General features: G+C 56.3%; 36 protein-coding genes. 17 read left to right on the top strand and 19 right to left on the bottom strand.

What is annotated here, in order from left to right; translation table 11 throughout:
- The 8 genes from AB7S84_RS05465 to AB7S84_RS05430 form a co-directional block, all read right to left on the bottom strand.
- A partial coding sequence (locus tag AB7S84_RS05465) for an efflux RND transporter permease subunit (protein WP_428153304.1) occupies positions 1 to 1,479 on the bottom strand: 1,479 nt, incomplete at its 3' end.
- Complete coding sequence (locus AB7S84_RS05460) at positions 1,479 to 2,579, bottom strand: efflux RND transporter periplasmic adaptor subunit (RefSeq protein WP_020877214.1); 1,101 nt, start codon at positions 2,577 to 2,579, stop codon at positions 1,479 to 1,481. The genes AB7S84_RS05465 and AB7S84_RS05460, both read right to left, overlap by 1 nt.
- A 3-nt stretch (positions 2,580 to 2,582) precedes the next feature.
- Complete coding sequence (locus tag AB7S84_RS05455) at positions 2,583 to 4,073, bottom strand: TolC family protein (protein WP_020877213.1); 1,491 nt, start codon at positions 4,071 to 4,073, stop codon at positions 2,583 to 2,585.
- A gap of 68 nt (positions 4,074 to 4,141) precedes the next feature.
- Positions 4,142 to 6,067, bottom strand: a complete 1,926-nt coding sequence (locus AB7S84_RS05450; protein WP_020877212.1) for a S8 family serine peptidase — start codon at positions 6,065 to 6,067, stop codon at positions 4,142 to 4,144.
- Between the two features lie 35 nt (positions 6,068 to 6,102).
- Complete coding sequence (locus tag AB7S84_RS05445; protein ID WP_020877211.1) at positions 6,103 to 7,461, bottom strand: diguanylate cyclase; 1,359 nt, start codon at positions 7,459 to 7,461, stop codon at positions 6,103 to 6,105.
- Positions 7,454 to 9,781 carry an ATP-binding protein gene (locus AB7S84_RS05440; RefSeq protein WP_020877210.1) on the bottom strand — a complete coding sequence of 776 codons (2,328 nt, stop codon included), beginning with the start codon at positions 9,779 to 9,781 and terminating at the stop codon, positions 7,454 to 7,456. Before AB7S84_RS05440 ends, AB7S84_RS05445 begins: the two co-directional genes overlap by 8 nt.
- 4 nt (positions 9,782 to 9,785) lie before the next feature.
- Positions 9,786 to 10,355, bottom strand: coding sequence for a YfiR family protein (locus AB7S84_RS05435; RefSeq protein ID WP_040415223.1), 570 nt, complete (start codon positions 10,353 to 10,355; stop codon positions 9,786 to 9,788).
- Between the two features lie 11 nt (positions 10,356 to 10,366).
- On the bottom strand, positions 10,367 to 12,421 hold the full coding sequence (locus AB7S84_RS05430) for a TonB-dependent receptor plug domain-containing protein (RefSeq protein ID WP_428153299.1): 2,055 nt from the start codon (positions 12,419 to 12,421) through the stop codon (positions 10,367 to 10,369).
- A 121-nt stretch (positions 12,422 to 12,542) separates the two neighbouring features.
- Between AB7S84_RS05430 and AB7S84_RS05425 the strand changes: the two genes are divergently transcribed.
- Together AB7S84_RS05425 and AB7S84_RS05420 are read left to right on the top strand one after the other, a co-directional pair.
- Positions 12,543 to 14,603: an FAD-dependent oxidoreductase gene (locus tag AB7S84_RS05425; RefSeq protein WP_020877207.1), complete on the top strand. Its 2,061-nt coding sequence runs from the start codon at positions 12,543 to 12,545 to the stop codon at positions 14,601 to 14,603.
- Between the two features lie 162 nt (positions 14,604 to 14,765).
- Entirely contained in the window at positions 14,766 to 16,352 is a 1,587-nt protein-coding gene (locus AB7S84_RS05420; RefSeq protein ID WP_020877206.1) for an NAD(P)H-hydrate dehydratase, read from the top strand.
- Between the two features lie 220 nt (positions 16,353 to 16,572).
- On the opposite strand, the gene AB7S84_RS05415 is transcribed toward AB7S84_RS05420, so the two are convergent.
- Positions 16,573 to 17,250, bottom strand: coding sequence for a ferredoxin--NADP reductase (locus tag AB7S84_RS05415; RefSeq protein ID WP_020877205.1), 678 nt, complete (start codon positions 17,248 to 17,250; stop codon positions 16,573 to 16,575).
- Positions 17,251 to 17,254: 4 nt separating this feature from the next.
- Complete coding sequence (locus AB7S84_RS05410) at positions 17,255 to 17,824, bottom strand: cob(I)yrinic acid a,c-diamide adenosyltransferase (protein ID WP_020877204.1); 570 nt, start codon at positions 17,822 to 17,824, stop codon at positions 17,255 to 17,257.
- 473 nt (positions 17,825 to 18,297) lie between these two features.
- On the opposite strand from AB7S84_RS05410, the gene AB7S84_RS05405 reads away from it, so the two are divergent.
- From AB7S84_RS05405 to AB7S84_RS05395, 3 genes are all read left to right on the top strand, one after another.
- Entirely contained in the window at positions 18,298 to 19,155 is an 858-nt protein-coding gene (locus tag AB7S84_RS05405; protein WP_428153295.1) for a glycosyltransferase family 2 protein, read from the top strand.
- A 177-nt stretch (positions 19,156 to 19,332) separates the two neighbouring features.
- Positions 19,333 to 21,048, top strand: a complete 1,716-nt coding sequence (locus tag AB7S84_RS05400; protein ID WP_020877202.1) for a bifunctional sulfate adenylyltransferase/adenylylsulfate kinase — start codon at positions 19,333 to 19,335, stop codon at positions 21,046 to 21,048.
- A gap of 61 nt (positions 21,049 to 21,109) precedes the next feature.
- Complete coding sequence (locus tag AB7S84_RS05395) at positions 21,110 to 22,552, top strand: mannose-1-phosphate guanylyltransferase/mannose-6-phosphate isomerase (RefSeq protein WP_020877201.1); 1,443 nt, start codon at positions 21,110 to 21,112, stop codon at positions 22,550 to 22,552.
- Here the strand turns inward: AB7S84_RS05395 and AB7S84_RS05390 are convergent.
- The 5 genes from AB7S84_RS05390 to AB7S84_RS05370 all read right to left on the bottom strand — a co-directional run bounded on the left by AB7S84_RS05390 (position 22,506) and on the right by AB7S84_RS05370 (position 27,576).
- The gene (locus AB7S84_RS05390) at positions 22,506 to 23,399 is read right to left on the bottom strand and encodes a hypothetical protein (protein ID WP_144016532.1); all 894 of its coding nucleotides are present in this window, start codon (positions 23,397 to 23,399) and stop codon (positions 22,506 to 22,508) included. The two genes, AB7S84_RS05395 and AB7S84_RS05390, sit on opposite strands and share 47 nt — an antisense overlap.
- Positions 23,400 to 23,560: 161 nt before the next feature.
- Positions 23,561 to 24,328 (bottom strand): succinate dehydrogenase/fumarate reductase iron-sulfur subunit, encoded by a 768-nt coding sequence (locus AB7S84_RS05385; protein WP_020877199.1) that lies wholly within the window; start codon positions 24,326 to 24,328, stop codon positions 23,561 to 23,563.
- On the bottom strand, positions 24,325 to 26,238 hold the full coding sequence (locus AB7S84_RS05380; RefSeq protein ID WP_428153291.1) for a fumarate reductase/succinate dehydrogenase flavoprotein subunit: 1,914 nt from the start codon (positions 26,236 to 26,238) through the stop codon (positions 24,325 to 24,327). Before AB7S84_RS05380 ends, AB7S84_RS05385 begins: the two co-directional genes overlap by 4 nt.
- 13 nt (positions 26,239 to 26,251) lie before the next feature.
- Positions 26,252 to 26,893, bottom strand: a complete 642-nt coding sequence (locus AB7S84_RS05375) for a succinate dehydrogenase cytochrome b subunit (protein WP_020877197.1) — start codon at positions 26,891 to 26,893, stop codon at positions 26,252 to 26,254.
- A 122-nt stretch (positions 26,894 to 27,015) separates the two neighbouring features.
- The gene (locus AB7S84_RS05370; protein WP_020877196.1) at positions 27,016 to 27,576 is read right to left on the bottom strand and encodes an HD domain-containing protein; all 561 of its coding nucleotides are present in this window, start codon (positions 27,574 to 27,576) and stop codon (positions 27,016 to 27,018) included.
- Positions 27,577 to 27,790: 214 nt separating this feature from the next.
- On the opposite strand from AB7S84_RS05370, the gene tolQ reads away from it, so the two are divergent.
- The 10 genes from tolQ (at position 27,791) to AB7S84_RS05320 (ending at position 36,534) form a co-directional block, all read left to right on the top strand.
- Complete coding sequence (gene tolQ / locus AB7S84_RS05365; protein ID WP_020877195.1) at positions 27,791 to 28,504, top strand: protein TolQ; 714 nt, start codon at positions 27,791 to 27,793, stop codon at positions 28,502 to 28,504.
- Complete coding sequence (locus AB7S84_RS05360; protein ID WP_428153287.1) at positions 28,504 to 29,028, top strand: ExbD/TolR family protein; 525 nt, start codon at positions 28,504 to 28,506, stop codon at positions 29,026 to 29,028. Before tolQ ends, AB7S84_RS05360 begins: the two co-directional genes overlap by 1 nt.
- Positions 29,028 to 30,236, top strand: a complete 1,209-nt coding sequence (locus AB7S84_RS05355) for a TonB C-terminal domain-containing protein (protein WP_428153283.1) — start codon at positions 29,028 to 29,030, stop codon at positions 30,234 to 30,236. The genes AB7S84_RS05360 and AB7S84_RS05355 overlap by 1 nt, the downstream gene beginning before the upstream one ends.
- 41 nt (positions 30,237 to 30,277) lie before the next feature.
- Positions 30,278 to 31,594 carry a Tol-Pal system beta propeller repeat protein TolB gene (gene tolB, locus AB7S84_RS05350; RefSeq protein WP_428153281.1) on the top strand — a complete coding sequence of 439 codons (1,317 nt, stop codon included), beginning with the start codon at positions 30,278 to 30,280 and terminating at the stop codon, positions 31,592 to 31,594.
- A gap of 80 nt (positions 31,595 to 31,674) precedes the next feature.
- Entirely contained in the window at positions 31,675 to 32,238 is a 564-nt protein-coding gene (pal, locus tag AB7S84_RS05345; protein WP_020877191.1) for a peptidoglycan-associated lipoprotein Pal, read from the top strand.
- A 114-nt stretch (positions 32,239 to 32,352) separates the two neighbouring features.
- Positions 32,353 to 33,165: a tol-pal system protein YbgF gene (gene ybgF / locus AB7S84_RS05340; protein WP_020877190.1), complete on the top strand. Its 813-nt coding sequence runs from the start codon at positions 32,353 to 32,355 to the stop codon at positions 33,163 to 33,165.
- 46 nt (positions 33,166 to 33,211) lie between these two features.
- Complete coding sequence (locus AB7S84_RS05335; protein WP_020877189.1) at positions 33,212 to 33,709, top strand: crossover junction endodeoxyribonuclease RuvC; 498 nt, start codon at positions 33,212 to 33,214, stop codon at positions 33,707 to 33,709.
- 36 nt (positions 33,710 to 33,745) lie between these two features.
- The gene (ruvA, locus tag AB7S84_RS05330) at positions 33,746 to 34,372 is read left to right on the top strand and encodes a Holliday junction branch migration protein RuvA (RefSeq protein WP_020877188.1); all 627 of its coding nucleotides are present in this window, start codon (positions 33,746 to 33,748) and stop codon (positions 34,370 to 34,372) included.
- 273 nt (positions 34,373 to 34,645) lie between these two features.
- Entirely contained in the window at positions 34,646 to 35,701 is a 1,056-nt protein-coding gene (gene ruvB, locus AB7S84_RS05325; protein WP_020877187.1) for a Holliday junction branch migration DNA helicase RuvB, read from the top strand.
- Positions 35,702 to 35,715: 14 nt separating this feature from the next.
- Positions 35,716 to 36,534 (top strand): SAM hydrolase/SAM-dependent halogenase family protein, encoded by an 819-nt coding sequence (locus tag AB7S84_RS05320; RefSeq protein WP_020877186.1) that lies wholly within the window; start codon positions 35,716 to 35,718, stop codon positions 36,532 to 36,534.
- 9 nt (positions 36,535 to 36,543) lie between these two features.
- Here the strand turns inward: AB7S84_RS05320 and AB7S84_RS05315 are convergent, their stop codons facing one another.
- Both AB7S84_RS05315 and AB7S84_RS05310 read right to left on the bottom strand, forming a co-directional pair.
- On the bottom strand, positions 36,544 to 37,335 hold the full coding sequence (locus AB7S84_RS05315) for an endonuclease/exonuclease/phosphatase family protein (protein WP_020877185.1): 792 nt from the start codon (positions 37,333 to 37,335) through the stop codon (positions 36,544 to 36,546).
- On the bottom strand, positions 37,332 to 38,000 hold the full coding sequence (locus tag AB7S84_RS05310) for a class IV adenylate cyclase (RefSeq protein ID WP_020877184.1): 669 nt from the start codon (positions 37,998 to 38,000) through the stop codon (positions 37,332 to 37,334). The genes AB7S84_RS05315 and AB7S84_RS05310 overlap by 4 nt, the downstream gene beginning before the upstream one ends.
- Before the next feature lie 285 nt (positions 38,001 to 38,285).
- Here AB7S84_RS05310 and rplM point away from each other — a divergent pair, with 285 nt between their 5' ends.
- Together rplM and rpsI are read left to right on the top strand one after the other, a co-directional pair.
- Entirely contained in the window at positions 38,286 to 38,720 is a 435-nt protein-coding gene (gene rplM / locus AB7S84_RS05305) for a 50S ribosomal protein L13 (RefSeq protein ID WP_020877183.1), read from the top strand.
- A 56-nt stretch (positions 38,721 to 38,776) separates the two neighbouring features.
- Positions 38,777 to 39,172, top strand: coding sequence for a 30S ribosomal protein S9 (rpsI, locus tag AB7S84_RS05300; RefSeq protein ID WP_020877182.1), 396 nt, complete (start codon positions 38,777 to 38,779; stop codon positions 39,170 to 39,172).
- Between the two features lie 106 nt (positions 39,173 to 39,278).
- Here the strand turns inward: rpsI and AB7S84_RS05295 are convergent, their stop codons facing one another.
- Both AB7S84_RS05295 and AB7S84_RS05290 read right to left on the bottom strand, forming a co-directional pair.
- Positions 39,279 to 39,767 carry an enoyl-CoA hydratase-related protein gene (locus AB7S84_RS05295; RefSeq protein ID WP_428153274.1) on the bottom strand — a complete coding sequence of 163 codons (489 nt, stop codon included), beginning with the start codon at positions 39,765 to 39,767 and terminating at the stop codon, positions 39,279 to 39,281.
- A gap of 175 nt (positions 39,768 to 39,942) precedes the next feature.
- Positions 39,943 to 40,829, bottom strand: an 887-nt coding sequence (locus AB7S84_RS05290; protein WP_428153272.1) for a hypothetical protein, incomplete at its 5' end; no start/stop codon positions are given.

Genomic DNA, 40,829 nt, shown 5'->3' with positions numbered 1-40,829 from the left:
TACGTTGGCGGCCATGGGGGCCATATAGGGGCCCATCATGCCCGTAATGAAAAAGAGGGGTGTGAAGCTGACGATGATGGCCAGCGTCGACATGATCACCGGCGGCAGCACCTCGTTCACCCCAAACAGCACGGCATCGACAGGCCGTCTTTTGCCCGCGAACATGTGGCGCTGAATGTTGTCGACATTGGTGATGGGATCGTCAACCACCAGCCCCAGAGACAGGATCAAGGCAAACAAGGTCACACGGTTGATGGTATATCCCAGCAGAAAATTGACGAACAGGGCCAGGGAAAAGCTGATGGGTACCGCCAGAGCGACCACCAGCGCCTCCCGCCATCCCAGGGTGATCACCAGGAGGACCACGACGGTGAGGATGGCCCCCCCCAGATTGGCCAGAAGTTCATTGACCTTCTCCTGGGCCGTCTCTCCATAGTTTCGGGTGACCACCACCGCTACGTCCGCGGGTATGACATCCTGTTTCAGGGTTTCAAGACGGGCGAGAACGTTTTCGGCAACGACCACCGCGTTGGTTCCCCGTTTTTTGGCCAGTGCCAGAGTGACTGCCGGACGTGTCCCTGAAGACTCCCGAGGATCATTTTCCGCGCGCCAGGCGTCCGAGAATCCAATATGGGTGTAACCGGATACCTCTTCGGGTCCGTCGGCCACGGCCGCGATATCCCGAAGATAGACAGGCCGGTTTTCTTGGACGCCCACCATCAGCGTCGCCACTTCCTCGGCGGATCGGAGGAATGCGTTGGCGCCGACGCTGAACTCCCGGTTGAACCGTGAAAATCGCCCGTCGATGAGCGATACATCGGCCCCCGACAGGACCCGCTGGACATCGAGAAGGGAGATGCCCAATCCCGCCATCCGCTCGGGGGACAACGCCACTCGGATTTCACGACGACGCCCGCCCTTTATCTCGGTTCGGGAGATATCTTCCACTTCAGACAGGCGGGCCAGCACCTCTTCTCCGATGCGACGGAGTTGGTAGTCGTCGTAACGGTCGGAATATAGCGTCAGGTTGAGGATGGGAACGTCGTCGATCTCGATCGGCTTGATCACCCAGCCTTGAACAATGGGCGGGGCCTGGTCGATATTCATCATGATCTTGTTGTGAAGCTTGACCAGGGAAGCCTCGCGATCCTCTCCGACAAAAAATCGCACCGTAACCAGCGCCATGTCCCGGCGAGCGATGGAATAGACATATTCGACCCCGTCAATCTGCCAGAGCAGCTGTTCGAGGGGGGTTGCCACCAGCTTTTCGATTTCCCGGGGATCGGCACCCGGCGCCTGGACATAAACGTCGGCCAGGGGCACCACAATCTGAGGTTCCTCTTCCCTCGGCGTGATCAATACGGCGGCAACGCCCATACAGGCGGCGGTGATAATGAGAATAATCGAAAGATGTGAGGTCAGAAATTCATGCACGATACCCGATATGATCCCTGAGGGTCGCTCCAGGCTGTCTGCCATTATTCATCCCCCCGCAAGCGGAGTATTTCCCCGCCCGACAGGCCGGACAGCACCTCGATGCCCCCAGCATGTCGTTCTCCGGTCTGGATATAGCGTGATACCCATGCATCCGCCTCCCGGACCTCCACGATTTCCAGCTGGCCGACCCTTTTCACGGCGTTTTCGGGAATGACGACGACGCTGTGCACCTCGACGGGAATTCGGAGGCGGCCGAACATTCCGGGGTACAAACCAGGGGCGGCAGGGAGGGATGTCTTGATCAGGAAGGTTCGGGTCATTGGATCGGCGTAAGGCACGATCTCTTCGACGACGGTATCGAACGATTGGCCTGTGGCGGTGATATACGCCGAAAGACGGGATCCCGGGGCGACATCGACAATAGCGCCTTCCCTGACATAAGCTTCCATCCTGAGGCGGCGCCCGGTCTGAATGGCGAGGAGGGGCTTTCCCGGCATTGCGAGGTCGCCGGGTTCCACAAGCCGCCCCAGGATCTCTCCCTCCTCGGGCGCCGTGATGACGGCGTATCCCAACGAAATTTCCGATTCCCGAACGACCGCCCCGGCCCCCCGGATGCCGGCATCCGCGGCGGCCAGCCCCGCCCTGGCCTGGTGCAGTCCAGCCTCGGCCTGCCGATAAGTCGACTCGGCGGCCTCCAGTTCCTGGGCCGTGGCGGCTTCAGACCGGAAAAAGCCCCGAATCCGGTTGACCTGGGCCAATGCCTGATTGAAGGCCGCCTCGGCGGCAGCCACCCCCTGGTGTGCCTGATTTTTTGCCGCAACGGCGCTCTCGAGCGCGGAAATCGCCTGAGCACGTCTGGAAGTCAACGGCCGATTGTCCAGGATGATCAAAACCTGCCCTTTTTCAACCCTGTCCCCCGGGCGTACCTTTACGTCAAGAACCTCGGCCGTGACTTGGGCCTCGATTTTCGACGCCGTCTTCGGTCGAATGGTCCCCACGGCTTCATACCAGTCCGTCACGCTCTCCATCACGGCGCGAACCTCGCCGACAGCGTCCCCGCCCACCGCGTTTGACGCCAACGACAGGAAGAGGATCAACGCCCCGACCAGCGACCGGAAGGAAAGGATTCTGAATGAACTCATGACTCACCTCGCTTGCAACGGATTGGCATCAGAGGGTTGAGGCCGCTCTTGCCCATTGACCCAGCAGCCGACGGCTCTGCATACCTCCGCCCTGGCCGTCTCCTGATCATAAAACGCGGCTGCAGCCCGAACGCCCGCTCTGTTCCGGTCAAGTTCGGCCTCCAGGTACCGGGTGATATTGGCCGCTCCCCCCTCGTACTGCGTCCGGACCAGTTCCAGGGATGCCTCGGCCAAAATTTTGCTTCGCTGAGCGACGAGGCGCCGCGCCCGAGCCTCGTCGAGATTGAGATAGGCGCTTTTGACCTCACGACGAACGGCGAGGAGGGTTCGATGGTCCTCGGCAAAAGCCTCTGCAACCATCGCATCAGCGCGTTTCATGGCGGCCCCGGTGCTGAATCCCGTAAACAGATCCCAGTTGAGCATCACCGCCACCACCCAATTCTTCCGATCCATATCGTAGGCCATCTTTTCATCGTCGAAATAATAGCGTCCCGTGAGATCCAGGGTGGGCATATAGGTGCTTTGAGCTGCGTCGAGCGCCATCCGGGATCGGACGACGGACACCCTTGCCCGTTCAAGTTCCGGCCGGTGAGTGAAACTATACGCCAAACCGGAGGAATAGTCCGAAGGGATGGTCGGTGTATCCATTCCCGCCGCCTCCAGTCGGACCGACGGCTCGAAGGCGACCCCCATGATGTCGGCCAGATTGACAAGCGCGTTTTGATATCGGCTGTGGCTGCGTACGAGTTCTTCCCGGGATTCCGCCAGTCGCACCTCCAGGGAAAGGAGATCCGATCGGAGAACGCCGCCGCCCTCGAACCGCGTCTGCATGATTTCCAGCTGTTTCTGGACGGTGGTCACCGATTCCTCGGCGATCCCGATCAACGCCCTGGCCGCCAGGGCTGTGTAAAACCGGCTGATTACCGCGGCAATCAGGGCATTGTCCACCGCTGCCTGATCCAGGAGGGAAATGTTCACGCCGGCATCGGCTATTTGCCGCCCCAGATAATCCCGGCCCCCATTGTAGAGATTCAGACGGGCCTGGAAACCCGTCTCGAAGTTATCGAGCCTTCCGGGTTCGTTAAAATCCGCGTCGCCGGGAAGCCGGCGCTGATCGATGGTCTTGAAAAGGTAGGCGGACGGGGCATCGGCGGCGGTATATTCGGTGTAGAACCCCAGATGCGGGTAGAACGCCGCATTCGCCTCCTGAACATCGGCTCCGGCCTTCCGGATCCGGGCTGCGGCGATTTTTTTGTCGGGACTGTTTTTCAGCGCGATTTCAATGGCATCGGCAAGCGTAACCGGCCGGTCGATGCGGTCGGTCGTCTCCCTCTCGGGATCGGACTGGACGGGGGCAACGGACGTGAAGCCGTCAGCATATCCCTTTCGAATCTCATCGTACAGATAGCGTTTTTTCCCGGGAATGCATCCTGAAACCAGGCACAATATCAGAATCAAGGGTGTCCATCGCCAAAAACCGGAGGCCGCGCGCATTCCACATCTCCTTTCAGTCTCGGCCGACATCATTCGAAGGTTTGGATTTCAAGCCTTGAGCGTATTCGTCAGAAAGGCGTACGACGGGAAAAAGCAGCGGTGTCTATGAAGCACCCTCCCCCGCCGTCATCGTCAAACGTTTTTTCCATTCCATCATCGTCCGGCTCGACCGTGAGCGCGGCGGCGGCATTGACGCTTCCACCGCTCACCACCGTCGTCACAAGCGTCTCATGAGGATCCACCGAGGCCAGAATGGCTTGTTTCACCTCCAGATGGGTCAATTCCGGGCGATGGGACCACACCAGCCCCGCCACCCCCGCCACCACCGGTACGGCCATGGAGGTGCCGCTTTTATAGCCGTACTCGTCGCCGGTAAACACCCATCGAATCCCAGTGAGTCGAATGTCGTCGATGGAGACGCCGTCGAAATTGACGGTGTCATTGCTGGACAGGCGAAACCGAAGGTAAAATTCAGGATCGACCGTCTCCTCGCCGCCCCATCCGTTGATGGTTTCGACCCCATTCGAAAAACCGGTGAACGCTCCGGTGAACGGAAAATCAACGGAAAAATTCTCACCGTCGGCGGAGCCCTCCACGTAGACGAAATCACGTTCGGCCTCCAGAGCATAGCGGGATTTGAACTGGATATGAAGCCCCCGGTAGTTGTCCACGACAATAGGGAATCGTGTCTGAATGTAGGAGGATTCGTTGTCGTGGTATTCGGTGATGGAATCCCGGATGACGTTCGATCCGAAATCCTCGCTGAAACCGATGGACCATGCTTCGAATCGATACCCCATCCGCCACTGACTGTCGCCGGTTTCGAAATCCTCCGAGAAGAGGATATTTCGATCGGGGGGGGTAGTACTGTAGATGTTGGGAAAAAAATTGCCACCGGGTGCGGCCACATCCACGGAATTCAAGCCGAAATTGGAATAGGCGGCCAGTCGGCCGCCTTCGTCGGTGGCGGCGACGGCGATGATGTTGGGCAACGCGTAGCCGGCGGGATAGATGGGAAGCATATCGTTGTCGATGCCGTCGTTTCCGGCGGCGGCCAGGACCAACACACCGTTTCGATGGGCCATCTCAAGGATGTCGAACTGAGCGGCGCTCTCGCCGTAACCGCCAAAGCTGCAGTTGATGATCCGAGCCCCGTTCCTGACCGCATATTCCACGGCCGCCAGGATAATCGCGTTCTGAATGCCGCCGAAGGCATTGACCTCGAACAGGTCGAATACCTGGAGCGGCATAATCCGGGCCCGCCACATCACCCCCGTCGTTCCAATGCCGTTGTTCCCCGCAGCGGCGATGACCCCGGCCACATGGGTGCCGTGGCCGTCTCCGTAGAGATCGACGGAATAATCGGACGGGTTGTTGTCGTCGTTCACGAAATCCCAACCGTGAAGATCGTCGGGAAAGCCGTTGCCGTCATCGTCCAACCCGTTGTCGGGTATTTCCCCCCGGTTGGTCCAGACGTTTTGAATCAGATCGGGATGTTCGTATGCCACGCCCGAGTCGATGATTGCGATGACCAATTCCGGATCCCCGGTTTCCCTGTCCCAGGCCTCGGGAGCGGAAATGTCGGCGCCGGCGACGCCGGTGCCGCCGTTGACCCACTGACCGGTGTTGTGGAGATGCCACAGCAGCCCAAAATCCGGATCGTCGGGAAGCACCTGGGGCATATAGACGTAATTGGGCTCGGCGTATACGATTTCCGGAAGCGATGCCAGTCGATTCAGAACGGCTTCGATGTCAGCCGCTTCCGACAGGTGCCAGTACTCGACCCCGATACTCGAAAACACCTGGACGACCGTAGCGTCCACGAGGGCACGAATTTCCTGACGGCGTCGCTCGGAAACGTCCGTATCAAATTTTACCAGGATCTCTCCATCCCGGCGCTGCACGTCTGTGGAAGGGACATTACCGCCCCCCCACATCTGCGCCGGCAACATAAGCCATACCATCAAGGCCCATACCGTCAACCGTCTTTCCATAAACACCTTTTTACGCCTTCCTGCTTTTTTGAAGATCAGCGCCGGCGGCGGGACGCTCGAACGGCGTCCTTCCCTTCGTCTTTGACGTCGAACATCGCCTGGTCCGCCAACGCCAGAAGGCCGTTAACATCGGTGGCATCCTCCGGAAAGGCGGCGATACCGAAGCTGGCCCGAATATGGACATCGTGTCCGTGGTTGGAAAGGTAGGATGTTTCACGAATCCGGGTCCGGATCTCCTCGGCCTTCCGGAGGGCCTGGGCCTTGTCGTAACCCGGCAGCACCACCACGAACTCGTCCCCGCCATAAGCCACCCCGTAGCACGGCTCCGTGAGGGTCTCCTGGATGGTTCCGGCCATCTCCTGAAGTGTCTGGCTGCCTTTGAGATGCCCGTAGGTATCCACGACCGTCTTGAAGTCATCCACATCCATGAACACCAGGGAAAAAGGCGTTGACTGGGCACCCGCGGTCTCCACCAATTCCTGGAGAGCCTGGTAAAGGTACCGGGTATTGTAAAGTCCGGTCAGGCTGTCATGGGTAGCCTGGTATCGGAATTTTTCACGGCTGCGTCGGAGCTCCTCCTCGGCCAGTTTCCGGGCGGTGTGCTCGACGGCGATGGCTTCTATGAACGGCGTGTCGTTTTCGTTGGTTGCAATGCGGGCATTCAGCATGATCCAGGCCGGGGATCCGTCCCGCCGTCGGATCTTCAATTCATAATTGGTAAGAAGCCCCTCCACCTTTAGCCGATCGATCATTACGGCCCGATCCGCAGGGTCGAAACAGAACGTGTCGGCCATATTTTCGACCGCGAGAACCTCCTCCGGCGAATCATACCCCAAAATACGTGCATACGCCGGATTGAGATCGATGATCTCGCCGTCAAGGGTGCTTTGAAACATCCCCTGGACTGCATTGCGGATCATGCTGCGATAGCGCTCTTCACTCTTTTTCCGTTCGGCGATCTCCGCGTTGAGCTGTTGGTTGATCAAAAGGAGACGTTGCCGCGATCGATGAAGTTCCAGCTGGGTCTTGACCCGTGCAAGAAGCTCGGCGTCCTTTACAGGCTTGGTCACATAATCCACCGCCCCCGTCTCGAATCCCCTGACCAGGCTTTCCGTATCGGTCTTTGCCGTCAGGAACAGCACAGGAATGTCGGCAGTTTTCGGGTCCTCGCGGAGTCTGCGGCAAACCTCGAATCCATCCATCTCCGGCATCATGATATCGAGAAGGATCAGATCGAAGGGGTTCGTCCGAACCAGTTCCACCGCAGTTGCGCCGCTCTGGGCGAATGCCATGCTGTATCCCTCGTTCTGAAGAATGTTGGCCACGACCTGGATATTTTTAGGGACATCATCCACGATCAGGATCTTGAATTTTTCAGGTGAACCTTCAGGCATTTCCAGTCTCCTCGACATTTCTCCGGTAAAGATTTTTGATCTTCTGTACAAGGTTGGGGTAGGTGTCCATGGTGACATTGATCCTCTCGATATCGAAACTGCTCACCTGGGCTTCAAGATTGCTGCCGAATTCACGCAGAAGTTCGAACTGGTGAGCTTCGCCGGCTTTCTGTATCTCCTTGGCAAACGCGCCAATATCCTCGAAAAAACCGTTGCTCCGCGCTTTCTCCCAAAGCTCGTGGTATGTGGATTCGAGTTCTTGAATCAATCCCGGCAACCCCGCAAGGATCTCCGGTGAAACCCATTCATCATCACCGACATCCGGTTTGTCCGTCACATCCTCCCGGGATTCCTCTTCCGAAATCGATGCCTTGTCGTATTGGATGAAATGGGAAAGCCGACGGACGAGATCCTCCTTTTTGAAAGGCTTGATCAAAAGCCCGTCAAAACCGCACCGTCGAATTTTTTCCTGTTCGGACCGCATGCTCGATGCCGTGAGAGCGATGATGGGAATATTCCGGGAAGCCTCGTCGTCCCGGATGAGCTGTGTGGCATCGCATCCGTCCATCACCGGCATCCGGATGTCCATGAGTATGATATCAGGCTTTTCCTTTTTGGCAAGGCTGACCGCCTCTTCCCCGTTGCTTGCCTCCACGAACCGAATCGGCGTGTCCTGCAAATAGGCCTTGACCAGATTGCGATTGGCCTTGATGTCGTCCACCACGAGAACGGTCGACGGTTCAAAAGCGATGGCGCGACGGCCGTCGGCACCATAGGTTTGGGCTTCCGCGCGCGCGGTGTCCCAAGCCACCCCGTTAAAAATCATCTCAAAGGTGCTGCCGCGACCGATCTCCGACCTCACGGTGATTCGCCCCCCCATCATTTCCACCAGGCGTTTGGTAATGGTGAGTCCCAATCCGGTGCCGCCGTATTGTTTGGTGCTCTGACCGTCCTGCTGCTTGAAGGCTTCGAAAATCGTCTCCCTCGACTCCGGCTGAATGCCGATCCCCGTATCCTCTACAGCCATCAACAGGTCCAGTTTCCCCTCGTCCTCCGCCCGATCCAGTTTTTCAGCGTAAAGCCGGATATGACCCGATACCGTGAATTTCACCGCATTTCCCATGAGGTTGAAAAGAATCTGCCTGAGCCTTACCTCGTCCAGAAGGAGGTATTCGGGAATATCGGAATCGATCTCGGTAATAAATTCAAGCCCCTTGTCCTTGATTTTCAGGGAAAAGATATCCCGTATCTCGTCAAAAACGGCAGCAAGATTGACGGGTTCGTATTGAAGCTCCATCTTCCGGGCCTCGATCTTGGAGAGATCGAGGATATCGTTGATGAGGGTAAGGAGGCTTTTGCCCGACGAGCGGATGGCATCCAGATAGCTTCGCTGTTTTGGATCGCTGATCAGGGAATAGAGCAGGTCGGTGAATCCCAACACCGCATTCATGGGCGTCCGGATCTCGTGGGACATATTGGCCAGAAATTCGCTTTTTGCCCGGTTGGCGGTTTCCGCAGCCTCCTTGGCCTTCTTGAAGGCTGTTACGGACTCTCTCAGGGCATGGGTTCGCTTTACGACAAGGTCCTCCAGATGCTCCCGATGTTCCTTCAGTTCGCTCTGCTGTGATTGAATTTCCGTTAGCATTTCATTGAAGCCGTCAATCAGCACGCCGATTTCGTCATCCCGCTGAAATTTCTCCGCACGGACCGAATAGTCTTTTTTTTGAGAAATGAGCTTCGCCGTCTGGGCCAGATTCAGAATGGGAATGGAGATGATCCGCTGCAGCAGGGACGAAAGCATCAGCGCCACCAGAAAAGCCATCAGGATGATAACGCAGACGATGGCGATATAGCGGGCCAATTGACTCCGAATCTCATCCAGATCGTGCTGAATGAAAACCGTGCCGATCTTTTCCTCGTCAATGAGGATCTCCTGGAACAGAAAGAGATAATCCCCTTCAAAGTAGTGACTGGTCCCCTGAATTTGCGGCGGCCTAACGGCATTTCCGCCTTCGGAGGCGGCATATGCCGCAAAGACGGTACCGTCCGCCCGGTAAATACAAGCATAAACGATACCGGTGTTGGCGCGAAAAGCTGAAAGGTGCCTTTCGGCGGTGAAACGGTCATCGAAGACCAGCGCCCCCTCGCTGTTGATGCCGACGACTTTGGCAAGGGTGGAAAGATCCTTGATCAGATTTTCACGGAAGGAGATGACGCCGATGGTGACAAAGGCAACGGACGCCAGAAGAAGGGTGATACCGCTGGTGCACAGGATGATGAGAATCAGCTTTTGTTTGATGGAAGTCCTGAATCGGTGCATGAGCTCATTCTTCCCGCTTCTGAACGATATCCGCCGACATCAGCAGCTGTGAACTGAATTTCAGTCCGGCGGATTCTGCGGCGTCCAGATTGACTTCAAAGCGAAGCTGGTTCCGGTTCACAAAAAAATTGATGACCCCCCCCATGCGGGTGAACCCTTTGATTTCTCCGATACTCAGAATTCCCGGTTTCCGGACCATGCCCAGGGTCGGTGCCACGAATGTCTCGTCGTCCGAGGCGATGAATAGAATCTGGCAGGCATCCAGAGATTCGTCGGCCGCGATTTTTCTGACGTCGATCCTTCGGCCTTTCACGACTCTGTCCTGCAGGGAGAACAGCATGTCGGCGGCGGGGTTTGTGGAGGCGATGCACAAATTGATGGGGCTGTCGGAAGAGGGAAAGGTCTCGGGCGGCCATTGGGTAAACCGGATAAAATGATAGACGAAGCCCAACTTTACCTTGTACTCCGCGCCGGAGAGGGTCTCTCCGGAAACAACGCCCGGCAGCCAGGCCGTCAGGCAGAACAGGATGGCCCAGATCTTCAGGCCGGCGCGTCGATGTCCCGTCGATATCAAGCGAGTCCCCCTTAGAAGCACCAGTCCGCCTTGAGATAGATGCTGCGCTCCACCTCGATGGAAGAGAATTCGGCATGACGCGGCTCCAGGAGATTCTGACCCACCACAGACAGCTCCAGCCGGTCGGTGGGACGATAGGCGAGCCGGGCATCCAGTGAGGCATATTCATCCACGTCGTTCTCATTGAGTCGATCCACATACCGAAACCACAGATCCAGCTCGAGCTGCGACGTGATGTTGAGGGCGGAGCGAATGGATATCTGGTTTCTCGGGTTGCTCGCCTGGATAAGATAGGTTTCGTCCTCCCCTGTATCCAGGAGCCCCGGATTCAGATTGGTCTCGAGGAACGTATAGGAACCCTGGAGCAGCCAGAAAACGGTCGCCTGCCAATAGGCGGCCAGCTCGATACCGAAGGATTCCCCCCGGAGGCTGTTGTCGAAGTGCAACGGAACGATAACGTACGGGGCCCCTTCGACTTCAATTTTTCCGTCATGATCGTAGCGATAAGCGATGAGGTCTTCGTAATCGTTGTAAAATGCCGTGGTGTCGAACCACAGGCTCGACGCCGGCTGGAATCGATAGCCGGCCTCGTAGGCCACCAGGGTTTCGGCGTTGAGCCCATTGTCTCCCATCCCCCTGTAAACCACGGGCACCTGGCCGATCGCCGATGGATCCGGCAGGGTCACCTCCTGGACGATGCCGTCGTGCTCGACCCGGGACGGCACCCGGGCCGCACGCGACACCGCTCCCCAGAAGGAATGCCGCTCGTCGAGGTTCCAGAGAAGCCTGGCGCTGGGCTGAATTTCCCACCCCGTGTAATCGTTGTGTTCGAACTTGGCGCCCAACGTCAGGTTCAGCCGATCGAAAATTCGAATGCGGTCCTGGACAAAAGCGCTGTAGTATTGAAGTGTTTCCGCGTCAGGGTCGAGGATGGTTTCTTCGGAGTTCTTAAAATTATCGAGGATAAGCCGGTAATTGAGCCCCCAAACCAGCTCATGACGATCCCGAAACGGGAAACGGTGCTGAAAATCCAGATCGAAAGTACTCGCCTCTACATTGGCATAATCAATGTCCTTGTCGTAGTAGTCATAAAAGAACTGGAGGACGCTGTCGGATTTCTCCGAAAAGGTGCGGGTCCACCGGCTCAGCATGTGGCCGCCTTTCGCTCGCGAGGTATCCCGGATCTGACGAATATGGGGGGCTTCAGGGGCCAGCATGGGAATTTCGGCTCGGTACCGGTTCTTGAAAACCTCTCCCTGCAAAAAAACGCTGTCCCGGCCGTCTTTCGGCTTCCATTCCATTCGGGCACCGCCCCGGCCCGACTGCCAATCGCTGTTGACGCCGTCATCCTGAATCGGATCATCGCTCTGGAACAAACTGCCGCGATCGAAATATTTAGCGTAAATCCGGTAATGACTGTCACGGCCGAAAACGCCGCCATAGCGAAGCGTACCGATGCCCTCCTCGCTGCCGCCCAGTGCAGTCACCTCTCCCCCCTGGGTGTCGGCGGCTTTTTTGGTAATGATATTGATAACGCCGTTTACGGCATTGACGCCCCACAGTGCGGCCCCGGGTCCCCGGATAACCTCGATTCGGTCGATATCCTCCAGCACGGTATCCTGAATATCCCAGAAAACCCCCGATGCCAGGTGGGAATATATGCTGCGACCATCCATCAGAACGAGCAGTTTGTTAGCGAACAGTTGATTGAGATCCCGCATATTGACGGCCCATTCCGTAGCGGACACCCGAGCCACTTCCACGCCCGGCGCCATACGAAGGGCCTCGGGTATACTCGTCGCTCCTGATCGCCGGATATCGTCCTGGGTAATGACGAAGACGGCCGCCGGTATCTCGCTCAGATTTTTGGGCGTTTTGGAAGCCGAGGTGATCTTGACGCTTTTCAATTCCTCCAGACTGAACTGGGTAAAATCGATGTCGCCCTCGTCCGCCGGGCCCGCCGCGGAAACACCGGCCAACGGGGCCGTGAGCAGGATAATCCCAAGCACGACCCATCGGATTACATGCCGATGTTTTGAAGGTTGGACCACCTGTAACTGAAACATATATTCCTCACACACAAAAAGCTGTTTGGGTTTGTGGTGGGATATATTATATTTTTCCTGATAGAATGCAAACACTAAACGAAATCAAAAGATTTATTTCATAACAATATGGGAGAGCGCCATGCGTCATCCACTTTACCCGCATCTGTTTTCCCCTCTGGACCTCGGGTTCACTACACTGAAAAACCGGGTGCTCATGGGATCCATGCACACCGGACTTGAAGAGGCGCCCGGCGGCTTCAGCCGTTTGGCGGTCTATTATGCCGAACGGGTCCGGGGAGGTGCGGCCCTGATCGTCACGGGCGGCGTATCGCCCAACGCGGCGGGACGCACCACGGACGGGGCCGCCAAGCTGAATACCGACGCCGAAATGTCCCGGCACCGGGAGATTCCCAGAGCCGTGCATGCGGTCGGCGGGAAAATCGCCCTCCAGATTCTCCACGCCGGTCGATATGCCAATCATCGGGCTCCAGTGGCGCCGTCCCCGCTCCAGGCCCCCATCATCAGATTTAGCCCTCGTGCCCTGACCGACGAGGAGATTGAAGAGCAAATCCGGGATTTTGTCCGGTGTGCTGCGCTGGCGAAATCAGCGGGATATGACGGCGTAGAGATCATGGGGTCCGAGGGGTACCTCATCAACCAGTTCATCGCTCCCCGAACCAACCATCGAACCGATCGCTGGGGCGGGAGCTTTGAAAACCGCATCCGATTTCCCCTGGATGTTGTTCGGGGGATCCGGAAGGCCGTCGGCGAGGCCTTCATCATCCTGTACCGGCTGTCTCTCATCGACCTCGTCGACGGAGGCAGTACCTGGGATGAAGTACTCGCCCTGGGGCAGGCAATCGAAGGCGCGGGCGCAACATTCATCAACTCCGGTATTGGCTGGCACGAAGCGAGAGTCCCCACCATCGCCGCCATGGTTCCCCGAGCGGCTTTTACCTGGCTGACGGGTCGGCTTCGAAGCGCCGTTTCGATCCCGCTCATCACCGGCAATCGGATCAATATGCCCGAAACCGCCGAAACCGTCCTCGCCCGGGGCGATGCCGACATGATTTCCATGGCGCGGCCATTTCTGGCCGACCCGGAATTCGTCAAAAAGGCCCGGGAAATGCGCGCCGAAGAAATCAACACCTGCATCGGGTGCAATCAGGCCTGCCTGGATCACGTTTTCCAGGGACGCGTCGCATCCTGCCTGGTCAATCCCAGAGCATGCCGCGAAACCGAACTCACCTACATTCCCGCCCGAAAAAGAAAACGTCTTGCCGTAGTGGGCGCCGGTCCGGCAGGGATGTCCTTCGCCGTCATTGCCGCAAAGCGGGGGCACGACGTCACTCTTTTCGAAAAATCGGGCTGCATCGGAGGGCTGTTGAATATTGCCCGGCGCATTCCCGGAAAGTCTGAATTCGGGGAAACCCTCAGATATTTCGAGAAGCAATTGGAGATCAATCAGGTCAAGACCCGCCTTTATACGGAAGCCCGTTCGTCGGATTTGATGATGGCCGGGTATGACGCGATCATCCTGGCATCCGGGGTCGTTCCTCGGACCGTGACGATTCCCGGTGCCGACCACCCGAAGGTTCTGAACTACATGGCGGTGCTGAGCGACGAGAGACCGGTGGGCGGGCGGGTGGCCATCATCGGTGCGGGCGGCATCGGATTTGACGTCGCCGTTTACCTGACCCATGACGCCGCCGAGGTCGATCCGACGGTTTTTCTGCGGGAATGGGGCGTTGACACAGCATACGCGTCCCGGGGCGGTCTCCTTGAAACCGCCCGACAAACGCCGCAAGGCGCTCGGGAAATATACCTTCTGCAACGCAAAAGCGGAAAGCCGGGCAAGGATCTCGGCAAAACCACCGGATGGATTCATCGGACGGCCTTGATGCGCAAGGGCGTCAGGATGATGGGGGGCGTCACTTACCGCGGCATCGACGACAGGGGACTTCACATCGTCTTTCAAAACGAAGAGCGGCTGATCGAGGTGGACACCGTCGTCATCTGTGCCGGTCAGGATCCTCTCCGCACGCTGGAACCCGAACTCGTATCGGCAGGCATGCCCTGCTACTGCATCGGCGGCGCAGACAAGACCGCCCGACTCGATGCCAAGCGGGCAATTGCCCAGGGCGCACGGCTCGCTGCGGAAATTGATTTGAAATGTCCGGTATTCCATGGTAACGATTGAGTACAATGCATCCCCAAGCACCGATTCCAAAACGATTTCGGAAAGAAAGCCATTCCGGGTCGTCTGCGTTCCCCACCCTCGGCATCGTCGGCGATATCCGCCCATTGAAGCCCGTCCCACGGCCTCGGTCGATGGATGAGTCCCATCAAACGGAGTGAAACCATGAAAATCAGCAATGTGAACGAAATGCGGAGAATGGATCAGAAAGCCGTTCAACACTATGGCATTGTTGAAGAAATGCTGATGGAAAACGCCGGCCTGGCCGCCTATCGGGTGCTTTCGGCATCCATGAACATGGCCGGCAAACGCATTCTGGTCGTCTGCGGTATCGGCAACAACGGCGGCGACGGCCTGGTCGTGGCCCGAAAGATCCATTCCGGCGGCGGTGATCCCCGCGTAATCATTCTTTCGGATCCGGCGGGATACAAAGGCGCAGCCGGAACCAATTTCAGCATTATCTCACGGCTGGGCCTGAACGTTCGCGTCATCGACGACGCCGGATCTCTGCACGACGATCTTTGTTGCTGCGACGCCGTTGTCGACGCCATCTTCGGCACCGGGCTCACCCGTCCGGTGGAAGGGCACTACCGGGAGGTCATCCAGCGCATCAACCGCAGCGGAAAACCCGTCCTGAGCCTTGACATCCCTTCAGGCGTGGCAGGGGATACCGGCCGGATCATGGGCGAAGCCGTCCGCGCCGGCGACACAGTGACTTTCGGCCTGCCCAAGGTCGGCAATCTGCTTTACCCCGGGTACGATCAGGGGGGCCGGCTCCACGTCTCCCACATCTCTTTTCCACCCGCGCTTTATCAATCCGAAGCCCTCACCATCGCCCTGAACGACATGCCGAACCTGCCGTCCAGGGACCCTGTCGCGCACAAGGGAAGCTTCGGTAACGCTCTTTTCATCGCCGGGGCCGCCGCTTATTTCGGCGCCCCCTATTTCTCAGCGTCCGCGTTTCTGAAGGCGGGAGGCGGGTATGCCCGGTTGGCCGCGCCCCGCTCCATCATCCCGGTGGTTGCCCAGAAAGCGAGCGAAATCGTTTTTCATCCCCAGGTGGAGACCGCAAGCGGCAGCATCGCATCGACCAACGAAACAGCCCTTCGAGAGCTCGCCCGCCCGATGGATATGGTGGTAATGGGCCCGGGCCTCTCCCTCGACAGAGAAACCCAGGCCCTGGTGCGAGCCCTTACCCCCGCCCTCGGGGCGCCGCTCCTCCTGGACGGCGACGGCATCACCGCCGTTGCCGAAGACCTTGACGGCGTACGACAACGAAAACCGCCCACTATCCTCACCCCCCACCTTGGAGAAATGGCCAGGCTGACCGGGAAAACCATCGACACGATCTCTGCGGATCCGATAGAGATGCTGCGGAGGACGGCAATGGATCTCGGCGCCGTGATCGTCCTCAAGGGCCCCCACTCCCTCATCGGCTTTCCCGACGGTCGGGTGCGGATCAACATGAGCGGCAACGCCGGCATGGCAACCGCGGGCTCGGGGGATGTTCTCACGGGAACTATCGCGGCGCTGGTCGGCCTCGGGATGTCCCCGGAAGCCGCCGCCGCCGGGGGGACATTCCTCCACGGCATGGCCGGGGACCTGGCCGCGGATCAAAAAGGACAGGACGGCATGACCGCCCGGGACATCCTCGATTTTCTCCCCATGGCGCTCAAGGCCGTCCGGGAAGAGAAAACATCGTCTCAACCCTTTTACGGGGACAGATACCGAATTCCCGTGGTCGATGCCTGACGCCGGGGCACCGAAAGACGCCAGTGGTGTGCACGACCGTCGGCACCGTTGGAGGCCGAAGGCTGAAGGCTGAAGACTGAAGGGGCATCGCCGCCCCGTTCATCACAAACGCACCCTTTCAGCCTTCAGCCTCGACTGGCGATCAGCGGTCCGGACGCAAGCGCGTTTCATGGCCGCCCGAAGCAAGCTTTGAAGGTTTTTGTCGGATTTACCGCAGCCCTCAATAAAATGTTTCCGAATAGACTCTACCGCCGGGGAAGCGATCATCGATGATCAGGGTGGCCTCCCGGATCATCTCTCGCCGGCCGCAGAGATAGAAATCATACTCCCCCGGCGGAAGGCGGTCGGCTAAAAATACCGTTACCCTGCCATGGAAGGCGTCCCCGGGGAAGGCGGCATCCGTCGCGGTGGAGAGGCAGGGGACATAGCGAAGGGCAGATGTGCGGAAAAGCGCCTCGTAATAGAGGTCGGCCGCCGTCTGAACGCCGTGGAGCAGAATGAATCCTGCAATACCGGATCTGGCCATGGAAACGAACGGGGCGATTCCCGTACCGGTGGCGACAAACACCACCGGTTTTCCGGCACTCTGATAGGTAAAATATCCCTGGGGTCCGATGAACTCGAGAGTCGTTCCCATTTCGGTTTTCCCAAGAAAGGAGGAGTAAGCGCCGGCAGTCCGGACCAACAGTCGGATATCCGGATCCGATGGCGCGGTAATAAGGGAATATTCCCTCTCCATCATCCCGGAGATATCGTCACATCGGAAACGAATGAATTGTCCGGGTTCGAAGCCGAATTCCGCAGGCCGCCGCAGGCCGATTTCAAATGTTGCGGGGGACAGCCATTGCCGGTCTATCACCTGAGTACGGTAGAATTTCGGAGCGGCATCCCGGGACATCTTTTCACCCTTTCCACTGAATATCGGTAACGCCGGCAGCCAGATTGCAGTATCGGGCCAGCATGAAAAGATAATCTGAAAGGCGGTTGATATACGTCAAAAGATCCTGCACCGCCTCGAGGCGTAAATCCACCACGCCCCGCTCTCCCAAACGGATGATTCGACGCTCGGCGCGCCGGCATACCGTCCTGGCCACATGAGCCCATGCGGCGGGTATACTCCCCCCGGGGAGGATGAAGGATTTCAGCGGCGGCAGCTCCAGGTCCATCCGATCCATGGCCGACTCCAGTGCCCGGATCCTGTCCGGACCGATCCTTTCAAGCGAGCCAAAATGGGGGGCATCAGGTGTAGTTGCCAGAAGAGCGCCGATAACCATAAGATCCTTCTGAATCCCATGGACCTCTTCTCGAATGCTCGTTCGATCCCCCGTTAAGGATGCCGTGAGGGCACCCATAACCGCATTCAATTCATCAATATCTCCATACGCCTCAACCCGATCATCGCTCTTGTCAACCCGCTCTCCGCTGAAAAGGCTCGTTTTTCCTCGATCACCGCCGCCGGTATAGATTTTCACCACAGACTCCTTGGTTCTTGTTTTCCGTGTTTGCCGCACCTTTATGCAATCACCGGTCTACGAAAGTAGAGAATTGAGATATCAAATCGATTCCATGAAGGCAATACTTTTAAACGTATTGTTAATATTCAACTTTCGGTTTTCAAGGGTTGATGCCGGCAGGGAACGTCCCGCACGGTTTGGTTCAAGTGCCGCTGAAGCCTGCTCCGGACAGCCCGAAAATGCCCTTAAGCGCAAACCGTCCGGGTCGCTTGAAGACTGAAGGCTGAAGGCTATAGGCTGAAGGGGTGCGTTTGTGAGGAACGGGACGGTGATGCCCCTTCAGTCTTCAGCCTTCGGCCTTCAGTCTCTAAAGGCTCACCATCACGAGAGCCGACAGTTGAGTCGGTTTTCCAAAAACATACACGCGGATGGCAGGCAGTGGTTTTGATTTTTCTTGAATGCCGGCGCCAATCAGGTTAAAATATTATATTATGATCTCAAGCTCGGCCTCTCCGTTGATCAGCGTTATCATACCGACCCATAACCGGGCCTGGATTCTCAGGGACGCCATCGATTCAGTCCTCTCCCAGAAGGATTGCACCTTCGAGCTGATCGTCGTGGACGACGGCTCCACGGACGACACACCGGAGTTGCTTCGATCCTACGGAAACCGCCTCACCGCCATCCGACAGGAAAACCGCGGCGTCTCTGCGGCCCGGAACCTGGGGATCCGAAACGCAACCGGTCGATTTATCGCTTTTCTCGATTCCGACGACTACTGGCTTCCCGGGAAGCTTGCGGCCCAGGCCGCCTTTTTCAACGGCCGGTCGAACGCCCTCATCTGTCAGACCCAGGAAATCTGGATCCGGAACGGCGTCCGGGTCAATCCCCGCAAGCGACACCGTAAACGGACAGGAATGATCTTCGAACCGTCATTGCACCTCTGCCTGATCAGTCCTTCGGCTGTCATGATGCATCGATCCCTGTTCGACGTGGTCGGGCTATTCGATGAATCCCTGCCCGCCTGCGAGGATTACGACCTGTGGCTCCAGATCAGTTGCCGTTTTCCGGTTTTGCTGGTCGACGCACCCCTCGTCGTCAAACGCGGCGGACATCCCGACCAGCTCTCCCGGACACCGGGTCTGGACCGATTCCGGATCGCCGCTCTGGTGAAATGTATCGAACGCGCCCCCCTTACCGCCCTTCAACGCAATGCCGCTATCCGTGTCCTTGCGGATAAATGCCGGATCTACGGCGAAGGATGCCTGAAACGGGGACGCCGCGACGAGGCGCCCTACTATCTGAACCTTCCCCACCGATACCTTTCCCTGTACAAGAATGAGGACTGATCTCCGGTTGTTCGGCTTTCCCGGCATATCGTCCTTGAAACAGGGTTGATCTTTTGAAGGCCATGTACTAAATACCAATAACGAATCTTATCCAAATCCGTGCTTGTCCATGGAAAGCACTCGGAATAACCGTTACCGGCGGTCTACCGCCGACTCATGGGAAGATGAGGATCACCGATGGATCAAATGGATGCACCCGCTCCTTACGGCGGCGAACTGGTCAACCTGTTGGTGGATGATGAACGCATCGAATTGCTGAAAAAGATTGCCGGCAAGCTGACGGAGCTCACATTGACGGATCGCCAGATGTGCGATGTGGAGCTGCTCGCCACAGGCGCTTTTTCCCCCCTTCGGGGCTTCATGGTTCAATCCGAATATGCATCGGTGCTGGACCGGATGCAGCTCCAGAACGGACTGGTATGGCCGCTTCCCATCTGCCTGGATGTCAACGACCTCGCGGCAAGAACCCTGGAGGCCGGACAATCCGTCGCGCTCAGAGATGCCGAAGGCTTTCTCCTGGCGGTAATGCACATCGAGGATATTTTTCCGGCCGAAAAGGAAAAGGAGGCCGAGAAGATCTACGGGACCCGCGACCCCGCTCATCCGGGCGTCGACCACCTCATGAACGCCTGCGGAGATACCTACATCGGGGGCCGCATCGAAGCGATCCATTTGCCTCCCCATTTCGATTTTCAACGACTGCGAAGATCGCCGGTTGAAATCCGGCAGATGGCCGAAAAACTGGGATGGAACAGAATGGTCGGTTTCCACACCCGGAATCCCATCCATCGTCCCCAGTTCGAGTTGACCCTGAAGGCCATGCGAAAGGCCTCCGCCAACCTGCTCCTTCTCCCGACGGTCGGTATCACGATGCCCGGGGATTTCGACCATTACACCCGGATCAAATGCTACAGGGAGATTGCCAAACGCTACCCTCCCGACGCCCACATCCTGAACCTGCTGCCTTTGGCCAATCGCATGGCCGGTCCCAGGGAAGCACTCCTTCACGCGATTATCGCCAGGAACTTTGGATGTTCCCATTTTATTATCGGGGAGCATCACGGATCGCCGGACACAGACCAAAACGGACAGCCCTTCTATCCGGGCGCCGCAGCCCGGGAGTTCGCCGAGGCTTTCGACGGTCATATCGGCATTCAGATTCTGGGTTTTCAGGAGATGCTCTACCTGCCCTTCGAAGACGAGTACCGCTTTGCGGATCAGGTTCCCGACGGCACTCAGACCCTGTCCTTTTCGGGATTCGACATCCGTACCCGTATCCGCACCGGGCGAAAGGTCCCGCTCTGGGCCAGCTTTCCCGAGGTGATCTCGGCCCTTCGAAAAGCCTACCCACCCCCCAGGAAACAAGGGCTTACGGTTTTTTTTACAGGACTTTCCGGTGCAGGGAAATCAACCCTTGCCAAGATTCTCTATGCCCGTTTCATGGAGCTGGGCGACCGGCCCGTCACCCTGCTGGACGGGGACATCGTGCGGCAGAATCTCTCCCGGGAACTCAGCTTTTCAAAAGAACATCGGGACATCAATGTCCGTCGCATCGGTTTTGTGGCGAGCGAAATCACCAAAAACCGCGGCATCGCCATCTGCGCTCCGATCGCACCCTATGCCTCGACCCGAACCGAGATCCGAAGACGCATCGAAGAATATGGAGGATTTGCAGAAGTTCATGTGGCGACGCCCATTGAAGAATGCGAAAAACGGGACCGAAAAGGCATGTATGCCAAGGCCAGAGCAGGACTCATCAAAGGTTTCACCGGAGTGGACGATCCCTACGAACCCCCTGAATGCCCCGAACTTCGTATCGATACGACCCACATGACGCCCAATGAAGCGGTAAAGGATATCCTGCTGTTCCTGGGCGAAAAAGGTTATATCTGATCGCGGCCCAGCGGTCACGGGCCGGGGTCGGCTGATTGAAAAACGTCAACGAGGTTGATTCATGATACATCCGGTTATTCTGGCAGGCGGATCGGGCACACGACTGTGGCCCCTTTCGCGGGAGCTCTATCCCAAGCAGCTGCTGAAGCTGGTGACGGAGAACACGATGCTCCAGGACACCCTGCTTCGGCTTACGGGCATCGCCGAATTGGGCGCCCCCATCGTCGTCTGCAATGAAAATCATCGCTTCATGGTTGCGGAGCAGATCAGAGCCCTCGGCCTGAATCATGCCGACATCATACTGGAGCCGGTCGGCAGAAACACGGCCCCGGCCGCAGCCGTAGCCGCCTTGCGGGCGCTGTCGTCGGGAAACGACCCGCTCCTTCTAATTCTGCCGGCCGACCATTTCATTCGGGATACGGCTGTATTTCACCGAGCCCTTCAGACCGGGGTCCGCTTTGCGGAACAGGATCGTCTCGTCACCTTTGGTATTGTTCCCGAAACTCCGGAGACCGGCTACGGCTATATCAAAAAAGGGCGGGCTCTTGACGAGCCCGGACCAGACAAGAATTCCATCGCCGTCGCCATCGATCGATTCGCGGAAAAACCCGACCTGGACACGGCCGTCGCCTATATCGATTCAGGCGACTACTGCTGGAACAGCGGTATGTTCCTTTTCAGAGCGAAGACCCTCGTGCAGGAAATGGAAAACTGGGTTCCCGAAATAGTGGCAGCCTGCAAACATGCCCTTGCGAAGGGGAAAAAGGACCTCGACTTCTTCAGGCTTGACTGCGGCGCCTTCGAGGCGTGTCCCAGCGATTCCATCGACTACGCCGTCATGGAAAAAACCGCCAGAGGCGTTATGATCCCTCTCCAGGCCGGATGGAGCGACCTGGGATCCTGGGAAGCCCTCTGGCAGGCGGGAACAAAAGACGCCCACGACAACGTCGTCCAGGGCGACGTGCTGCTTCATGATGTCGGCAATTCCTACCTCAGAGCCGATTCCCGGCTCGTTGCGGCTGTTGGGCTCAAAGACCACATCGTTGTGGAGACCGCCGATGCGGTGCTCATTTCACCTCGCAGCGAGGTACAGGATGTCAGGAGCCTTGTCGACAAGCTCAAGAAGGCACGGCGCATCGAGAGCGTCACCCACAAAACCGTCTACAAGCCCTGGGGCACCACCGAAAATCTGGTGAAATCAGAGCGCTTTCAGGTCAACCGCCTTACGGTGAAACCCGGTGCCGTGCTCTCTCTCCAGAAGCATTTCAACCGGGCCGAACACTGGATCGTTGTCCGGGGAACCGCCCTGGTTATCAGGGGGGAGGAAGAAATGATCCTTAAAGAAGACAGCTCCACATATATTCCCCACGGCATGGCTCACCGCCTGAGCAATCCCGGCAAGATCCCTCTGGAGATCATCGAGGTCCAGTCCGGAGATTATCTGGGGGAAAACGATATTATCCGCCTTGAGGATCCTTACGGCGAGACGCCTGGACCCTTGTGACGAGGCGGTCAAACAAGCGATCGAAGATTCGCGAAGCCTCTTTCAGCGCTTCTCTGGAATCAAAAACCGATTCCAATTCCTGGAAAAGCGTGTTGTAGGCCGGCACCCCTCCACAAGGGATCGATGCGATCGGATCGCCGGTCGCCCGCCCATAATCCACGGAAGGCTTCGGGTACTTTCGATCCTCGAAAAAGTAGCTCCCCAGCTTGCCGGGCCTGGCTCTGAACGGCCAGTCCCGACGGATCGCGAAAAAATCTCGAATTACACTCTCCCGATCGTCGTCCCCCAATATGTCTCCGGATACCAGCGGACGTTCTATCCGTTTTTCAAGTTCATGAAAAAACGCCGTCACCAAAGCGACTTCCGTCACGATCAGCCCATAGGCGTGCCAATCGTCGGCCACCCCTCGAAGCACTTGTTTGTACACCGGATTGAGGGTCTTACAGGACATGCAGAAATAAGTGCGACATGCCATGCCGCCGTAGTAGCTGAGGCCTCGTAAATCGATCCCCGCGTTTCCTTCACCGAGAGGATGAAGAAGGCATCCCACACGGGATCGTTTTTTTCCCACCAGGCCGAGATATGGACAATGATAAAATTCAGGATAGGGTCGATCCTGAGATTCACGCACCAGAACGGCGTTGCCGAATGCCAGGATGGCCGCCACATCCCTCGGAATTTCGGCAAATGCGCGCGTCCGACGATTCAGGTTGTCCAGCAGGGCCTCCCGTGAGGCATCGGCAACATTGTAAAGGCCGCAACAGGCCCCGCACGAGACGTCCTCGTTCACCTGGCAGAGATAGACCCCACCCGGAACGCCGATATCCTTTTCAATCAGTGAAACCATCTCTTCGCTTCCCACCACCGGCGCCGCCATTGGATGGAGGGCAAGGGGCGCGGTCTATCTATAAAACAAACCCGATCGAATCCAGAGGAGTTGTTGCGGACAGTCGCGGATTGGAAATGGTCGTCCCGGACAGCCGAAGATCCGACTGCCCGGAAATTACGCTACATCACGCTGGAGAAAAAACCGGCCTTCAGGAACTCCCGGTTCGCGCGGGCAATGTTGACGATGGAGATTTCTTTGGGGCATTCCGCCTCGCACTCTCTTTCGTTGCTGCAGTTGCCGAAGCCCAGGGCATCCATCTCCCGGATCATGTTGAGGGCTCTGCGAGCCGCCTCCGGACGTCCCTGGGGAAGAAGCGCCAGATGAGAAATTTTGGCGCTGGTGAAGAGCATGGCGGAGGCGTTGGGACATGCCGCGACACAAGCTCCGCAACCGATGCACTGGGCGGCATCCATGGCTTTTTCCGCTACATCCTGGGAAATCGAGATGGCATTGGCGTCCGGGGCTCCTCCGGCGTTGACGGAGATAAACCCGCCCGCCTGGATGATACCGTCAAGGGCGCTTCGGTCGATCATCAAGTCTTTCAAAACCTTGAACGCCCGAGCGCGGAAAGGTTCGATGACCACCGTGTCGCCGTCCTTGAAATGACGCATGTGGAGTTGGCAAAGGGTTGTCCCCTTTTCATGGCCGTGGGGATGCCCTCCGACCACGCAGCCGCATTGGCCGCATATCCCCTCCCGGCAGTCGCTGTCAAATGCGATGGGGTCCTTGTCTGAGAGCGTCAGCTCTTCGTTGACGACATCGAGCATCTCCAGGAAGGACATATCCGTCGAAATGTTATTGGCGCTGTAATCTTCAAACCGGCCTTTATCCTTGGGACCGTTCTGACGCCATACCTTCAGGGTTAGATTAATAGCTTTCGATGTCACTTGTAGCTCCTTTGCGTTAGTTTGACGTATTCAAATTCCAGGGGCTCTTTGTGGAGTACGGGGTCCTCGCCCGGTCCTCGATCTTCCCAGGCGGCGGCATAGCAGAAATTGTCATCGTCCCGAAGCGCCTCGCCCTCTTCGGTCTGGAACTCCTCGTTGAAGTGGCCACCGCAGGATTCCTGACGATGGCGGGCATCAACGACCATCAGTTCGGCGAACTCGAGAAAATCGGCCACACGGCCGGCTTTTTCAAGGCTCTGGTTAATATTCCGGGTCTCGCCGGGAACCCGAACATTTTCCCAGAATTCCGAACGAAGTTCCTGAATCATGCCTCTCGCCTTGTCGAGACCGTCGTTGTTCCGGGCCATGCCGCAATATTCCCACAGGATATGGCCGAGTTTTTTGTGAAAATCGTCCACGGTCCGCTTGCCGTTGATGGACATGAGCTTGTTGATACGATCGCTCACCTGACCGAGGGTATCCTTGAAGGCCGGATGATCGGTGGTGACGATCTCATGGGATTCACCGGCAAGGTATCCGCCGATGGTATACGGGATGACAAAATAGCCGTCCGCCAGGCCTTGCATCAGAGCACTGGCGCCCAACCGGTTGGCACCGTGATCGGAAAAATTGCACTCACCCGCGGCGAACAGACCCGGGACGGTAGTCATCAGATTGTAATCGACCCAAAGGCCCCCCATGGTGTAGTGAACCGCCGGATAGATCATCATCGGCATCTGATAGGGATCCTGAGCCGTTATCTTTTCGTACATCTGGAACAAGTTGCCGTATTTCTTGGCGATGACGTTTCGGCCGTCCCGCTCTATGGCGTCCCGGAAATCGAGGTAGACGGCCAGGCCGGTCTCGCCGACACCCCGCCCCTGATCACACTGTTCCTTGGCGTTTCGAGATGCGACGTCTCGAGGCACCAGGTTGCCGAAGCTTGGATATTTCTCCTCGAGATAGTAAAAGCGCTCGGATTCGGGAATGTCACCGGGGGCCCGCTTGTCGCCCGGTTTTTTGGGAACCCACACCCGACCGTCGTTCCGGAGACTCTCGCTCATGAGGGTGAGCTTCGATTGATAGTCGCCATGGACGGGAATGCAGGTGGGATGGATTTGAGTGTAACAGGGGTTGCCGAAGAAAGCGCCTCGACGATAACATCGGTAGGAGGCGTTGACGTTACAGTTCATGGCATTGGTGGAGAGGAAAAAGACATTCCCGTATCCGCCGGTGGCCAATACCACCGCATGAGCTGCGTATGTCTCGATCTCGCCGTTGATCAGGTTCCGGGTCACGATACCCCTGGCCTTGCCGCCGACGAGCACCAGATCGAGCATCTCCCGCCGGGGATACATCTTTACCTTGCCGGCCGCGATCTGCCGGGAAAGAGAGGCATACGCCCCCAACAGCAGCTGCTGCCCCGTCTGGCCGCGGGCATAGAAGGTTCTGGAGACCTGGGCGCCGCCGAAGGAACGGTTGGCCAGTTGACCGCCGTATTCCCGGGCAAAAGGGATGCCCTGGGCCACACCTTGGTCAATGATGTTCCGGCTGACCTGGGCCAGGCGATACACGTTGGCCTCACGTGCCCGGAAATCGCCTCCTTTGACCGTATCGTAGAACAACCGCCAGATGGAGTCACCGTCATTCTGGTAATTTTTAGCGGCATTGATGCCGCCCTGGGCCGCGATACTGTGAGCCCTTCTCGGGCTGTCCTGAATGCAGAAGTTCTTGACATTGTACCCCAACTCGGCAAGCGTCGCAGCGGCGGCACCCCCGGCCAGGCCGGTGCCGACGACGATAATGTCGTATTTTCTTTTGTTGGCGGGATTGACGAGTTTGAGATCAAAACGATGTTTGTCCCATTTATCCTGGATGGGACCGCTCGGAATCTTGGCATCAAGCTGCATGGACGAAACCTCCTTAGGCAAGAATGGAAACATAAATCGGAATGAAGCCGAAGCCGACGCCGACGAGAATGCTGAACGCGATACCCGCCACATGGATGATCGGCATGTATTTGGGATGGTTGGCGCCAAGAGTCTGGAAGGCGCTCCAGAAACCGTGGCTGACGTGGACGGCGACGACAATCATGGCGGCGACATAAGTGATCACATACAGGGGATTGGAAAAGGCATTTGAAACAATTTCAAAGATCGTGGTGTGGGTTTTGTCGACGAAATGAAAGTTCAGCAGGTGAAAAATGATGAAAAGCAGCATCAGGATACCGGTATAGGGCATGGTTTGGGAGCCGATGGTGCGTCCTCCGCCGCTTTTGTTGACGGCATAGCGAACCGGTCTTGCCGTGTAGTTCTGGTAGAAGAGGTAGAGCCCGACACCCACATGGACAACGGCGAAGGTCAGGAGCCCCAACTCCATCAGGGTAATCAGGGGACCCAGGGAATGGAGGTGTTCCGCGTAGCTGTTAAAGGCATCCTTTCCCCCATAAATGGTCAGGTTTCCGGCAAGATGTCCCGACAGGAACCCGATGAAGCCCAGGCCGGTAAGGGCCATGAAGAGCTTCTTCCCGATGGAAGTTCCCACAGTCTTTGCAATCCAATTCATCTTTTCCTCCACTGCTAAAGAGTTGAAATGTGGTTATATAATAAATCCCCAAACAAATAAGGAAGTTAAATTTATCCAAGCCAGGAATGATCATGGCCTGCAAACAATAGTTACTATTGGTTTCACTCCGGTCTGTCAACATAATTTTTGAGCCACCATTCATCCCACTCCGTCTCCATGATCTTTTGGGCCAGCAATTTCCCCGTTTCCGTCTTGAGGCGCTGCAATACCGTAGGCAGCCATTTTTGGGGCGGCGAGTGCCCGATGTCCATAAGCGCCTTCAAATCGAGTATGAAGGCGATTTGATCCGCGTCATGGGCCAGAAGCGATTCCCGGGTTTCACCGGATCGGAACTCTTCGATCAACCCGGCTATACTCGAACCGAAAGGAAGGTCCTTTATCGTATGACGGACCGCTTTGGCCTCGTTGGATGACACATAGTTTTTTTGCACGTAGTTGAGATCTCCGGTTCGGGCTTCGGGGAGATCGTGGATCAGACACATGGAAATCAGCTTCAGGGCGTCGACGCTTGGATCCATTTCCGCCATGGCATACGCGATGAAGGTGATCATGAAAGAATGTTCCGCCACAGACTCCTCTCCGGCACCCAGAAAATGGTATCCCGACCGGGGAATTTCCTTCAACATTTTTGCTTCAAACAACAAGTTTACAATTGTTCTCATATATTTCTCCGTTTTTTCATAGAGTTACATCCTTTTTTTTCTTTCAGGGCACACCGAAATCATGACGCCGCAGGCACAATACAACGCATTAATTTTATTGTATTTTAATTATCATAACCATTCTTGTGCAATTCGCTTGACACCCTATTTTTGTTCATATACCTTAGAACATTTGAAATACATAGGTTTAAAAGCACAACGATCGGAGACATTCATGACCAACAATCTGGATATTCTTCATATTGTCGCGGAGGCCGGTTACATGGTCCAACTCGTCCTCCTTCTGCTCCTCTTTTTCTCACTGACATCCTGGACCATCATCCTCATCAAGTACCTTTATATGCGCAGAGCTTTCAGACAATCGGAAGCCTTCACAGACATTTTCTGGGAAAGCCGAGATTTGTCCCTTGCTTATAAGGAGGCCAGAATTCTGGACGGCAGCCCCCTGGCGAGGGTCTTCAGCATCGGATACGTCGAACTCAAAAAACTCCGCCAGTCAAACAACAAATCCACCGGTGAAGACGGGAATTCGCTCATCGAAAAATTTACCGGCATCGACAACGTCAAGCGCGCCCTGAGACGTGCCATCACCACCGAGACCACCCGCATGACCCAGATGATCCCATTCCTGGCGACGGCGGGCAACACGACACCGTTTATCGGACTTTTCGGAACGGTTTGGGGGATCATGGAATCCTTTCGGGGTATCGGGCAAAGCGGCACGGCCAGTCTGGCGGTGGTCGCGCCCGGCATATCCGAAGCCCTCGTGGCCACGGCGGCCGGGTTGGCGGTGGCCATTCCGGCCGTTATCGCCTTCAACTATTTCATGCAGCGCATCCGGGTGATGGAATCGGAGCTTCAGAGTTTTGCCGCCGACTTTCTGAACATCATCGAAATCGACATTCTTCCGGCAAAGGGTAAACGATAATGGCCATTGAAAGCAACAGCGACCGTCTGATGTCCGACATCAACGTCACGCCTTTCGTGGACGTGATGCTGGTGCTGCTGATCATTTTCATGGTATCGGCTCCGATGATGACCCAGGGGGTGGATGTTGCCCTTCCGGAGGCAGTGTCGAAGGCCCTCCCCTCCGATGCCGAGCAGCTGATGGTGACGGTCGACGCCCAGAACACGATTTTCATCAACGATTATGAGGTTTCCCTTGATTCCCTGCAGGAGAAACTGATAAAAATTCTCGATGGATCCCATGACCGTCAGGTCTATTTCCGGGCCGACAAGGACATCGCCTACGGTATGGCTGTTCGGGTCATGTCTGAGATCAAAGGCGCCGGTGTGGAAAAGCTGGGGATGGTGACGGAACCTCTCGGCACCAACCGGGACACCCCCGGCAAAAAGGCCGCCGCATCCCCGACGGATACGGACAGGATGTCCCGCACGGGGATAAAGCCTGACGCGAAACGAAAGAACGCCGCGTCCAAAGATAGAGTTTAATGAAAGAACGTTCCAGAGAAAACCGGTCTCCCTTCAACGGTCATACCGTCGACACCCGCATCCTCACTTCGTCCTTTATCGGATCCGTCCTGGTTCATGCGATACTCTTCGGCATGCTCTTTGTCGGCTTTGACCGCAAACCGAAAATCGAGGCACCCCCGGCGGCCATCAACGTCACCATGATCTCTCCCGGCGAGCTTCCCCAGTCGGGACCTCCCGCAGGCGCGCGGACGAAAAACAGGAAGTCGGTGCCTGAGGCGCCCGTGGTAACATCGGAGGACCCTGACGTCATGGCGTCCGAGGAGCCCGATACCGCCGTCGAAGCACCGGAACCCGCTGCACCGGAACCGCCGTCACATGCGGAAACGGCGCCGGCTCGGCAGCCCGAGGTATCGGAAGCGCCGGAGCCCGTCGTCAAAAAGCCGACACTCAAAAAGCCTGCGGACATCCCCAAGCCGATGCCCCCCACATCCAAGGAGCAGGTGGTCATCAAAGAGGCTCCAAAAGTTGAAAATACACCTCCGGTCAAGACTGCAACGCCGAAAAAGCCGAAAACCGCGGAACCGAAAACCGTTGTTGAGCCTAAACCCGATATGACGGATGAAAAGCCAAAAACCGCGGCGTCCAAACCCAAGGCGGCCCAATCCGAGCCCAAGGTGATCAAGCCCGGTAATGAAACCCGGAAGACCGCCGGGACTCGGAAGTCGGCCGTAACGCCATCGGCCGATCGGGCGGAATCCATTAAAGAGGCGATCGAGAAAGTCAAGGCACGGACCAGGCAAGGATCCGGGTCCGGCTCTGGATCCGGATCCGGGGGCACTGCCCTTGCCGCCAAGGGGACCGGCGCCGGCAGCGGCGGGAGTGATCGGACCGGCCGGGGGGCCGTCAGCGGAAAAGGAGCGGCCGGAGGGATGATGGGCGGCATCAGTGATATCTACAAGGCCCAGATATCCTATCAAATCGAGCGAAATTGGGCTTTTTCGGCCAATCTTGCCGCCGGAAGGAAGGACCTTAAAACAATCCTCGTCATTACCATTCTCCCGACGGGGAAGATTCAAAATCTCTGGTACGAACAACGCTCAGGCAATAATTTCCTGGATCAGTCCGCCTATAATGCGGTCATGAAGTCCGACCCGCTGCCGCCGCTGCCGAAGGGACTTTCGGAGTACACTATTGCCTTGGTATTCACCCCCACGGGATTGAACTGACTCATCCAACCGCATCCGAAAACAGGTGATAAGGACGATCGATGATAAAAGACGTATGCAAGACAGTATTGATGGGCGTGGTGTTCTGGCTCGCCTCTCTGAGCGTTGCTTCGGCCCAGTATGACTATATCGACATCCGGAATCCGTCACTCAAAAAAATTCCCATCGCCATACCCGCCTTTCGGGTTTCGCCGACGGACTCGGCAGTCGCTTTGAAAAGCTCGAACCAGATTGCCGAATACCTCGATTTCACCGGTTTTTTTAAGATCCTGGACCGAGGGATGTTTTTGATGGATCCCCAGAATCCGGAAACCGACCGGGCGACCGTCAAGTTTCAAAACTGGAAGACCATCGGTGCGGAATTATTGGTCACCGGGAACATCCTGACACAGGGAGATCTTGTCGATATGGAGCTGCGGCTCTTTGATCCCTTCAAGGGAGAAATGCTGATCGGCAAACGGTACAAAGGGTGGAAAAAGGACATGCCCCAAATGCTGCGCCGTTTCTGCAGCGAGATCATTTATCTGCTGACCGGGAGTTGGGGGGTCTTCGACAGCAGAATCGCGTTCGTCTCCACGGCAACGGGCCACAAGGAGGTTTTCACCTGCGATTTTGACGGCAGCAATCCCAAACAGATGACGCGATTCAAATCCATTACGCTGACCCCGGCATGGGGAATGGACGGTTCGTGGATAGCTTACACTTCCTATGCCAAGGGCCGACCCGATCTTTACATCCTCAATCCCACTGGAAAACAGGGCACCATCGTCTCAAAAAAAGGATTGAACACCACGCCCGCCTGGGTACCGGGTCAGTTCAAGCTTGCGGCGACCTTTTCCTTTTCGGGAGATCAGGATATTTATCTGTTGACCGGCGACGGGAAAATCATTAAACAGCTGACAGAGAACTGGGGTATCGACACCTCTCCGACCTTTTCACCCGACGGTCGCAGGATGGCCTTTGTTTCAAACCGTTCAGGAACTCCTCAGATCTACATCAAGGACATCGGATCCGGAAAAGTCGAGCGCCTGACCTATGAGGGGAGATACAATACCCAGCCCAACTGGTCGCCTAGAGGAGACAAAATCTGTTATACAACCATTGAAGGCGGAGAAATCAATATCCATGCCATGGATCTGAAAACCCGTCAGGCGGCACGGTTAACCTATCATGCAGGTAAAAACGAAGCCCCGTCATGGTCGCCCGACGGCACCCTGATCGTTTTCAGTTCAAATCGAGAAAAAGGGATATCCCGGATATACGTCATGACGGCATACGGAACAGATCAACGACGTCTGATCCAGATGGGCGGGGAGCAATTCACGCCAAGTTGGTCCCCTAAAGCCGCCGGAAACTGAACGCCTACCGGCAGATATCACTTTGGCCAATAATCCGTAGTTCAAGATACACTCTACAATTTTATCCAGGAGGAGAAGTTATGCGTGGGAAATGGTGGATCATTCTGGCTGTTTTTCTGGTCATTCCCGGTCTGTTGACAACGACGTCCTGTTCCAAAAAAATGGTCAAGAGCGATGGCATGACCATGGCGGGAGAAGGTGCTGTTTCCGACGAGGCATCCGCAGGCGATACAGGCTACGCTCAGGGAGGGCTTGATCAGGGAGGCCTTGATGAGGAAGGTCTGACCCCCGAGCAACGGCGGGCTAAAGAGCAGTTCCTGAACGAGCACATTTATTTCGAATTCGACAGTGATATTCTCTCCGGCGAAGCCCAGTCCATCCTGATGAAAAAAGCGGAATATCTGCAGGACAATCCGAACCGGAGCGTCACCATCGAAGGCCACTGTGACGAGAGAGGCACCACCGAGTACAACCTGGCATTGGGAGATCGCCGCGCCCAGAGCGTCAAAAGATATCTCGAGACATTGGGAGTTGCAGCATCACGGATGACGCCCGTCAGCTACGGCGAGGAAAGCCCTGCCGATCCAGGCCATGACGAAGAAGCCTGGGCAAAGAATCGACGCGCGCAGTTCGTCTTCAATTAATCCTCGAATCCTCGAAAACGGGCAGGACGTACTATTGCCGGCCTTTCTTGAGCGCCGGCAATAGGCTTTTTCCGCATCTTCATATTTCACGAATATCACGACGGGATAACGGCAATGAAACCAATCCGGATGACATGTCTGGCGACCACCCTGATTTGCGGAATGATGGGTTGCGCAAGCCAAAGCGATATCAGAATTCTTGAAGACCGGGTGATAGCCCTCGAGCGGCGAAACCTGGAACTTCAACAGCAAACCACGGAAGATATTGATGCCAAGGCGGCGGCATTGAGAAATCAGTCCGCCAGTCTCCAGGTGGCAACAGATCAGGTCCGAAATGAAATCCAGGCCCTTGACGGGAAACTCGAGGAAACCCGCTATCAGCTCACGGAACAGACGCGGACCTCGGAAGATGTTTCCCGGCGGCTCACACGGATTGAGGACATTCTCCAGATTCCGGTTTCCGATATGGCCTCAGGATCTACTGTTTCCGGGAGCAACGCACCTTCTCCGAGTGCTCCCACTACGCCCGCAACCCAAGGAGCAGCCGCGATCGCCGCCACTGAAAACGAACTCTACCAAACGGCCAAGCAGGCCTTTGACCGAGGAGATTTCGATCAAGCCCGCCAAGGCTTTCAAGAGTTGCTCCTGCAATACCCCAACGCCAGGAATGGAGACAGCGCGCAGTTCTGGATCGGTGAAACCTTTTACCGACAAAAGGAATACGAGCAGGCCATACTGGAATATCAGACGGTGATCGAAAAATATCCCAGCGGGAAAAAGGTTCAGGCAGCTTTTTTGAAACAGGGATTCGCCTTCGCCGGCATGGGAGACAAGGCCAATGCACGGCTGATCCTCCAGGAGTTGATCGAGAAATATCCGGGCTCGAGCGAAGCCAAAATCGCTCGCCAGAAATTGAGCACCCTCTGATGTCGCCTTCTCCCGCCAACGGCAGGATCGGGTTCCTTGCTTCCCCATGTTCACGGTGATCGGTATCGATCCCGGTCTGGCGGATACGGGAATCGGTGTCGTCAGAGGGCGAGGAATGACGGTGAACGGATATGCCTACGGCAGTATATCCACACTGCGCTCACAAATGCTTGCAGACCGTTTGGAAAGAATTTATACCAAACTTTCGACGGTCCTTCGCGAAGAACAGCCGGATTTGATGATCGTCGAAGATGTTTTTTCCCTTGAAAGATTTCCCAAATCCGGCATCACCCTTGGAAAGGTCACCGGAGTGATTCTGCTGGCCGGCCGGCAGGCTGATATTCCCATAAGGGAAATTCCGGTTCGGGAGGCCAAAAAGGTGCTCACGGGAAACGGCGGTGCCGACAAGGCTCAGTTGGAAATGGCCGTACGCCGTATTCTGGGAAGATCGATCCGGATTAAACCCTTTCATGCCTCCGACGCGCTTGCCCTGGCACTCATCGGTTTGTTCAGACACGACTCCCGAACATGTCAGGATCGTTGACGCCTTGTCGTTCAACCCACAGGATATCCACACGCCATGATCGCATATCTCGAAGGAACTGTTTTTCAAAAGGAGGATGATCGTATCCTTCTTCTGGTGAATCACGTGGGCTATGAGGTAATGCTCCCATTTTTTGTCATGAAGACGCTGGATGCCGCAACGATAGGGGATCAACTCGCACTCTTCATTTACTACCACCATACCGAGCGTCAGCCCGCACCGATTCTGATCGGTTTCAACTCCGAGCTTGAGAAGGAGTTTTTTCTGCAGTTCATTTCCGTCGAGGCCATCGGCCCCCTTAAAGCCGTCAAAGCCCTGAATCAACCCATCAGCGATATCGCCAATGCCATCGAAACCGGTAATACGACCCTACTGAAGAATCTCAAAGGCATTGGTGTACGGACCGCACAGAAAATCATCGCCACCCTTGGCGGCAAAATGGGCAAATTCACATCCGTTCCGGGAGAGATTTCCCCGGAATCGGGAGCGGCCGAGGCATTTGTCGAAAAAGTGCTGGATGTGCTGGTGGAGCAACTGGGGCATAAAACCATTGAAGCCAGGCAAATGATCACGGAGGCCCTGGACCGGAATCAGGGCATTACGACCCCGGAACAACTTTTTGATGAAATTTATCGGGGGAATATGGTAAAATCCTTATTATAACTCAACGTTCGACTTTCACAGACCGGTGCCGGAAGGATACGGCCCCCGCCCGACGCGGTTTCGTTCAAGTGCCGCTAAAGCTTGCTCCGGGCGGCCTGGAAACTCGCCGGCGCTCAAACAGTCCGGGCCGCTGATCCCCCGCGACGCTTAAGCGGCACTGAGACGCACCGCTGAATGGGCTCGGATCGTATCCTCCCGGCACCTCCATCCGGTTATCATCATGACCGTCGAAAGTTGAAATTATAATTTGGTAGGGGGCATGAAACACAATCAATGGCCAGTAAAATCCTAACCTACTCAACCGATCCGGAAGGTATCCTTACCCCAAAACCCCTGTCCATGGACGAGGAACCGGAAACCCTCTCTCTCAGACCCCGTGCCCTGTCCGACTACGTTGGTCAGCCTGAAGTCGTAGAGACCCTCGAAATCGCCATAACGGCCTCAAAAAACAGAAGCGAGCCCTTGGATCACGTCCTTTTTCACGGCCCGCCCGGCCTCGGCAAAACCACCCTCGCCCACATCATCGCCAACGAAATGGGTGGAAACCTCACCGTCACCTCCGGCCCCGCCCTGGAGAAGGGGGGTGATCTCATCGGCATCCTGACCCACCTCTCCGAAGGGGACGTCCTCTTTGTGGACGAGATTCATCGAACGCCTAAAACGGTCGAAGAGTTCCTCTACCCCGCCATGGAGGATTTTGCCGTAGATTTTGTTTTTGATAAGGGTGTTCATGCCCGTAGTCATCGCTTCCGCCTGAACCGTTTCACCCTGGTGGGGGCCACCACAAGGGTGGGCCTGCTGTCCGCCCCGCTGCGGGATCGTTTCGGAATCTTCAGAAGTCTCGACTTCTATACCGAAAAGGACTTGATCACCATCGCCAAGCGGTCGGCGGCGCTTCTCGACGTGGCGATCGATACATTCGGCGCAGCGGAACTGGCCCGGCGGTCCCGGGGAACCCCCCGCATCGTCAACCGGCTCCTCAAACGCGTACGGGATTACGCACAAGTCCGCGGCGACGGCGTCATCTCGAAAGCGACGGTGGCTCAAGCGCTGACCCTCGAAGGCGTCGACGAAGCGGGACTGACCGCTCTGGATCGCCGATACCTGGAAACCATCATCCGTTTTTACAGCGGCGGCCCGGTGGGCATCGAAGCCATCGCAGCGACGTTGCAGGAAGAGACGGACACCCTCGTGGATGTCGTCGAACCCTACCTGCTGAAAACAGGTTTTGTCACAAGAACCAGCTCAGGCCGCCGAGCCTCCGAGGCCGCCTGCAGACATCTCTCCATCACCTGCCGCAAGGATCCCCTCTTCGATCGGGAGGAATAGACGAGGATGCTGCTGTGAACTGTGCGACATTGTTGACGGATTTTGGATTATCCGATGAATACGTCGGGGTCATGAAAGGCGTCATTCTGACGCTTCATCCGACCGCCACAATCATCGATATCAGCCATGACATCCCGCCCCAGGACGTTTCCGCGGCCGCGCGAATGATCCGGGCCGCTTTCCGCTATTTTCCGGAGAAGACCGTGCATGTCTGTGTCATCGATCCGGGAGTAGGCACTGACAGGCATATTCTGGCGGCCAATGCGGGCGGCCACCGTTTTATCGCTCCGGATAACGGCATTCTTTTCCCCCTGCTTCAGGAAGCGGCGGTCGAGACCCTCGTTCGCGTCGACAATTCCGATTTTTTCCTCCCAAAGGTCAGTCATACCTTCCATGGTCGGGACATCTTCGCTCCGGTAGCGGCCCATTTGCTTCGGGGCGTGTCCACCGAAGCCCTGGGTCCCCCGATTTCGCTTCAGCAGATGGTCCCCATCGAGCTTTCGGCACCTCGAAGATTTCCCGATGGAACCCTCGTGGGCACCGTCATCGGGGCCGACCGTTTCGGCAACCTTCTAACCGACATCCACCACCTTGATCTGGACCGGCTGGCACCATCGGGGGCGCCCTTTGAGATTCAGATCCGCGACATCAGGCTGCCGGGCCTTTCCCACGCCTATGGCGCTCCTGATGCGAAAAGGTGCCTTGCCCTGATCGGCAGCCGGGGTTATCTCGAAATCGCCGTCAGCGGCGGCAATGCTCACCAATGTCTGGACGTCGGAATCGGCGATGCGATTCATATCCGAAGACGAAAGGCGACGCCGTCAACACAGTGATGTTGATCCTCATCCTTTCGAAGATGCCCAATGAAATTCCGCCCACAACGGAAAATGATCGGATGGATAACGTCCGTCAACGGTATGGTAAATCACCTTGGCACAGTTCAGCCGAAGATCGCCCCGATAGAGTATCCAATCAATGTGATCACCGATCCGGGCTCCTGAAAATCCGTGGTGCGTTGCCGGATAAGGCGGCTCGAAGGCGTTACGGAATCGGCGCCCATCCGCCGTGCCCGCCTCCGGATCTCCCTCGATAAACACTTGGTGGCAGCGACTTTCCGGAGATGCATTGAAATCTCCCGTCAGAATCGTCGAGGCGTTGAGCTCCAGACGGTCAAGGCGATCCAGAATGACCGCCGCACTGTCGGCCTGCACCTCTTCGTTGAAATCGAAATGGGTATTGACGCAAACCACCTGCCGCCCTTTTCTCTCGAAAACGGCCAGGGTGCATTGCCGAGGCCATCGGCTTTTTCGAAAACGGCTCGGGATATCCGGGGTGGGGCTCAGAAAAAAATGGTCGACATGATGACACTGCCACGGTCGTCGATAAAAAATGATGTTGTTCTGCCAGAAGGGGGGCGCGGGGGTCCGCCGGCCCACGTGGTCATAATCGGGAAGCATTGCCGCCAGATCATCGGCCTGAAAATTGTTCACCTCTTGAAAGGCCTTGAAATCAGACGGATACTGTTCTATCAGAGCGGGGAACACCGCTTTCCTGAAACGCCAGGCGTTGGGCCCGTCATCTGCAAGACCGAATCGGATATTGAGCGAAAAGACCGAAATCGTATCCAGCGTCATGACGTCAAGTGCTCCGGCCGCTGTCGACTGGATTCAAACCGGCGGATATGAACTGAAAGATCCTCCGGCGTTGTGCCGCCGGAGAACCCTCGGAATTGATCGAATGTTACATCGGAAAAGGGCAGTTCCAAGGCCGTCCTCAGTTGGGCGAAAATGCCCAGATAGGTTTCGAGAATCCGTCGATCCCAGTCGAGGCCGATGCGATCGGCCAGCCCGGGGATGGTCTCCCGTTTCCCCTCGATTTCGAGAAATTCTCCAAATGGCAGGGTATCCATGCAGATAAGGCACTCCCCCATCACGAATGTCTCCCGCCATTTCTCGTAAATCTGGACAGGATGAAATCCAAGGGCTTCGAGAATCTGTGTCGTGACGGCAAAGTCACTGACCTCGATCTCGAGTTCCTCGAATATCTTAAACCGCTCCCGGTCCTGAGCCGAGATGCCGGGAACTTCCGATTTGAAGGTCAATCTGGCACGGCGGTCTTTTCGTAACCGCAACAGGGCGTTCCGCTCCAAAAGGCTGTTTGCCTTATCTTCGAAACGAATATTTCGCTCAAAGATTCGACCGTCGGAACGCCCCCCCAACACTTCAATACGATCCAGAATCTCACCGCGAGAAAGCAGGCTCGGATCCAGGTAAAACTTGACTTCGATTTCAAGGGACATTAAAAATGTTTCCTGTGCATTATGGATAGCAAGATAAAAGATTCCGATGGAGCCATTGACGCTCCGATCGCACCAGCGGCCGATGGATATGGCCTTCCTGCCGTAACGCCCATCCGTATCGCCCGTTTTTCGGTCGAAAATCCGTTTACAAGTTCAGCAAAGTTTAGTAAAGGCGAAACGTCATGTCAATTCCCGGATGATAGTGGGGGCATTATTTTTTATTGACAATATGCAAGTCTTATTCTATGTATATCTGATTATATAAATGACAGGGAGTGGAATACGGTGAAAAAATATACATATAGCGCCAAAGAATCAGACAAGATCGGCAAATGGTATGTCGTCGATGCCAACGGCATCGTATTGGGCAGATTGGCAAGCAGAATCGCACATCGAATCCGCGGCAAGCATCATCCATTGTTTACACCCCATGTGGATACCGGCGATAATATCGTCGTTATCAATGCGGACAAGATCGTCCTGACCGGCCGCAAAATGGAGCAGAAAACCTACTACCGGCACAGCGGTTATACCGGCGGACTGACGGCGACCACTGCCAAAGAATTGCTGAACAAAAAACCGGAGGACATCATCCGCTTCGCCGTCAAGGGAATGCTGCCCAAGAACAGACTGGGTAAACGGTTGATCAAAAAGCTGAAGGTGTATTCCGGCAGCGATCATCCACACACCGCGCAGCAACCCGAGGTTCTGGAATTCTGATTCAAATCTGAAGATCCCTTGTTTAAAATCACTGATCCAATCGATTGAGGCAATTCATGGAAAAAGAAACGGTTTTTTACGCAACAGGAAGACGCAAAACGGCAGTAGCCAGAACCTGGATAAAACCCGGCAGAGGGAAGATCCTGATCAACAACCGGGAAATCGGGGATTACATTCCAACGGAATCGATGCGGCTGACCCTGATCCAACCGCTTAACATCACCAATAATATAGACAGCTTTGACATCAACGTCACCGTGTCCGGAGGGGGTATATCGGGACAGGTCGGCGCGATTCGTCATGGCCTGACGCGGGCGCTCATCGAGATGGATCCGGATTTGAGACCGATTCTGAAAAAAGCAGGTTTTGTGAAACGCGATCCTCGGGTCAAGGAGCGGAAAAAATACGGTCAGAAAGGTGCAAGAGCGCGCTTCCAGTTCTCGAAACGGTAGTCTCTTCTTACACCCTTCGTTCTTCGTTTCTCCAAGGGAGCAGATATCATATTCTGCTCCCTTTTTTTGCCGCACCCACCAAGGGAAAAAACGCCGTCGGTCCGACCTATCGGTCTCGCTTTTTCCATACCGGCGACCGCTTTTCCAGAAAGGCGGAGATGCCTTCCCCGGCATCCATGTCCATGCTGTTGACCACCATGGATTCCGTCGCATAACGATAAGCCGCAGCCTCGGCCAGATCGCAGGCCGCCCCCAACTGACATCCGGCTGCAGTCGCGATGCCGTGCACCTGAGCGATTACCGGCTGCGGCAACGCCTGCAAGGTGAGCATCATTTCGGAACACGCCATAAAAATCTGCCGTAGGCGCCCGACTTCGGACATGACGTCGGTCAATTCCCTCAAATTGTGTCCGGCACAGAAAACCGGGCCGTTTCCACGGACGACGAGCGCCCTGATATCCTCACGGTTCCGAAGTTGATTCAATTGGGCCTGAATCGTCCCGATCATCTCCAGGGAGAGTGCATTTCTGGTTTCGGGGCAATTGAGCGTCAACCATCCCACATTGTTCTTTTTTTCCCATAAAACAACATCCATTAAAAACTCCTTTCAGAAAGTGCCGGGGCAAAACGAGGGGGAAACTCAAATTTCGACTTTTATCGGCCGGTGCCATGAAAGTCGAAAGTTGAAAGGGAAATATAAAAAGCGAATTGCAGCTGCGGGAAACCGGGCCTGCAATTCGCTTTTGTGTACAGCGGTCTGATGCGATACCTCAGATGGTCATTTCAGATTTTCCGTCTTCAGATATCGTTTCCGTAGAATGTTGATCCGGAACGGAGGCCCCGGGTTCAGGTGCCTGTTCAGGGGCTGCCGTCCCGGGTGCGGCGCCGGTAATCGCCTGGGCCCCGTCCAGGATACCCTTGACGGTCTCAAGCCGTTTTTCAACGATCAAAGCTTGTTGCTCGGTCAAATCGAGGGCCGCAGCCTCCTGAAGGATCTCGAGGGCTTTTTGAAGATCCGCCGGGCCTCCCTTGGCAATCGCCGCATCAGCCCTGAAAAGCGTCTCCATGAAAGAGACCCTGATCAGCCGCGTTTCCACCGCATTCCGATATTCATCGTTAAAGGCAAAAGTCTGCGCTTCCATCAGGTATGAATGGATCTGCTCAAGGTCTGGCGCCTCCTCTGCGAAGAGTGCGTCGGCTTTTGAAATATAATGGTCCAGGATCAGTGTGAGCGCTTCCGTCCGGGTATAGACATCCTTGAGGGCAGACGGCATGGACATTCCGGAAAGCTTGGCAATCCGAACTGTTCCAACCGGAGAGAATCGGCCCTTCCACACCGCCAATGCATCGCCGTCGGATCTCAGGTAATATCGGGAGTGGTTTGAGAAACTGGCAGCCACGATCAAGGTAAAAACGACCGCCAGACAGGCAACCGTATACCGGACGGCTTTTTCCACTGGATCGGCCTTTTTTTTCGCCCTTGCCTTCTCCTCGGCGGCTTTCCGCTCCGCCTCGGCCTTCTCGGCGGCAGCCTTCTCCTCGGCGGCTTTCCGCTCCGCCTCGGCCTTCTCGGCGGCAGCCTTCTCCTCGGCGGCTTTCCGCTCCGCCTCGGCCTTCTCGGCGGCAGCCTTCTCCTCGGCGGCTTTCCGCTCCGCCT

The sequence above is a fragment of the Desulfococcus sp. genome, from assembly GCF_050178255.1.
In the GTDB taxonomy this organism is placed as follows: domain Bacteria; phylum Desulfobacterota; class Desulfobacteria; order Desulfobacterales; family Desulfococcaceae; genus Desulfococcus; species Desulfococcus multivorans.
Note: the sequence above shows the minus strand (reverse complement) of the source record. Positions and strands in the feature narration are given on the sequence as shown.

What these genes read in the sequence shown, in the direction of transcription:
- AB7S84_RS05390 (WP_144016532.1), bottom strand. Translation starts at nt 23,399, where the DNA reads ATGGTTTCACTGATTGAAAAGGATATCGGCGTTCCGGGTGGGGTCTAT.
- AB7S84_RS05445 (WP_020877211.1), bottom strand. Translation starts at nt 7,461, where the DNA reads ATGCCTGAAGGTTCACCTGAAAAATTCAAGATCCTGATCGTGGATGAT.
- AB7S84_RS05395 (WP_020877201.1), top strand. Translation starts at nt 21,110, where the DNA reads ATGATACATCCGGTTATTCTGGCAGGCGGATCGGGCACACGACTGTGG.
- AB7S84_RS05380 (WP_428153291.1), bottom strand. Translation starts at nt 26,238, where the DNA reads ATGCAGCTTGATGCCAAGATTCCGAGCGGTCCCATCCAGGATAAATGG.
- AB7S84_RS05310 (WP_020877184.1), bottom strand. Translation starts at nt 38,000, where the DNA reads ATGTCCCTTGAAATCGAAGTCAAGTTTTACCTGGATCCGAGCCTGCTT.
- pal (WP_020877191.1), top strand. Translation starts at nt 31,675, where the DNA reads ATGCGTGGGAAATGGTGGATCATTCTGGCTGTTTTTCTGGTCATTCCC.
- AB7S84_RS05400 (WP_020877202.1), top strand. Translation starts at nt 19,333, where the DNA reads ATGGATCAAATGGATGCACCCGCTCCTTACGGCGGCGAACTGGTCAAC.
- AB7S84_RS05415 (WP_020877205.1), bottom strand. Translation starts at nt 17,250, where the DNA reads ATGTCCCGGGATGCCGCTCCGAAATTCTACCGTACTCAGGTGATAGAC.
- AB7S84_RS05335 (WP_020877189.1), top strand. Translation starts at nt 33,212, where the DNA reads ATGTTCACGGTGATCGGTATCGATCCCGGTCTGGCGGATACGGGAATC.
- rpsI (WP_020877182.1), top strand. Translation starts at nt 38,777, where the DNA reads ATGGAAAAAGAAACGGTTTTTTACGCAACAGGAAGACGCAAAACGGCA.
- ruvB (WP_020877187.1), top strand. Translation starts at nt 34,646, where the DNA reads ATGGCCAGTAAAATCCTAACCTACTCAACCGATCCGGAAGGTATCCTT.
- AB7S84_RS05455 (WP_020877213.1), bottom strand. Translation starts at nt 4,073, where the DNA reads ATGCGCGCGGCCTCCGGTTTTTGGCGATGGACACCCTTGATTCTGATA.
- AB7S84_RS05430 (WP_428153299.1), bottom strand. Translation starts at nt 12,421, where the DNA reads ATGTTTCAGTTACAGGTGGTCCAACCTTCAAAACATCGGCATGTAATC.
- tolB (WP_428153281.1), top strand. Translation starts at nt 30,278, where the DNA reads ATGATAAAAGACGTATGCAAGACAGTATTGATGGGCGTGGTGTTCTGG.
- AB7S84_RS05425 (WP_020877207.1), top strand. Translation starts at nt 12,543, where the DNA reads ATGCGTCATCCACTTTACCCGCATCTGTTTTCCCCTCTGGACCTCGGG.
- AB7S84_RS05375 (WP_020877197.1), bottom strand. Translation starts at nt 26,893, where the DNA reads ATGAATTGGATTGCAAAGACTGTGGGAACTTCCATCGGGAAGAAGCTC.
- ruvA (WP_020877188.1), top strand. Translation starts at nt 33,746, where the DNA reads ATGATCGCATATCTCGAAGGAACTGTTTTTCAAAAGGAGGATGATCGT.
- AB7S84_RS05405 (WP_428153295.1), top strand. Translation starts at nt 18,298, where the DNA reads ATGATCTCAAGCTCGGCCTCTCCGTTGATCAGCGTTATCATACCGACC.
- AB7S84_RS05440 (WP_020877210.1), bottom strand. Translation starts at nt 9,781, where the DNA reads ATGCACCGATTCAGGACTTCCATCAAACAAAAGCTGATTCTCATCATC.
- tolQ (WP_020877195.1), top strand. Translation starts at nt 27,791, where the DNA reads ATGACCAACAATCTGGATATTCTTCATATTGTCGCGGAGGCCGGTTAC.
- AB7S84_RS05370 (WP_020877196.1), bottom strand. Translation starts at nt 27,576, where the DNA reads ATGAGAACAATTGTAAACTTGTTGTTTGAAGCAAAAATGTTGAAGGAA.
- AB7S84_RS05460 (WP_020877214.1), bottom strand. Translation starts at nt 2,579, where the DNA reads ATGAGTTCATTCAGAATCCTTTCCTTCCGGTCGCTGGTCGGGGCGTTG.
- AB7S84_RS05360 (WP_428153287.1), top strand. Translation starts at nt 28,504, where the DNA reads ATGGCCATTGAAAGCAACAGCGACCGTCTGATGTCCGACATCAACGTC.
- AB7S84_RS05315 (WP_020877185.1), bottom strand. Translation starts at nt 37,335, where the DNA reads ATGACGCTGGATACGATTTCGGTCTTTTCGCTCAATATCCGATTCGGT.
- AB7S84_RS05355 (WP_428153283.1), top strand. Translation starts at nt 29,028, where the DNA reads ATGAAAGAACGTTCCAGAGAAAACCGGTCTCCCTTCAACGGTCATACC.
- AB7S84_RS05420 (WP_020877206.1), top strand. Translation starts at nt 14,766, where the DNA reads ATGAAAATCAGCAATGTGAACGAAATGCGGAGAATGGATCAGAAAGCC.
- ybgF (WP_020877190.1), top strand. Translation starts at nt 32,353, where the DNA reads ATGAAACCAATCCGGATGACATGTCTGGCGACCACCCTGATTTGCGGA.
- AB7S84_RS05450 (WP_020877212.1), bottom strand. Translation starts at nt 6,067, where the DNA reads ATGGAAAGACGGTTGACGGTATGGGCCTTGATGGTATGGCTTATGTTG.
- AB7S84_RS05295 (WP_428153274.1), bottom strand. Translation starts at nt 39,767, where the DNA reads ATGGATGTTGTTTTATGGGAAAAAAAGAACAATGTGGGATGGTTGACG.